This window comes from Fusobacterium sp. FSA-380-WT-3A (assembly GCF_012843705.1).
Taxonomy (GTDB): domain Bacteria; phylum Fusobacteriota; class Fusobacteriia; order Fusobacteriales; family Fusobacteriaceae; genus Fusobacterium_B.
The window spans coordinates 1-56,869 of the sequence record NZ_JABAFQ010000012.1; the positions used below are offsets into that span (position 1 = coordinate 1).

Annotated in this window: 61 protein-coding genes, 16 tRNA genes and 1 pseudogene (1 of these 78 cut by a window edge); 15 read left to right on the plus strand and 63 right to left on the minus strand. The window is 28.2% G+C overall.

The features are described 5' to 3' along the window. Positions 1 to 74 precede the first annotated feature (74 nt). The 12 genes from HF862_RS07355 to minD form a co-directional block, all read right to left on the minus strand. Positions 75 to 1,139 carry a D-alanyl-D-alanine carboxypeptidase family protein gene (locus HF862_RS07355; RefSeq protein WP_170187241.1) on the minus strand — a complete coding sequence of 355 codons (1,065 nt, stop codon included), beginning with the start codon at positions 1,137 to 1,139 and terminating at the stop codon, positions 75 to 77. 114 nt (positions 1,140 to 1,253) lie between these two features. Then, entirely contained in the window at positions 1,254 to 1,628 is a 375-nt protein-coding gene (gene nifU / locus HF862_RS07360) for a Fe-S cluster assembly scaffold protein NifU (protein ID WP_170187242.1), read from the minus strand. A gap of 10 nt (positions 1,629 to 1,638) precedes the next feature. Further along, on the minus strand, positions 1,639 to 2,811 hold the full coding sequence (locus HF862_RS07365; RefSeq protein WP_170187243.1) for a cysteine desulfurase family protein: 1,173 nt from the start codon (positions 2,809 to 2,811) through the stop codon (positions 1,639 to 1,641). Between the two features lie 84 nt (positions 2,812 to 2,895). Then, positions 2,896 to 3,540, minus strand: coding sequence for an endonuclease III (gene nth / locus HF862_RS07370; RefSeq protein ID WP_170187244.1), 645 nt, complete (start codon positions 3,538 to 3,540; stop codon positions 2,896 to 2,898). Positions 3,541 to 3,581: 41 nt separating this feature from the next. Then, positions 3,582 to 4,052, minus strand: a complete 471-nt coding sequence (locus tag HF862_RS07375; protein WP_206039057.1) for a GNAT family N-acetyltransferase — start codon at positions 4,050 to 4,052, stop codon at positions 3,582 to 3,584. 13 nt (positions 4,053 to 4,065) lie between these two features. Then, positions 4,066 to 5,292, minus strand: a complete 1,227-nt coding sequence (gene tyrS / locus HF862_RS07380) for a tyrosine--tRNA ligase (protein WP_170187245.1) — start codon at positions 5,290 to 5,292, stop codon at positions 4,066 to 4,068. Positions 5,293 to 5,574: 282 nt separating this feature from the next. Further along, positions 5,575 to 5,651, minus strand: a tRNA-Asp gene (locus HF862_RS07385). A gap of 7 nt (positions 5,652 to 5,658) precedes the next feature. Beyond that, a tRNA-Val gene (locus HF862_RS07390) sits at positions 5,659 to 5,734 on the minus strand. Positions 5,735 to 5,739: 5 nt separating this feature from the next. After that, positions 5,740 to 5,824: transfer RNA gene (locus HF862_RS07395), tRNA-Tyr, on the minus strand. Positions 5,825 to 5,841: 17 nt separating this feature from the next. Next, positions 5,842 to 5,916: transfer RNA gene (locus HF862_RS07400), tRNA-Glu, on the minus strand. Positions 5,917 to 5,923: 7 nt separating this feature from the next. Next, a tRNA-Thr gene (locus HF862_RS07405) sits at positions 5,924 to 5,999 on the minus strand. 92 nt (positions 6,000 to 6,091) lie between these two features. Beyond that, on the minus strand, positions 6,092 to 6,871 hold the full coding sequence (gene minD / locus HF862_RS07410; RefSeq protein WP_170187246.1) for a septum site-determining protein MinD: 780 nt from the start codon (positions 6,869 to 6,871) through the stop codon (positions 6,092 to 6,094). 172 nt (positions 6,872 to 7,043) lie between these two features. On the opposite strand from minD, the gene HF862_RS07415 reads away from it, so the two are divergent. Both HF862_RS07415 and HF862_RS10185 read left to right on the plus strand, forming a co-directional pair. Beyond that, entirely contained in the window at positions 7,044 to 7,403 is a 360-nt protein-coding gene (locus tag HF862_RS07415) for an arsenate reductase family protein (RefSeq protein ID WP_170187247.1), read from the plus strand. Positions 7,404 to 7,652: 249 nt separating this feature from the next. Next, the gene (locus tag HF862_RS10185; protein WP_369694289.1) at positions 7,653 to 7,877 is read left to right on the plus strand and encodes a transposase zinc-binding domain-containing protein; all 225 of its coding nucleotides are present in this window, start codon (positions 7,653 to 7,655) and stop codon (positions 7,875 to 7,877) included. Positions 7,878 to 7,940: 63 nt separating this feature from the next. Here HF862_RS10185 and HF862_RS10115 read toward each other — a convergent pair whose 3' ends face one another. Then, a complete protein-coding gene (locus tag HF862_RS10115) occupies positions 7,941 to 8,066 on the minus strand; it encodes a hypothetical protein (RefSeq protein ID WP_255456939.1) in 126 nt (41 codons plus the stop codon). A 139-nt stretch (positions 8,067 to 8,205) separates the two neighbouring features. Here HF862_RS10115 and HF862_RS10190 point away from each other — a divergent pair. Next, positions 8,206 to 8,412, plus strand: a pseudogene (locus tag HF862_RS10190) (transposase); the annotation flags it as partial. 314 nt (positions 8,413 to 8,726) lie between these two features. Here the strand turns inward: HF862_RS10190 and eno are convergent. The 14 genes from eno to HF862_RS07495 form a co-directional block, all read right to left on the minus strand. After that, positions 8,727 to 10,031, minus strand: a complete 1,305-nt coding sequence (eno, locus tag HF862_RS07430; protein ID WP_027128504.1) for a phosphopyruvate hydratase — start codon at positions 10,029 to 10,031, stop codon at positions 8,727 to 8,729. A gap of 37 nt (positions 10,032 to 10,068) precedes the next feature. Further along, positions 10,069 to 11,484 (minus strand): pyruvate kinase PykF, encoded by a 1,416-nt coding sequence (gene pykF, locus HF862_RS07435; protein ID WP_170187248.1) that lies wholly within the window; start codon positions 11,482 to 11,484, stop codon positions 10,069 to 10,071. 241 nt (positions 11,485 to 11,725) lie between these two features. Further along, positions 11,726 to 11,802 (minus strand) — tRNA-Asp (locus tag HF862_RS07440). Between the two features lie 7 nt (positions 11,803 to 11,809). Further along, positions 11,810 to 11,885 (minus strand) — tRNA-Val (locus HF862_RS07445). A gap of 5 nt (positions 11,886 to 11,890) precedes the next feature. After that, positions 11,891 to 11,966: transfer RNA gene (locus tag HF862_RS07450), tRNA-Phe, on the minus strand. Between the two features lie 28 nt (positions 11,967 to 11,994). Continuing rightward, positions 11,995 to 12,078 (minus strand) — tRNA-Ser (locus HF862_RS07455). An 8-nt stretch (positions 12,079 to 12,086) separates the two neighbouring features. Beyond that, positions 12,087 to 12,161: transfer RNA gene (locus tag HF862_RS07460), tRNA-Glu, on the minus strand. A gap of 12 nt (positions 12,162 to 12,173) precedes the next feature. Continuing rightward, positions 12,174 to 12,250 (minus strand) — tRNA-Ile (locus tag HF862_RS07465). Positions 12,251 to 12,274: 24 nt separating this feature from the next. Then, a tRNA-Arg gene (locus tag HF862_RS07470) sits at positions 12,275 to 12,351 on the minus strand. Between the two features lie 14 nt (positions 12,352 to 12,365). Beyond that, positions 12,366 to 12,441 (minus strand) — tRNA-Lys (locus HF862_RS07475). A gap of 5 nt (positions 12,442 to 12,446) precedes the next feature. Then, a tRNA-Gly gene (locus HF862_RS07480) sits at positions 12,447 to 12,522 on the minus strand. 27 nt (positions 12,523 to 12,549) lie between these two features. Then, positions 12,550 to 12,625, minus strand: a tRNA-Met gene (locus HF862_RS07485). Positions 12,626 to 12,628: 3 nt separating this feature from the next. After that, a tRNA-Leu gene (locus HF862_RS07490) sits at positions 12,629 to 12,717 on the minus strand. Positions 12,718 to 12,845: 128 nt separating this feature from the next. Then, positions 12,846 to 13,103 carry a GIY-YIG nuclease family protein gene (locus HF862_RS07495; RefSeq protein WP_170187249.1) on the minus strand — a complete coding sequence of 86 codons (258 nt, stop codon included), beginning with the start codon at positions 13,101 to 13,103 and terminating at the stop codon, positions 12,846 to 12,848. A 151-nt stretch (positions 13,104 to 13,254) separates the two neighbouring features. On the opposite strand from HF862_RS07495, the gene HF862_RS07500 reads away from it, so the two are divergent. Next, the gene (locus HF862_RS07500) at positions 13,255 to 14,577 is read left to right on the plus strand and encodes a DUF1576 domain-containing protein (protein WP_206039061.1); all 1,323 of its coding nucleotides are present in this window, start codon (positions 13,255 to 13,257) and stop codon (positions 14,575 to 14,577) included. A 56-nt stretch (positions 14,578 to 14,633) separates the two neighbouring features. Here HF862_RS07500 and tsaD read toward each other — a convergent pair whose 3' ends face one another. From tsaD to rpsB, 8 genes are all read right to left on the minus strand, one after another. Continuing rightward, positions 14,634 to 15,641, minus strand: coding sequence for a tRNA (adenosine(37)-N6)-threonylcarbamoyltransferase complex transferase subunit TsaD (gene tsaD, locus HF862_RS07505; RefSeq protein ID WP_170187250.1), 1,008 nt, complete (start codon positions 15,639 to 15,641; stop codon positions 14,634 to 14,636). Between the two features lie 12 nt (positions 15,642 to 15,653). Further along, positions 15,654 to 17,012, minus strand: coding sequence for a PFL family protein (locus tag HF862_RS07510; RefSeq protein WP_170187251.1), 1,359 nt, complete (start codon positions 17,010 to 17,012; stop codon positions 15,654 to 15,656). A 19-nt stretch (positions 17,013 to 17,031) separates the two neighbouring features. Continuing rightward, positions 17,032 to 17,301, minus strand: coding sequence for an ACT domain-containing protein (locus HF862_RS07515; protein WP_170187252.1), 270 nt, complete (start codon positions 17,299 to 17,301; stop codon positions 17,032 to 17,034). A gap of 109 nt (positions 17,302 to 17,410) precedes the next feature. Then, positions 17,411 to 17,614, minus strand: coding sequence for a cold-shock protein (locus HF862_RS07520; protein ID WP_170187253.1), 204 nt, complete (start codon positions 17,612 to 17,614; stop codon positions 17,411 to 17,413). A gap of 102 nt (positions 17,615 to 17,716) precedes the next feature. Next, the gene (gene frr, locus HF862_RS07525; RefSeq protein ID WP_170187254.1) at positions 17,717 to 18,277 is read right to left on the minus strand and encodes a ribosome recycling factor; all 561 of its coding nucleotides are present in this window, start codon (positions 18,275 to 18,277) and stop codon (positions 17,717 to 17,719) included. 23 nt (positions 18,278 to 18,300) lie between these two features. Further along, positions 18,301 to 19,011, minus strand: a complete 711-nt coding sequence (pyrH, locus tag HF862_RS07530; RefSeq protein WP_170187255.1) for a UMP kinase — start codon at positions 19,009 to 19,011, stop codon at positions 18,301 to 18,303. A 72-nt stretch (positions 19,012 to 19,083) separates the two neighbouring features. Next, the gene (gene tsf, locus HF862_RS07535) at positions 19,084 to 19,971 is read right to left on the minus strand and encodes a translation elongation factor Ts (RefSeq protein WP_170187256.1); all 888 of its coding nucleotides are present in this window, start codon (positions 19,969 to 19,971) and stop codon (positions 19,084 to 19,086) included. A 36-nt stretch (positions 19,972 to 20,007) separates the two neighbouring features. Beyond that, positions 20,008 to 20,769, minus strand: a complete 762-nt coding sequence (gene rpsB / locus HF862_RS07540; protein ID WP_170187257.1) for a 30S ribosomal protein S2 — start codon at positions 20,767 to 20,769, stop codon at positions 20,008 to 20,010. 255 nt (positions 20,770 to 21,024) lie between these two features. On the opposite strand from rpsB, the gene HF862_RS07545 reads away from it, so the two are divergent. Beyond that, positions 21,025 to 21,879: a DMT family transporter gene (locus tag HF862_RS07545; RefSeq protein WP_170187258.1), complete on the plus strand. Its 855-nt coding sequence runs from the start codon at positions 21,025 to 21,027 to the stop codon at positions 21,877 to 21,879. A gap of 72 nt (positions 21,880 to 21,951) precedes the next feature. On the opposite strand, the gene HF862_RS07550 is transcribed toward HF862_RS07545, so the two are convergent. The 5 genes from HF862_RS07550 to HF862_RS07570 form a co-directional block, all read right to left on the minus strand. Further along, a complete protein-coding gene (locus HF862_RS07550; protein WP_170187259.1) occupies positions 21,952 to 22,401 on the minus strand; it encodes a winged helix DNA-binding protein in 450 nt (149 codons plus the stop codon). Position 22,402: 1 nt separating this feature from the next. Further along, on the minus strand, positions 22,403 to 22,972 hold the full coding sequence (locus HF862_RS07555; RefSeq protein WP_170187260.1) for a cyclase family protein: 570 nt from the start codon (positions 22,970 to 22,972) through the stop codon (positions 22,403 to 22,405). Positions 22,973 to 23,148: 176 nt separating this feature from the next. After that, complete coding sequence (locus tag HF862_RS07560; protein WP_170187261.1) at positions 23,149 to 23,925, minus strand: 4Fe-4S binding protein; 777 nt, start codon at positions 23,923 to 23,925, stop codon at positions 23,149 to 23,151. Positions 23,926 to 23,951: 26 nt separating this feature from the next. Beyond that, complete coding sequence (gene hydF, locus HF862_RS07565; RefSeq protein ID WP_170187262.1) at positions 23,952 to 25,139, minus strand: [FeFe] hydrogenase H-cluster maturation GTPase HydF; 1,188 nt, start codon at positions 25,137 to 25,139, stop codon at positions 23,952 to 23,954. Positions 25,140 to 25,150: 11 nt separating this feature from the next. Then, positions 25,151 to 26,737: an NAD(P)/FAD-dependent oxidoreductase gene (locus tag HF862_RS07570; protein ID WP_170187263.1), complete on the minus strand. Its 1,587-nt coding sequence runs from the start codon at positions 26,735 to 26,737 to the stop codon at positions 25,151 to 25,153. A 147-nt stretch (positions 26,738 to 26,884) separates the two neighbouring features. On the opposite strand from HF862_RS07570, the gene HF862_RS07575 reads away from it, so the two are divergent. Continuing rightward, complete coding sequence (locus HF862_RS07575; protein ID WP_170187264.1) at positions 26,885 to 27,715, plus strand: mechanosensitive ion channel family protein; 831 nt, start codon at positions 26,885 to 26,887, stop codon at positions 27,713 to 27,715. 293 nt (positions 27,716 to 28,008) lie between these two features. Here the strand turns inward: HF862_RS07575 and HF862_RS07580 are convergent, their stop codons facing one another. After that, the gene (locus tag HF862_RS07580) at positions 28,009 to 29,544 is read right to left on the minus strand and encodes a sodium:solute symporter (protein WP_170187265.1); all 1,536 of its coding nucleotides are present in this window, start codon (positions 29,542 to 29,544) and stop codon (positions 28,009 to 28,011) included. A gap of 391 nt (positions 29,545 to 29,935) precedes the next feature. Here HF862_RS07580 and HF862_RS07585 point away from each other — a divergent pair, with 391 nt between their 5' ends. From HF862_RS07585 to HF862_RS07600, 4 genes are read left to right on the plus strand one after another with little or no spacing between them, the layout of a single operon-like run. Then, positions 29,936 to 30,847, plus strand: coding sequence for an ROK family protein (locus HF862_RS07585; RefSeq protein ID WP_170187266.1), 912 nt, complete (start codon positions 29,936 to 29,938; stop codon positions 30,845 to 30,847). Positions 30,848 to 30,878: 31 nt separating this feature from the next. Further along, positions 30,879 to 31,334: a YhcH/YjgK/YiaL family protein gene (locus tag HF862_RS07590; protein WP_170187267.1), complete on the plus strand. Its 456-nt coding sequence runs from the start codon at positions 30,879 to 30,881 to the stop codon at positions 31,332 to 31,334. Positions 31,335 to 31,363: 29 nt separating this feature from the next. After that, positions 31,364 to 32,038 carry an N-acetylmannosamine-6-phosphate 2-epimerase gene (locus HF862_RS07595; protein ID WP_170187268.1) on the plus strand — a complete coding sequence of 225 codons (675 nt, stop codon included), beginning with the start codon at positions 31,364 to 31,366 and terminating at the stop codon, positions 32,036 to 32,038. Between the two features lie 21 nt (positions 32,039 to 32,059). Continuing rightward, positions 32,060 to 32,974, plus strand: a complete 915-nt coding sequence (locus HF862_RS07600; RefSeq protein ID WP_170187269.1) for a dihydrodipicolinate synthase family protein — start codon at positions 32,060 to 32,062, stop codon at positions 32,972 to 32,974. A gap of 84 nt (positions 32,975 to 33,058) precedes the next feature. On the opposite strand, the gene HF862_RS07605 is transcribed toward HF862_RS07600, so the two are convergent. From HF862_RS07605 to HF862_RS07685, 17 genes are all read right to left on the minus strand, one after another. After that, complete coding sequence (locus HF862_RS07605) at positions 33,059 to 33,430, minus strand: DUF6672 family protein (RefSeq protein ID WP_170187270.1); 372 nt, start codon at positions 33,428 to 33,430, stop codon at positions 33,059 to 33,061. Further along, positions 33,430 to 34,542: an ABC transporter permease gene (locus tag HF862_RS07610; protein ID WP_170187271.1), complete on the minus strand. Its 1,113-nt coding sequence runs from the start codon at positions 34,540 to 34,542 to the stop codon at positions 33,430 to 33,432. Before HF862_RS07610 ends, HF862_RS07605 begins: the two co-directional genes overlap by 1 nt. Position 34,543: 1 nt before the next feature. Continuing rightward, positions 34,544 to 35,569: an ABC transporter permease gene (locus tag HF862_RS07615; RefSeq protein WP_170187272.1), complete on the minus strand. Its 1,026-nt coding sequence runs from the start codon at positions 35,567 to 35,569 to the stop codon at positions 34,544 to 34,546. Next, positions 35,569 to 37,164: a sugar ABC transporter ATP-binding protein gene (locus HF862_RS07620; RefSeq protein WP_170187273.1), complete on the minus strand. Its 1,596-nt coding sequence runs from the start codon at positions 37,162 to 37,164 to the stop codon at positions 35,569 to 35,571. Before HF862_RS07620 ends, HF862_RS07615 begins: the two co-directional genes overlap by 1 nt. 134 nt (positions 37,165 to 37,298) lie before the next feature. Continuing rightward, positions 37,299 to 38,477 carry a DUF3798 domain-containing protein gene (locus HF862_RS07625; protein ID WP_170187274.1) on the minus strand — a complete coding sequence of 393 codons (1,179 nt, stop codon included), beginning with the start codon at positions 38,475 to 38,477 and terminating at the stop codon, positions 37,299 to 37,301. A 167-nt stretch (positions 38,478 to 38,644) separates the two neighbouring features. Continuing rightward, positions 38,645 to 39,052, minus strand: a complete 408-nt coding sequence (atpC, locus tag HF862_RS07630; protein ID WP_170187275.1) for an ATP synthase F1 subunit epsilon — start codon at positions 39,050 to 39,052, stop codon at positions 38,645 to 38,647. Between the two features lies 1 nt (position 39,053). Beyond that, positions 39,054 to 40,454: a F0F1 ATP synthase subunit beta gene (atpD, locus tag HF862_RS07635; RefSeq protein ID WP_027128596.1), complete on the minus strand. Its 1,401-nt coding sequence runs from the start codon at positions 40,452 to 40,454 to the stop codon at positions 39,054 to 39,056. Positions 40,455 to 40,488: 34 nt separating this feature from the next. Then, positions 40,489 to 41,340: an ATP synthase F1 subunit gamma gene (atpG, locus tag HF862_RS07640; RefSeq protein ID WP_170187276.1), complete on the minus strand. Its 852-nt coding sequence runs from the start codon at positions 41,338 to 41,340 to the stop codon at positions 40,489 to 40,491. Positions 41,341 to 41,354: 14 nt separating this feature from the next. Beyond that, positions 41,355 to 42,860 carry a F0F1 ATP synthase subunit alpha gene (atpA, locus tag HF862_RS07645; protein ID WP_170187277.1) on the minus strand — a complete coding sequence of 502 codons (1,506 nt, stop codon included), beginning with the start codon at positions 42,858 to 42,860 and terminating at the stop codon, positions 41,355 to 41,357. Between the two features lie 26 nt (positions 42,861 to 42,886). Next, entirely contained in the window at positions 42,887 to 43,414 is a 528-nt protein-coding gene (gene atpH, locus HF862_RS07650; RefSeq protein WP_170187278.1) for an ATP synthase F1 subunit delta, read from the minus strand. Beyond that, on the minus strand, positions 43,414 to 43,917 hold the full coding sequence (atpF, locus tag HF862_RS07655; protein WP_170187279.1) for a F0F1 ATP synthase subunit B: 504 nt from the start codon (positions 43,915 to 43,917) through the stop codon (positions 43,414 to 43,416). The genes atpH and atpF overlap by 1 nt, the downstream gene beginning before the upstream one ends. A 34-nt stretch (positions 43,918 to 43,951) precedes the next feature. Further along, positions 43,952 to 44,224: an ATP synthase F0 subunit C gene (gene atpE / locus HF862_RS07660; RefSeq protein WP_027128591.1), complete on the minus strand. Its 273-nt coding sequence runs from the start codon at positions 44,222 to 44,224 to the stop codon at positions 43,952 to 43,954. 28 nt (positions 44,225 to 44,252) lie between these two features. After that, positions 44,253 to 45,059: a F0F1 ATP synthase subunit A gene (atpB, locus tag HF862_RS07665; RefSeq protein ID WP_170187280.1), complete on the minus strand. Its 807-nt coding sequence runs from the start codon at positions 45,057 to 45,059 to the stop codon at positions 44,253 to 44,255. A gap of 19 nt (positions 45,060 to 45,078) precedes the next feature. Then, positions 45,079 to 45,453: an ATPase gene (locus tag HF862_RS07670; protein WP_170187281.1), complete on the minus strand. Its 375-nt coding sequence runs from the start codon at positions 45,451 to 45,453 to the stop codon at positions 45,079 to 45,081. 9 nt (positions 45,454 to 45,462) lie between these two features. Then, positions 45,463 to 45,672, minus strand: a complete 210-nt coding sequence (locus tag HF862_RS07675) for an AtpZ/AtpI family protein (protein ID WP_170187282.1) — start codon at positions 45,670 to 45,672, stop codon at positions 45,463 to 45,465. 21 nt (positions 45,673 to 45,693) lie between these two features. After that, the gene (locus HF862_RS07680; protein ID WP_170187299.1) at positions 45,694 to 46,458 is read right to left on the minus strand and encodes a class I SAM-dependent methyltransferase; all 765 of its coding nucleotides are present in this window, start codon (positions 46,456 to 46,458) and stop codon (positions 45,694 to 45,696) included. 118 nt (positions 46,459 to 46,576) lie between these two features. After that, entirely contained in the window at positions 46,577 to 46,951 is a 375-nt protein-coding gene (locus HF862_RS07685) for a helix-turn-helix domain-containing protein (protein WP_170187283.1), read from the minus strand. A 141-nt stretch (positions 46,952 to 47,092) separates the two neighbouring features. On the opposite strand from HF862_RS07685, the gene HF862_RS07690 reads away from it, so the two are divergent. The 3 genes from HF862_RS07690 to HF862_RS07700 are packed head-to-tail and all read left to right on the plus strand — an operon-like array spanning position 47,093 to position 50,546. Further along, on the plus strand, positions 47,093 to 49,519 hold the full coding sequence (locus tag HF862_RS07690; protein WP_206039062.1) for an FAD-dependent oxidoreductase: 2,427 nt from the start codon (positions 47,093 to 47,095) through the stop codon (positions 49,517 to 49,519). A 20-nt stretch (positions 49,520 to 49,539) separates the two neighbouring features. Then, positions 49,540 to 50,013 carry a permease gene (locus HF862_RS07695; protein WP_170187284.1) on the plus strand — a complete coding sequence of 158 codons (474 nt, stop codon included), beginning with the start codon at positions 49,540 to 49,542 and terminating at the stop codon, positions 50,011 to 50,013. Beyond that, on the plus strand, positions 50,010 to 50,546 hold the full coding sequence (locus HF862_RS07700; protein ID WP_170187285.1) for a permease: 537 nt from the start codon (positions 50,010 to 50,012) through the stop codon (positions 50,544 to 50,546). The genes HF862_RS07695 and HF862_RS07700 overlap by 4 nt, the downstream gene beginning before the upstream one ends. Positions 50,547 to 50,591: 45 nt before the next feature. Here HF862_RS07700 and HF862_RS07705 read toward each other — a convergent pair whose 3' ends face one another. From HF862_RS07705 to HF862_RS07725, 5 genes are all read right to left on the minus strand, one after another. After that, a complete protein-coding gene (locus tag HF862_RS07705; RefSeq protein ID WP_170187286.1) occupies positions 50,592 to 51,314 on the minus strand; it encodes a gamma-glutamyl-gamma-aminobutyrate hydrolase family protein in 723 nt (240 codons plus the stop codon). A 151-nt stretch (positions 51,315 to 51,465) separates the two neighbouring features. Then, entirely contained in the window at positions 51,466 to 52,701 is a 1,236-nt protein-coding gene (locus tag HF862_RS07710) for a dicarboxylate/amino acid:cation symporter (RefSeq protein ID WP_170187287.1), read from the minus strand. Between the two features lie 25 nt (positions 52,702 to 52,726). Continuing rightward, complete coding sequence (locus HF862_RS07715; protein ID WP_170187288.1) at positions 52,727 to 52,975, minus strand: glutaredoxin; 249 nt, start codon at positions 52,973 to 52,975, stop codon at positions 52,727 to 52,729. A gap of 118 nt (positions 52,976 to 53,093) precedes the next feature. Next, positions 53,094 to 54,362, minus strand: coding sequence for a serine dehydratase subunit alpha family protein (locus tag HF862_RS07720; protein WP_170187289.1), 1,269 nt, complete (start codon positions 54,360 to 54,362; stop codon positions 53,094 to 53,096). Positions 54,363 to 54,440: 78 nt separating this feature from the next. Then, entirely contained in the window at positions 54,441 to 55,619 is a 1,179-nt protein-coding gene (locus tag HF862_RS07725) for a MalY/PatB family protein (protein WP_170187290.1), read from the minus strand. 185 nt (positions 55,620 to 55,804) lie between these two features. On the opposite strand from HF862_RS07725, the gene HF862_RS10055 reads away from it, so the two are divergent. Next, on the plus strand, positions 55,805 to 56,485 hold the full coding sequence (locus HF862_RS10055) for a NifB/NifX family molybdenum-iron cluster-binding protein (protein ID WP_240934806.1): 681 nt from the start codon (positions 55,805 to 55,807) through the stop codon (positions 56,483 to 56,485). Between the two features lie 109 nt (positions 56,486 to 56,594). Then, on the plus strand, positions 56,595 to 56,869 hold the 5' portion of the coding sequence (locus tag HF862_RS07740; protein ID WP_170187291.1) for a NifB/NifX family molybdenum-iron cluster-binding protein. Its footprint extends 94 nt past the window's final position; only the first 275 of its 369 coding nucleotides appear in the window; its start codon is at positions 56,595 to 56,597; its stop codon lies off the right edge, out of view.

Below are 56,869 nucleotides of genomic sequence, written 5' to 3' on the forward strand. Positions count from 1 at the left end.
TAGTTCCGTATCTCACGGACAAGATTAATTATACCTTAGAAATTAAAATATGTCAACATATTTTTAAAATATTTTTACATTTTTTTAAATTTTCCTTTATTTTCAATAACTTTTTCTTTTATAAGTAATTCTCCTTCATCAATTATACTATTATTTAAAAGTATTTTATAATGACCTACTTCACTATTTTTATATATTGGAAAAGAAATAGGATAGTATTTTAATAAAATTTTTATTTGACTTCCATTTTTTACTATTTTTGAAAAACTTTTTTCTGGATATACATCTATATTATTCTTATTCCCATTTTCTATTTTTAAATTATCTAAAACTATATTTTCATTTAAAAATATCTCTTTTTTATATTCATTATAAAATTTTCTTATATCTTTTAATATCTTATAGTCACGTTCCTCTTCATTCTTTCCACCTAATATCACATATACAATATCCATTCCACTATTTTCAGAAAGAACACTCATGTTATACCCTGCCTTTGAATGATGACCAGTTTTCAGTCCATAAACTCCTTCTTTTCCTATAATTTTATTCCTATTTTTTAAATTTTGTTTTCCATTATAAATTGAAACTTCTTTTTGAGAGGCTAATTTTATTAATGAATCATATTTTAAAGCTTCTAATGACAATTTATATATTCCTAGAGCACTTCCTTTATCCATTGGTTTTCCTGTCATTGAAGTTGGTAATCCAGTTGGAGTAAAAAATTCAACCTCTTCCTCTATTCCAAGTTCTATACTTTTATTTTTCATTCTTTTTATAAAAATATCAACATTTCCTTTCCCTATATATTTTGCTAAAGCATAAGCTGCATTATTTGCTGAATGTATAGCAGTAGCTTTTATTAAATCTTCCACTGTTATTCTTTGTCCTTCATACATCCAAATTTTGCTTCCATTTATTTTTAATATTTCTTTATCTATTACAACCTTATCTTTTGGAGTGATCTCATTATTTTCTATAGCATCATAAGTTACAAGTAAAGTCATTATCTTAGTTACTGAAGCTAAAGGATATAATTTTCTTTCATTTTCTTTTATATATATTTCACCTAATTGGTCACCCAATAAATAACTCCTATAATTTTTATTTTCTTCTGCATATATTAAATTAAAAATCATTAAAAAAAATATTATTATCTTCTTCAAAAAATTATCTCCTTATTTTTTTATAAAATTATATCATTTTTTCATAATAAAAAAAAGAGAGAAAATAATTTCTCTCTTTATTCTATATTACTTTTCTTTTTTAGAAAGATAGTCTTCTATAGCTGCTTTTATAGCTTCTTCTGCTAATACTGAACAGTGCATCTTTGCTGGAGGTAATCCTCCTAATTCTTCTACCACTGCTTTATTTGTTAATTTTAAAGCTTCTTCTATTGTTTTTCCTAATACCATCTCTGTTGATACTGAAGATGATGCTATTGCTGAAGCACATCCAAATGTTCTAAATTTTACATCTGTTATTATATCATTTTCTATTCTTAAGAATATTTCCATTATATCTCCACAAGATGGATTTCCTATTTTCCCATATCCATCTGGATTCTCCATTACTCCTACATGCTTAGGATTCATAAAATGTTCCATTACTTTCTCTGTATATTGCATAATTCTCTCCTTATTTTCTATTTATATATTCATTCCATAAAGGTGATAAACTTCTTAATTTTTCTATTGTTTCTACAACAACACCTAAAGTATAATCTATCTCTTCCTTAGTATTATATTTTCCTAAGCTGAATCTAATTGTTCCATGAGCAAATTCTTCTGGAATTCCCATTGCTAAAAGCACATGTGAAGCCTGTAAATCATTAGATGAACAAGCTGAACCAGAACTTACTGCTATTCCTTTCATACTAAGATGCAATAGTATAGATTCTCCTTCTACATATTTAAAAGTTATACTAGAAGTTCCTGATAACCTTTTTGTACCTTTTGAATTTATTTCAATTTCTGGTAATCTTTTTAATAATTCATCTTCAAAATAATCTCTCAATTCAGATATTCTTTTATTTTCTTCTTCTCTATTTTTATATTGTTTTTCTAAAGCATTAGCAAGACCAATTATTAATGGAGTATTTGTTGTTCCAGGTCTCATTTTTCTTTCTTGATCTCCACCTGTTATTACTTTTCCTAATCTAACTCCATTTCTTACATATAAAGCTCCTATTCCTTTAGGTCCATAAAATTTATGAGCAGTAAAAGCTAATGTATCTATTCCAATTTCTTTTGGTTTTATATCATATTTTCCCATAGATTGAACTGCATCTACATGGAATAAAACTTTATTTTCTTTTGCTATCTTAGCTATTTCTTCTATAGGTTGAATTGCTCCTGTTTCGTTGTTGGCATGCATTACTGTTATTAAAATAGTTTCATCCTTTATTGCTTTTCTAATTTCCTCTGGATCTACTACTCCTTCATTATTTACACCTATAACAGTTACTTCATATCCTTCGCTTTCCAAATCTTTACATGTATTTTTAACTCCAGGATGCTCAATAGCACTTACAATTATATGTCTTCCTCTATTTTTATAAGCTCTCGCTATTCCTCTTATAGCTAAATTATCTGACTCTGTACCAGAACCAGTAAAAATAATTTCTTCTGGAAGAACTCCTAATACATCAGCAACCTTTTTTCTTGCTTCTGCAACAGCTTTTCCTGTTTCTTGTCCAAATAAATGTAAACTAAAAGCATTTCCATATTCTTCTTTAAAAAATGGTACCATACTTTCGAATACTTCATCATCTAATCTAGTTGTTGCATTATTATCTAAATATATTTTCATTTATTTTCATCTCCTATAATGTAAACTAAATTTCCTTCCCTATATATTTATATCATTCCTTAGCATTTTTGTCAAGAATTATCTTTAAGATTTTTTATTTTTTAAATAATAATCACAAGCTTCTGTTATTTCACACTCTTGACACTTAGGATGTCTCGCTATACACTTATCTCTTCCTTGTAAAATTATATAATGAGAAAAGTCTATCCAACTTTTTTTAGGAACTATTTTCATTAAATCTTGTTCTATTTTTTCTGGTGTTTTTTCTTTAGTAAGACCTAATAAATTAGTAATCCTTTTTACATGAGTATCCACAGTTATCCCATCTGCTAATCCCCATACTTCTCCTCTTACTACATTAGCTGTCTTCCTTCCTACTCCACCAAGTTCTAATAATTTATCCATCTCTTTTGGTAAATTTCCATCATATTTTTCTATAAGTTGTTGACTTGCTTTCTTTATATTTTTGGCTTTATTTCTATAAAAACCTGTACTTTTTATAAGTTCCTCTATCTCTTCTAATTCTAAATTAGCAAAATCTTCAGGAGTATTGTATCTTTTAAACATTTCTTCAGTTACAATATTTACTCTTTTATCTGTACACTGAGCAGATAAAATAACTGATACTAGAAGTTCAAACGGTGTCCTATAATTTAAAGCACATTTTGGTTTTCCAAATTTTTCTTCTAATTTTTTTAAGACAAATTTCACTTTTTCTTTCCTATTCATAATCCCTCCTTCTTTTTTAAAAAATAGACGGTTTTCACCGTCTATTTTATTAAAGTTTTTATAAATAACATATGTTCTATCCCTTTGTATTCATCCATAGAATCAAATATAAAATCATTTTTCTTAAAAGCTTTTATCGAAGCTATATTTTCTTCTAATATATAAGCTAATACTATTGATATCTCTTTTTTCTCTTTTATAAGATTTTCTATACTCATTTTTATTATACTTGAACTATATTTTTTTTTCCTCATCTTTTCTATCAAATAAATATTTATAATTGCTATTTCTCCATCAAGTTCAAATTTTATATATCCCAAAAATTCTTCCTCTATATTGGTGATAGTATATAGTAAATATGCTGAGGACTTTATTAAAAATTTATACCATCTTCTATGGTTTTCCCATTGTTCTTTTTCTAAAGTTGGGTAATATTTTCTTATATAACTTAAATGAATATTATTATAAATATTTTCTATATCACTTTCTTTGGTTTTTCTAAGAAATATCAATATATCACCTTTTTTATTTTAAAACTATTTTTAAGAATCTTTTTTTACCCATTTTTACAATAGTATAATCTTTTTCTCCAAATAATTCTTTTGTAATTGTAAATTTAACATCTGTAACTTTTTCTTCATTAACAGACATTCCATTTTGTTCAATCAATCTTCTTCCTTCACTTTTATTTTTTAAAACTTTATTAACAGATAAGAACTCTGTTAATTCTATTCCTAATTCAGTTTCAGAAATTTCTTTCATAGGAACATTTTCCATATTATTTCCAGAACCAAATAAAGCTTCAGAAGCTAATTTAGCTTTTTCAGCCTCTTCTTCTCCATGAATCATCTTAGTTATTTCATAAGCTAATACAACTTTTGCTTTATTTATTTCGGCATCTTTTAAAGAACTTAATCTTTTTACTTCATTCATAGGAATAAATGTTAATAAAGATAAACATTTTTCTACATCAGCATCATCTACATTTCTCCAATATTGATAAAATTCATATGGTGTTGTTTTTTTAGGGTCAAGCCATAAAGCTCCTTTTGCTGTTTTTCCCATTTTTTTACCTTCACTATTTGTAAGTAATGTACAAGTCATACCATATGTTTCTTGTTGTTCTTTTTTTCTAATTATGTTAATTCCAGCTATAATATTTGACCACTGGTCATCTCCACCTAATTGCATCTTACAATTATACTTTTGATTTAACACATAGAAATCATATCCTTGCATTAACATATAGTTAAACTCTAAAAAAGAAAGTCCACCATTTTCCATTCTTGTTTTAAAACACTCAGCTGATAACATTCTATTAACTGAAAAAAGAGAACCAATATCTCTTATAAACTCTATATAATTAAGATCTAATAGCCAATCACCATTATTAGCTAAAATAGCCTTTCCATCTGTAAAATCTATAAATTTTTCCATTTGTTTTTTTATACAAGATACATTATGAGCTATTGTTTCTTTAGTCATCATTTGTCTCATATCAGTTCTTCCACTAGGGTCTCCTATCATGGCTGTTCCACCACCAATTAAAGCTATTGGTCTATGTCCAAACTTTTGCATATGAGCCATAAACATCATTGCTATAAAATGACCTACATGTAAACTATCTGCTGTTGGGTCAAATCCTATATAAAATGTTACTTTTTCTTCACCTAATATCTTCTTTATTGCTTCTTCATCTGTAAATTGTTTTAAATATCCACGCTCTTTTAATACATCATAAACATTATTCATTAAATTAATCCTCCTAAAATTTATTTACTCTATATTTACTAAAAGAAGCTACAATATCTATAATCTGTAAATTGTTTTAGCTGTCCTCTTTCTCTTAGGACATCACAAATCTTTTCCAATTTAACTCCCCCTTCTTCATTCTACAAACAATTCTATCATAGTTTCTTTTTTTTTTCTAGTAAAAAAATACTTTCTTAATATCAAAAATATCATTCACTTAATTAAATTTATAATATATAAATAAAAAAAGAGATGCTTTACATCTCTTTAAAATCTTTTAAATGGCGGGAGTGACGAGACTCGAACTCGCGACCCCTAACGTGACAGGCTAGTGCTCTAACCAACTGAGCTACACCCCCATTTTAATGGTGGTCACAATAGGACTTGAACCTATGACCCCCTGCTTGTAAGGCAGGTGCTCTCCCAACTGAGCTATGCGACCATAAGTGGTGGTGAGAGATGGATTCGAACCATCGAAAGCGTAGCTGGCAGATTTACAGTCTGCTCCCTTTGGCCACTCGGGAACCTCACCATATTTTATATAATAATTGGTACCCCGTAGGGGAATCGAACCCCTGTTTCCAGAGTGAAAATCTGATGTCCTAACCGTTGAACGAACGGGGCATTTATCTGGTGCCGCTTACCGGAATCGAACCAGTCACCTACTGATTACAAGTCAGTTGCTCTACCAGATGAGCTAAAGCGGCATCACACACAAGAATTATTATATATTATAATATATTTTTTGTCAATATTTTTTTATTTTTTTCATTTTTTTCTTTTATTTTCAATGATTTTCTTATCCAAAAATTCTTTTAAAAAAACCTTTTTTAATATCTAATTTTAAAAAAGGAATTTCTTTTCCCAATAATCTTTGAACTATATTTTTATATGCCCTATAAGCTAGTGAGTTACCTTTAAATACTAAAGGTTCCCCTTTATTAGTAGAAATGACTATACTTTCATCATCAGGTACAACTCCTATTACATCTTGGGCTAATATTTCCACTACATCTTGAACACTTAACATATTTCCTTGTTTTACCATATCTATTCTTAATCTATTAATCAAAAGTTTTATATTTGATATTTCATTTGCTAAAAGTAACCCTATTATTCTATCAGCATCTCTTACAGCTGATACTTCTGGAGTTACTACTACAATAGCTTCATCAGCTGCTACTATTGCATTTTTAAATCCCTGTTCTATTCCAGCAGGACAGTCAATAATTATATAATCAAAATCACCTTTTATTGCTTCTATTAACTCTTTCATTTGTTCAGGTGTAACATCATTTTTATCTCTTGTTTGAGCAGCTGGAATAAGATATAAATTTTTGTTTCTTTTATCTCTTATAACAGCTTGTTTTATTTTACAACGTCCTTCTATAAGGTCTACTAAATCATAAACTATTCTATTTTCTAATCCCATAACAACATCTAAATTTCTAAGACCTATATCTGTATCTATAAGAAGTACACTTTTTCCCTCTAGTGCTAAACCACTTCCAATATTAGCTGTTGTTGTTGTTTTTCCTACTCCTCCTTTACCGGAAGTAACTACTAGAACTTTCCCCATTTTTCCCTCCTATTACACTTCGCTTTTTCCTCTAGATATTCTATAATTAAGTATACCACATTAACTTTATTACAAGCAATAATTTTTTTATTGTAATTATTGTTTCATTTTTATTAATTATAATATATAATTTATGTATCAATAATTTTATCAATAATTTCAAGGAGGAAATATGTCTATACTATTTTTTAATTATCCTAAATGTTCTACATGTGTTAAAGCTAAAAAATGGTTAGAAGAAAATGAAATCAATTTTGTAAGTAGACACATAGTCGAAGAAAGGCCTACAATAGACGAATTAAAGTCTTTTATCAAATCAAGTAATCTTCCTTTTAAAAAATTTTTTAATACTAGTGGGATTCTTTATAGAGAGCTTGATTTAAAAAACAAAATTCCTACTATGAATGAAGAAGAAGCTATTACTCTTCTTGCTTCTAATGGTATGTTAGTAAAAAGACCTTTAATTGTTTGTGATAAAGGTATTTTAATTGGATTCAAGGTTGAAGAATGGAAAAAATTCTTTAACAAATAATTTTGTAAATAAAAATAGCACGATAAAAATCGTGCTTTTTTACTGTATAATATACTCCTAAATAATAAATTTATTTCTCTTAATCATAAACTTAAATATATTTTTTCTAAATATTTCTTTGAATACTGGGATGATATTTCTTCTTTCTTTTCTAATGAGTGAAAAATATTCTTAACAATATCAATTCTTTTTTACATAGCGCTGATTCTAAGTTCGGTTTCTCTCCATTCCTTTGTACTTCTTATCTTCATAAATTTATTCACCTTTTCTTGTAAATCTAAATTTTGTCCTTCTTGTAGTAAAATTTATACTGAAAATTGGGTTTCTTCTCTTGTTTCTCATATTTATATGACTTTTTCTTTACTTACTGGTTTCATTAGAAATTTTTTCTTTAATAATCTACAATTACTTAAAAATCTTTCTGATGGTACTTATTATTCTTTTAAATATTCTTTTAAAAAAATTGATATATAATTTGGGAATTATCATTAATATTCATGCTATTGCTACTTTTGGTGATTTTGATATTAAAGGGATTTAGAAAACTCCTAATTCTCTTCCTTGGAGACCTCTTAGAAAATCTTGACAAAAATATTCTTTTGATATTATTGCTTCTTTCGCTAAATCTAATAGTTCTATTACTCTTAAAAATAAAATTTCCATCACTTATAAAAAATATTCTAATGGATTTTATGTTAATCCTAATAATATTATTAATAATATTCAAAATATTGCAAAATATCTTAGTCAAGCTTGCAAGACCAGCTATTGTTGAATATAGAATTATTTTTTTGATTCTAAAAACATTACATTTTGGTACCAAAAACCAAATAAGGACAATAAGATTTTTGTTACTTTTTCTTTAAGAGATTTTTTCAGATCTTTAATTTCTCATATTACTTCTAAATACTTTAAAATGATTAGAAGATATGATATTTATTCTAAAAATAATAAAACTAAAAAAATTAAAATTCTTAGATTTAATTTCTTTAGAAAAAAACTTTCTTGAGTAGAAAAGATATAGAGGTTTCAAATAAAATCCACTCTCTTGTTCTAAGTGTGAAACTTCTATGATTTATACTACTAAATATAGTTTTTATTATGCTTTTCCTTAATCATTTAGCACTTAATAACTTTCACAAACACAACCCTAACTTGTATTTTTTTATAATTTAAAATCTCTATATTTTTTATTATACTATATTTTTTTGATAAATTTTACCTTTATTTTTATATTCTTTTAATAAATAAATTATAATTTTCTAAATAATAAAAAGGATTAACTAAAATAGTTAATCCTTTTTATCTTACTTATTTACTAAATTACTTAGAAATATTATAAAATACATCCATTCCGTTGTATTGAGCCATATCTCCTAATTCTTCTTCTATTCTTAATAATTGATTATATTTAGCCATTCTATCAGTTCTTGAAGTTGAACCAGTTTTAATTTGTCCAGCATTTGTTGCTACAGCTATATCAGCTATTGTAGCATCTTCAGTTTCTCCAGATCTATGAGAAACTACTGCTGTCATTCCAGCTCTTTTAGCCATTTCAATAGCATCTAAAGTTTCAGTTAATGTACCAATTTGGTTAAGTTTTATTAATATAGCATTTCCTGCTTTTAACTCTATTCCTCTTTTTAATCTCTCAGTATTTGTTACAAATAAGTCATCTCCTACTAATTGTACTTTATCTCCTAATTTAGCAGTTAATAATTGCCATCCTGCCCAGTCATCTTCTCCTAATCCATCTTCTATAGATTTAATTGGATATTTTTCAACTAGACTTGCATACCATTCTACCATTTCTTCAGAAGTTCTTACAACTCCTCCTTCTCTTTTAAAATGGTATTCAAATTTTCCATCTACTTCTTTACAGAACTCACTTGATGCAGCATCCATAGCAAAAGTGATGTCTTTTCCTGGCTCGTATCCTGCTGCTTTTATAGCTTCCATTATTAAATCTAAAGCTCCTTCTGTTCCATTAATTTTAGCAGGTGCATATCCTCCTTCATTCCCTACATTAGTAGAATCTCCATTAGCTTTTAATAATTTTCCTAAGTGATGGAATACTTCACAACCCATTCTCATAGCTTCATTAAAATTAGCAGCTCCAACTGGTTGAATCATGAACTCTTGAACGTCTACTGCTGAGTCAGCATGTGATCCTCCATTTAATATATTCATCATAGGTAAAGGTAATTCTTTTGCATTTACTCCACCTAAATATTTATATAAAGGCATTCCTAAAGCTTCAGCTGCTGCTTTAGCTACTGCTAAAGATACACCTAGTATAGCATTTGCTCCTAATCTTCCTTTGTTAGGTGTCCCATCTAAAGCAATCATAGCTTTATCAATTTTAACTTGGTCTAAAGCATCCATTCCTAAAATTAATTCTTTAATTTCTGTATTAACATTATTTACTGCTGTTAATACTCCTTTTCCTAAATATCTAGATTTATCTCCATCTCTTAATTCTACTGCCTCATAAGCTCCTGTAGAAGCTCCTGATGGAACAGCAGCTCTTCCTTTTGCTCCACATTCTAATACTACATCTACTTCTACTGTAGGATTTCCTCTAGAATCAAGTATTTCTCTTGCTACTACATCAATTATTCTTGTCATTTTTTTCCTCCTATTTTTTATTTTATATCTCTCAGTTTTATTTTACTCTAATAATTTTTACTGTGTTTGTTGTTCCTGGCATAAATACTTCTTCACCACATGTAGCTGCTATTATATCTCCAGATTTTACTAATCCTAATCCTACTGCAGCTTTTTCAGCATTTTCCATAAAATCATTTAAATTTTTAAAATCTCCACTTAAATAAGGAATAACCCCTTTACTTAATAATAATTGGTTGAAAGATTTTTGACTATTTGTTACTGCTAAAATCATTGCACTAGGGAAATATTTTCTTAAACTTCTAGCAGCTCTTCCTGATCCAGTTCCTACTACTATTAACTTAGCTCCTAATACTTCTGCAGCATCAACACATCCTTTTGCTACTGCTTCTGTAATTCCTATTTCTTCTTTTTTATCATAATCTACATTACTATACAATAATGGATCTGTTTTTTCAGCTATTCTTGTCATAACTTCTACTGCTTCAACTGGATATTTTCCTTTTGCACTTTCACCAGATAACATTACTGCATCTGTTCCATCTAATATAGCATTAGCAACATCATTAGCTTCTGCTCTTGTTGGTCTAGGATTATTAATCATAGAATCTAACATTTGAGTAGCAGTAATAACTGGTTTTCCAGCTTGATTACATTTTTCTATCATCATTTTTTGAGCAAATGGAACTTCTTCTACTGGTATTTCTACTCCTAAATCCCCTCTAGCTACCATTATCCCATCAGAAAGCTCTAATATTTCATCAAAGTTATCTAATCCTTCTTTATTTTCTATTTTAGAAATTATTTTTATATCTGCTCCACCATTTTCAGTTAATACTCTTCTAACTTCTCTTACATCATCACCTTTTCTTATAAATGATGCTGCTACAAAGTCAATTCCTTGTTGACATCCAAATTTTAAATCAGCTATATCTTTTTTAGCTAAGGCTGGTAAATTAACTTTTACATTTGGTAAGTTAACTCCTTTATTTTCTCCTAACATTCCATTATTTTCTACAACACATTTAACTTCATTTCCAACTATTTCTTTTACAGTTAATTCTATTAATCCATCATCTATTAATACTGTATTTCCTACAGATAAATCTTTTGCAAAATCATCATAAGTAACTGCTACCATTTTACTATTTCCTATAACAGTTTTATCTGTTGTTATTGTAAATTCTTGACCAGCAACTAATTTTACATCTTCTCCATTTTCTAATTTTATAGTTCTAATTTCAGGTCCTTTTGTATCTAATAATATAGCTGCTTTTAATCCTGTTTCTTCTTTAACTTCTCTTAAAGCTGCTATTCTAGCTGCATGTTCTTCATGACTTCCATGAGAAAAGTTTAATCTCATTACATTCATTCCAGCTTTCAATAATTTTGTTAACATTTCTTTTGATTCACTTTTTGGTCCAATAGTACATACTATTTTTGTTTTTTTCACAAAATCACCTCTATAATTTATTAAAAATTTTATTACAAACATAACTAATACATATTTAACATCCTAATTTTAAACAAATTTTTAATTTTTGTCAATTTTCTTAAAGGTTATTTTTTCATCTATTTTAGTTATATCCTTACTCAAATATTGAACTTTTTTATATAAATTTTATTTTTATATAATTTTTATTTTAAAATTATAAAAAAAAGAGATGCTTTGCATCTCCTTAAAATCTTTTAAATGGCGGGAGTGACGAGACTCGAACTCGCGACCCCTAACGTGACAGGCTAGTGCTCTAACCAACTGAGCTACACCCCCATTTTAATGGTGGTCACAATAGGACTTGAACCTATGACCCCCTGCTTGTAAGGCAGGTGCTCTCCCAACTGAGCTATGCGACCATAAGTGGTGGCCAGAGGCGGAATCGAACCACCGACACGGGGATTTTCAGTCCCCTGCTCTACCGACTGAGCTATCTGGCCAAACAAAATATTTCTTTCTAAAAAAAAATGGCGGAGAACCAGAGACTCGAACTCTGAAGCCTTACGGCGTCGGTTTTCAAGACCGATTCCTTACCAATTAGGATAGCTCTCCAGCACATATGGTACCCCGTAGGGGAATCGAACCCCTGTTTCCAGAGTGAAAATCTGATGTCCTAACCGTTGAACGAACGGGGCATTTTGTTAAAATGGTGGATCTAATTGGAATCGAACCAATGACCACTCGGTTATGAGCCGAGTGCTCTAACCAGCTGAGCTATAGATCCATATGTACTTAATATTTTATTTTATGGCGTGTCTGAAGGGATTCGAACCCCTGACCCACGCCTTAGAAGGGCGTTGCTCTATCCAGCTGAGCTACAGACACATCTAAATGATTAATGGTGCGTCATACTGGATTTGAACCAGTGACAACACGATTAAAAGTCGTGTGCTCTACCTACTGAGCTAATGACGCTTACCTGGAGCGGGAAACGAGGTTCGAACTCGCGACATTCAGCTTGGAAGGCTGACGCTCTACCAACTGAGCTATTCCCGCATAAAACTGTAACACTGAATATTTATTTGGTGGCGGGGAAAGGATTTGAACCTCTGACCTTCGGGTTATGAGCCCGACGAGCTGCCAACTGCTCTACCCCGCGATATGGTGCCTAGAGCCGGAATCGAACCGGCACGGTATCAAGATACCACAGGATTTTAAGTCCTGTGCGTCTACCTGTTCCGCCATCCAGGCTTCTTAATTTAGCATTTTCATTTCTGCTCCCTTAAGACAAGAATAATAATACCATATTTTATAAATTCTGTCAACATATTTTTTTAAATAAAAAATGTTTTTTAAATTTTTCTTTTATTTTCAAGGATTTATTTTTTTGATTTTATTATTTTTTCTTTTTCTATTTTACTTTTTTGTTTTAAAAAATATTCTAATTTTGCAGCATTACTTTTATTTTCTTCTTCAAAAATAACTTCTATTTTTTTACATTTATGACTTCGAGTATATTTAGCTCCTTTTCCTTCCATATGTTGTTTATATCTTTTTTCTACATTTTTAGTAATCCCTGTATAGATAGAATCATCTTGACATCTTAACATATATACATACCATTTTTCTTTTTTCATTTCTTTTTCTCCTTTTGTATAAAAAAAACTATATTTTATTGAGGAAATATTATATAATTATATATAAAATATTAATATACTCATATCTTGTGAGTTTTATATATTATATCAATTCATTAAATAAAATTATATAATTTTTAAGGAGGGAATTTTGGACAATCTTCAAGAAAAACGTAAACTACATGCTTTTGAACTTGGTATCCTACTAATATTTTTATTTATTATTTCTCTACTATTTTATGGTAAATTTATATTAAAAGAAAATATTTTTATAGGATTTTCTAATATTCTCACATCTCAAGCTGGTTTAATCACAGATTTTTTAATGGTTGGTGGTTTGACTGCTGGCTTTCTAAATTCTCTTATTATCTTGCTTTTTAATTATTTTATTATCAAATATCTAAATATAGAATTAAAAGGTATGGCTTTGGCTTCTTTGTTTACTAGCTTTGGATTTTCTTTTTTTGGAAAAAATGTACTAAATATTCTTCCTATATATATTGGTGGAATTTTTTACAGCATGTATGAACATGTTAAATTTAAAGATATCTTTCTTCCTGTTTCTTTTGCTACAGCTTTAGCACCTTTCATTAGTGAAGTAGCTTTTAGAACAAATACATTTGAATTTTCATATATAAACGGAATTATTCTAGGAATTATTATAGGATTTATAATTGCTCCTTTAGCAAAAAAAATGAAAAGTTTTCATGAGGGATATAATCTATATAATTTAGGATTTACAGCTGGAATTTTAGGACTAGTTCTTAATTGTATTTTAAAAGCATATCATTTTGAAGTCGCTTCTAGAAAAATATTATCTGTTCAATATAATAACATTTTGCAAGTTTGTTGTACTGTAATTTTTATGATTTTTATTATTGTTGGTTTTTATATTAATGACAACTCCTTTTCAGGATACAAAGAATTAGTTAAATCAAAAGGATTGGAAATTGATTTTGTTCCAACTTTTGGTTATGGTCTAACTTTTATCAATATGGGACTAATGGGATTTTTTGCAATGTTGTTCTCTCTTTCTCTTAATCAAACTTTAAATGGTCCTATCTTAGCTGGAATTTTTACTGTAGTTGGTTTTGCAGCCCATGGAAAAACTCCATTCAATACTCTTCCTATCTTAATTGGAGTAATTTTATCAGGAGTTACAACTATACATAAAGATATATTTATTATTGTTTTATCTGGTCTTTTTGGAACATCTCTAGCTCCTATTGCAGGAATTTTTGGCCCATTTTGGGGAATAATAGCTGGTTGGTTGCATCTCACTGTTGTAACAAACATTGGAACCCTTCACGGAGGACTTAATTTATATAATAATGGATTTTCTGCTGGTATTGTAGCTAGTTTTCTATTGCCAATTATGAGAACTTTTAATGAAAGAGGTCTAAAAAGAGAATTAAGATTTTTAAAATCTAGAAAAGAATTTTTAGGAATGATAAAAAAAGAAGATTTTGAATAAACTTAAGTTATTAATCAATTTTATAAAAAAAGGATTAACAAAAGTTAATCCTTTTTTTATTCATTTTCTATGGATAAACTAGCTATTCCGTTTAAATTTAAATTCTCATTAGGAACATATCCTCTTTTGACTTTATAGTAAGCCGCTGTGGCTATCATAGCTCCATTATCTGTACAATATTTCATACTCGGATAAGAAACTTTTATATTTTTTTCTTCTCCTCTTCTCTTTAATTCATTTCTTAAAAGAGAATTAGCTGCTACTCCACCTGCTATTATAACCTGTTTTACATTCTTTTCTTCACATGCTTTAAGAACTTTTTTACATAAAATATCAACTACTTCTTTTTGGAAAGAAGCAGCTAAATCTTCTGGTATAAAAGTTTCATTTTTCATTTTCATTTTATTAACATAATTTATAACAGAAGTCTTTATTCCAGAAAAACTAAAATCATATCCTTCTACTTTAGGTTCTGGAATATGTAAAAAATTAGGATTTCCACTATAATACATTTTATCTATAACAGGGCCTCCTGGATATCCAATCCCTAATACTCTTGCTACTTTATCATAGCTTTCTCCAACAGCATCATCTAAGGTTCCACCTAAGTTTATAAAATTATGCTCTTTATCTATATAAATTATATTTGTATGTCCTCCAGAAACTACTAAAGAAATACATGGAAGTTCTACATCATTTTCTATAAAATTAGCATATATATGTCCTCTAATGTGATGTACTGGTATTAGAGGTATTTTTTTTCCATATGATAATCCTTTAGCAAAAGAAACACCTACTAATAATGCTCCTATTAATCCTGGAGCATAAGTAACAGCAATATAATCAATATCTTCTAATTTAACTTTAGCTTGTTCTAAACTTTCTTCTAATATTGTAGCTATATTTTTTATATGATGTCTTGAAGCAATTTCTGGAACAACTCCTCCGTACTCCTTATGAATTTCTATTTGAGAAGATATATAGTTAGACAACACTTCTTTTCCATCTCTAACTATCGCTATAGAAGTTTCATCACACGAAGTTTCTATTCCTAATACTAACATTTTTTCTCCTTTCTAGTTTTTAAAACTATGAATAGGGGCAGGTATTCTTCCACCTCTTTTTATAAAATCTTCACATTTAAATTTATTTACATCCATTATTGGAGCATATCCTAACAATCCTCCAAATTGAACGCTTTCCCCTACTTTTTTTCCAATAACAGGTATAAGTCTAGCTGCTGTAGTTTTATTGTTTACCATTCCAATAGCAGCCTCATCAGCTATTATTCCTGAAATAGTAGTCGCTGATACATCTCCTGGAATAGCTATCATATCAAGTCCTACAGAACATACACAAGTCATAGCTTCTAACTTTTCTAATGATAAAGCCCCTATCTCTGCTGCATGAATCATAGCATGATCTTCACTTACAGGAATGAAAGCTCCACTTAATCCTCCAACATATGAAGATGCCATTACTCCACCTTTTTTTACATTATCGTTTAAAATTGCTAATGCTGCTGTAGTTCCTGGAGCTCCTGGTTGTTCTAATCCCATTTCTTGAAAAATTTCTCCGATACTATCTCCTACAGCTGGAGTTGGAGCTAATGATAAATCTATTATTCCAAAAGGAACTCCCAATCTTTTAGCTGTCTCTTGGGCTACTAATTGTCCAACTCTTGTTATTTTAAAAGCTGTTCTCTTTACTACTTCACATAAAGTTTCAAAATCTGCTTCTTTAACTGATTCTAATGCTTTTTTTACAACTCCTGGACCACTAACTCCAACATTTATAACACAATCTGCTTCTCCTACTCCATGGAAAGCTCCTGCCATAAATGGATTATCTTCAACAGCATTACAAAATACAACAAACTTTGCACAACCTATACATTCTCTATCTTTTGTTAATTCAGCAGTTTCTTTTATTATTTCTCCCATTCTTTTTACTGCATCCATATTTATACCATTTCTTGAAGTTCCAATATTCACTGAAGAACAAACTCTTTCAGTTTCTGTTAATGCTTGTGGAATAGAATTTATAAGTATTTCATCAGCTTTTGTATATCCTTTATGAACAAGAGCAGAAAATCCACCTATAAAATTTACACCACAATCTTTAGCTGCTCTATCTAATGTTTTAGCTACACTAACATAAGAATCTGTTTCACATCCAGCAGCAGCTATAGCTATAGGAGTTACTGATATTCTTTTATTTACAACTGGAATTCCAAATTGTTTTGCTATTTCATCTCCAACTTTTACTAAATCTTTAGCATAAGTTGTTATTTTTTTATAAATTTTTTCATTGAATCTATCTATGTTTGAATCTGCACAATCCATTAAACTAATTCCCATAGTTATTGTACGAACATCCAAATTAGCCTGATCTATCATCGCATTCGTTTCTTGAATTTCTACTTTAGATATCATATACTTACTCCTTTATTTGTTAAATACGGTGCATACAATTAAATATATCTTCATGTTGCATATTTATTATAACTTCTAGTTCTTTTCCAATTTCAGCTAACTCGTCTATTAGATTTTCCATACTCGTAGTTGATTTTTCTATATCTACAATCATCATCATGTTAAAGTATCCATTTACTATCGTTTGAGAAATATCTAATATATTTATATTTTTTTCTGATAAATATGTACATACTTTTGCTATAATACCAACTTTATCTTTTCCTAATACAGTTATAATACTTTTCATTTTTTCCTCCTCGATTTTTTTTTGATAGTATAGTATATCATTTATTTCAAAAAAAGCAAATAAAAAAAAACTATCTTATTTTTTAATAAGATAGTTTTTCATCTATTTCTTAGTCAATAACTGATACTTTAACAGCTATTGGTCCCTTAGCTCCTTCTTCAACTTCAAAGCTAACTGTTTGATTTTCCTCAAGATTTTTAAATCCTTCTCCTAAAATTCCTGAAAAATGTACAAAATAATCTTTTCCTTCTTCTGAAGTAATAAATCCAAATCCTTTTTCCTTGTTAAACCATTTAACTTTTCCTTTTAGCATCAAAACCCTCCAAAATTTTATTTTCAGTTCTTTATTAGATAAAAAAATCATATAAGGAACATCTTTATTATACTCTTAACTAAAAATATATGCAAGATTTTTTTATACAGTTGTTATTTCTTTTTCTTTTAATGCTAATAAATTATCTATTTCTTTTATTGTTTTATCTGTTAATTTTTGTACTTCTTCTTCTGCTGCTTTTAATTCATCATCTGTTAATTCTTCAGCTTTTTGTAATCTTCTAAGTCCATTATTTATATCTTTTCTGATATTTCTTGCTCCTACTTTGCTTTCTTCAGCTTCTTTTTTGGCTAATTTTACATATTCTTTTCTTCTATCTGCTGTTAATTCTGGAACCATTAATCTTATAACTCTTCCATCATTATTTGGTGTTAATCCAATATTAGCTGACATTATTGCTTTTTCAATAACAGGGATTACTGACTTATCCCAAGGATCTATTACTAATAATCTAGCTTCTGGAGCTGATACTGTTCCTACTTGATTTAAAGGCATAAGAGAACCATATTGCTCCACTTTTATTCCATCTAACATAGCAACACTAGCTCTTCCAGCTCTAATTCCAGCAAATTTATGTTTTGTTACTTCTATTGTTTTTTCCATTTTTTCTTTACATTCTTTCATTAATAAATCTTTGCTCATATAATTCCTCCTAAAACTATTTTTTATACAACTACTGTACCTATCTTTTCACCTAATACTACTTTTTCTATATTTCCTTCTACTAAAGAATTAAAAACTATTAAAGGAAGTTTGTTATCTCTACAAAGTGAAATTGCTGCAGCATCCATTACTTTTAAATTTTTATTTAAAACTTCTGTATAAGTTATTGTTTCATATTTTTTAGCATCTGAATATTTTACAGGATCTTTATCATAAATTCCATCAACTTTAGTAGCTTTTATAACTACATCAGCATTTATTTCAACTGCTCTTAATACAGCTGCTGTATCTGTAGTAAAATAAGGATTTCCTGTTCCAGCTCCAAATATAACTACTCTTCCTTTTTCTAAATGTCTTTGAGCTCTTCTTTTTATAAATGGTTCTGCTACTTTAGGCATTTCTATTCCACTTTGAACTCTTGTTGGAATTCCTAATTTTTCAATAGCATTTTGAAGCGCTAAAGAGTTTATCATAGTAGCTAACATTCCCATATGGTCTCCAGTTACTCTATCTATCCCGATTTCTTCTCCAGAAAGTCCTCTAAATATATTTCCTCCACCAATTACTACAGCAACTTCTACACCTAAATTAACTACATCTTTGATTTGTTTTGCATAAGAAGAGATTACTTTTGAATCTATACCAAACTCTTGTTCTCCCATTAAAGCTTCTCCACTAAGCTTTAACAATATTCTTTTATATATAGGTTTCATTTTTCCTCCTAGTTTTTATTTAAAAAAATAGGGATGCAAATTGCATCCCCTAATTGCTTTTCTTAAGAAGTACTATCCTTTAATTTGAGCTGCAACTTCTGCTGCGAAGTCTTCTACTTTTTTCTCAATTCCTTCTCCTACTTTATATCTAGTGAAAGAAACAACTGTCATATCTCCAGCAAATTGTTCTACAGTTTCTTTATTTTCTGCTCTTACATATACTTGATTTACTAAACAATTTTCTTCATAGAATTTTTTCATTTTTCCAACTAATATATTTTCTATAATTTTAGCTGGTTTTCCTTCTGCTTCTAATTGTTTTCTAGCTATTTCTTTTTCATGCTCTAAAGTTTCTGTTGTAACTTGAGATGAATTTAAGAAAGATGGGTTCATAGCTGCTATATGCATTGCTATTCCTTTTGCTCTTTCTAATCTTTCTGGAGTCATTTCAGCTGATAATTCAACTATTACTCCTAATTTTCCTCCAAGATGGTTATAAGTTGTTACAAATCCTTCTGCTACAACTTTTTCCATTCTTCTGATGTTCATATTTTCTCCAATTTTAGCAATTAATTCAACTAGAGCTTGCTCTACTGTTCTTCCATCTGCTAAAGTTTGAGCTTTTAATTCTTCAACTGTCATAGCTGAAGTATTTAATGCAATTTCTACTAAAGTTTTTCCAAAGTTTTTGAATTCATCGTTTTTAGCAACGAAATCTGTTTCAGCATTGAATTCTATAACAACTGCTGTTTTATGATCAGGTGTTACACCATCAAAAATTAATCCTTCAGCTGCTATTCTTCCTGCTTTTTTAACTGCTTTAGCCATACCTTTTTCTCTTAGGTAGTCTATAGCTTTATCCATATCTCCATTAGTTTCTGTAAGTGCTTTTTTACAATCCATCATTCCAGCACCAGTCATTTCTCTTAATTCTTTTACTGCTTGAGCTGTGATTGCCATACTAAATCCTCCTTGAAAAATTTATATAAAATTCTCTTATTCTGCTGATCCGTTTTCTAAAACTTCTTCAACTGTTTCAGTTTCTGTAGAAACTTCTTCTACTTTCTCTTCAGTTCCTTGTCTTCCTTCGATTATTGCGTTTGCAACTAATGTAGACATTAATTTTACTGATCTTATAGCATCATCATTAGCTGGAATTGGATAAGTAATTAAATCTGGATCTACGTTAGTATCTATCATAGCAATTACTGGAATTCCTAAGTTAGCTGCTTCTGCTACTGCTAAAGCTTCTTTTTTAACGTCTACTACGAATAATGCTGCTGGTACTCCAGGCATATCTTGAATTCCTGCTAAGTTTTTATTTAATTTTTCTAATTCTTTTCTTAAGTTAGCTGCTTCTTTTTTAGTATAAGCTGTATCTAAAGTTCCATCTTGATCCATTCTAGTTAATTCTTTAAGTCTAGCTATTCTTCCTTTGATAGTTTGGAAGTTTGTTAACATTCCACCTAACCATCTATTGTTTACATAGAACATTCCAGATCTTTCTGCTTGTTCTTTCATAGCTTCTTGAGCTTGTTTTTTAGTTCCAACAAATAAGAAGTTTCCTCCATTTGCTGATATTTCTCTTACTACTTCGTAAGCCTCTTCAATTTTCTTTAAAGATTTGTGTAAATCGATTACATGGATTCCATTTCTCTCTGTGAAGATATATTTTGCCATTTTTGGATTCCATCTTTTTGCTTGATGTCCAAAGTGTACTCCAGACTCAAGTAATTGTTTCATAGTTACTACTGCCATTTTTTCCTCCTAATTTTATCTTTTGGTTATGCCCTCCGTCAATCTCAAAACTAAACAACCATTTGGCACCGAGTTTAGAAATAATTGACGTGCATTTTTTAGCATTTTATTATATCACTTTCTTTTTATAATTGTCAACTAAATAAATAAAAATATTCTTTATATTTTTTATTTGAAATATAAATTTTATTTCTTGACTTTGATATAAACATAAATTAAAATTTAAATAAATTATTTTACGAAGGGGAAGATATTATGAATATTAAAACAAAAAATCTACTTCAAATTCATATAGCTGTTTTTCTTTTAGGTTTTTCTGGGTTATTTGGAAGGTTAGTTTCAACTTCAATTTTTACTCTTATTTTAGGAAGAACATTTTTTTCAGCTTTAGCTTTATTTCTCTTATTGAAATATCAAAAAATAAGTTTAAAGTTGGAAAAGCCAAAAGAATATTTTTATTTAATCATACTTGGAATTTTTTTATCTCTTCATTGGATTACTTTCTTTCACTCAATAAATCTTTCAACTGTGGCAATAGGACTTTTAACTTTTTCAACTTTTCCTTTTTTTGTAACTTTTTTAGAACCGATTATATTTAAAGAAAAATTATATTTTTCTGATATAGTTGTAGCTATTATAGCTTTTATAGGTATATCTTTTGTAGTTCCTTCTTTTGATTTTGGAAATGATATGACAATAGGTGGATTATGGGGAATTTTTTCAGGGATTTTATATGCTATTTTTTCTTTAGGAAATAGAGCTATCACTCAAAAATATTCTGGTCCTCTAGTTTCTTTTTATGAGCAATTAGTAGTGATGTTTTCTCTAATTCCTACATATTTAATAACAAGAGAAATTGTAACAAGAAAAGATATATTTTTAATGGCTCTTTTAGGGATTGTATTTACAGCTCTAGCTCACACTCTTGTAATTAGTTCTTTAAAACATGTAAAAGCTAAAACTTCTAGTATCATTTTTTGTTTAGAACCTCTGTATTCTATAACAGCAGCAGCTTTTATATTGAATGAAATTCCTAGTATAAAAACACTTTTTGGAGGGGTTATTATTATATGTGCTGTTCTTTATTCTACTATAAAAAGTAAAAAATAATATAGTAAAAATCAATTGGAACTATTATATGAAATAATAAATTTTTATATAATAGTTCCTTCATTATTAATATTAATCTTTTGATAATTTGTTTTTTATGTCATTTTCTAAAAGATTTAAAAATTTTGAAATAGTCTCTTTCTCAACATTAGAAAAATTTTGAAATATTTTACTGTCTCTTTCTTCAGCCTCTTTATGTAAAATTTCATGTTTTATAAATATCTCTCTTCCTTTTTCAGTTAAAGAAAAATATTTCTCTTTTTTATTATCAGGATTTTGAAATTGTTTTATATATTCTCTTTCTAAAAGTTTTTTCACTATTTTTAAGGCTCCACTTTTGGTAAAATTCATGTGTTTACTTAGACTTGTAATATTAGGATTTTTAGTTTTTCCAATAAAATCTATGCTATGAACATCACTGATATTTAATTCTGAATAATTTTTAGAAAAATCTTTTTTATTAAACTCCTCTATTAATTGAAATACTGATATTAAATTATTTAATAATTCTTTATTTTCCATTTTATCTTTCCTTTTTAAATATTCTAACTGGTAACCCTGTCAACAAAGGTGTTCTATGCCAAATTATTAAAGTTTCCTCGATTTTATTCATATTTCCCAAAGCATTTGAATCTAAATTTTCTATAACATATGTTTGATTATCCTCACATTTTTTATCAGCTAAAATATGTTCTTCCCCTCTTCTTATTCCAGCACAATCTATTCCTATAAAACTAACTTTCTTTTTCAAAAGTTCCTCTATAAGCTCCCAACTTAATTGAAAGTGATTTTTAATGTATATATCACTTCCATATTTATTATCTTTTTGAATATCAGTAAAAAATATTACAAAATCTCCTTCTACTATTTCATAATCTTCTAATATTTCTATACCTATTTCTCTATTCAAATCATATTTTTTACAATCGATTGTTATTGTTCTTCTTTCAATATATTTTTCAGGTATAAAAGTTTTATTATATACATCTATATGAGTTCCAATATGTCCACTCATCATCAATGGATTTTCATTTTTTCTTACAAAATCCCAAACTTTATCCTCATCAGATATTTTTATACTTATTTCAATCATAAAAATCCCTCCATTTAGTTAACCAGTTAACTAAATTATAGAAAAAATTTTTTTATCTGTCAATTATTATTTATCTAAAGGATATTAAAAATTTCTTAATTATAAAATTAAAAAGATTAATTTCTGCAAAATACAAAAATCAATCCTTTTTAATAATAATAAATTTCACTAAATTTTTAGATAAATAATTTTATCTCTTTATAGTCGCTACATTTTCCTTCTAAGAAATCAATAAAAGGCTTTATAGCATCTCCTTTAACTTCTCTTCCATTAAACTTACAAAATCTTACACAAGCATGACATAAAATACATTTTGTAACATCAATACTTCTATGATTTTCTTTAGAAATAGCTTCTGTTGGACAAACTTTAATACATTGTCCACAATCTTTACAATTTTCATTTGGCTCTGGAGCTACTCCTCTACTTGGTCCATCTGCTTTATAAGGTCTATTCCCTGGTAACTCTATTCTTAAATTTTCTGTTTTAGTTTCTAATTTTTTAATTATCTCTTTTCCAAAATTAAAAGCTTTTTCTAAATCTTCAACTGTTGGACGACCTGTTGCTACTTTTGTAGTATAAGAATGTGTTCCTAAAAATGCTCCTGCTCCTACAACTATAAAATTATTTTCCTCAAATATATCTTGCATCTCTACAAAATAATCTTCAAAGGCTCTGTTTCCATAAACTCCAACTAAAATAATAGGAGTATTATTTCCTTTTATTTTTTTTAGAGCCTCTCTTATAATTTTTGGAACTCTTCCAGCATATACTGGAGAACCTACTATAATTAATTCATCTTCTTTAAAAGAATATTCTGTTAAATCTTTCCAAGAAAAAGTGATATCTATATTTTCTATTTCTTTTCCTATCCCTTTAGCAATATTTTCTACAACTTTCTTAGTTGAATGAGTTGGACTAAAATAAAAAGTTGTAACTTTAGATATGTTCATCTTTATTCCTCCTAAACTTTTTAAAATTATTTTAAAGGTTCAATAGCTTTTTCTAATATCCCTGTTAAATAGGCTAAAACCAAACCATAATTTGTGACTTTTAGATTTTTCTCATTACAAAATTTTATTCTATTTTCCATATTTTTTCTAGTTATCATACAACCACCACAATGAATAACTAAATCATATTTTGATAAATCCTCTGGAAAATCTTTTCCTGCTGAAAAAGTAAAATTTATTTTTTTATTTAATTTTTTCTGTAAAAGAGTTGGTATTTTTACTCTTCCAATATCTTCATGAGAAGTATTATGGGTACAAGTTTCAGCTATTAAAACATTACTATTTTCTTTTAAGTTTTTAATAACCTCTATCCCTTCTATTAATTTATCTATTTCTCCCTTTTGCCTAGCAAATAAAATTGAAAAACTTGTAAGAGGATATCTGTTATTTACTATTTTATCCACATTTTTAAAAGCTTGGGAATCTGTTATAACTAATTTAATATTATCTTCCTCTTTTAAAACTTCCTCTAACTCTGTATCCCTACAAACTACTGATTTTATTCCATTATCTAAAGCATCTCTTAAGATTTGAACCTGTGGTAAAATTAATCTTCCCTTTGGAGCTTCTGAATCTATTGGCACTACCAATACAATTTTTTCTCCATATTCTACTATTCCCTTTAATAAACTAGGTTCTTCTTCCAAAACATTCAACTTTTCAATTAAATATTTTTTGAAATTTAATATAGAATCTCTATTCTTAGTTGAAATAAATAAGCAATTATCTATTTTAGATTTTATTTCATTTTTCTTCTCTTCATTCAATAATTCTTCTTTATTCACTACCACTAAATAAGGAAGAGAATATTTCTTTAAAATTAAAAGATTTTCTTTATATTCTTCTTCAATAAAATTATTTCCATCAATAACATATATTGCAAAATCAGATTTTTTTATTTCATTGATAGTTTTTTCAATTCTTAAATTTCCTAGTTTACTATTATCATTAAATCCTGCTGTATCTATAAATAACACAGGTCCAAAAGGGATTAACTCCATTGCTTTTTTTACTGAGTCTGTTGTAGTTCCCTCTTCTGATGAAACAATAGCAATATTCTGTTCTACTATACTATTTAATAAAGAGGATTTCCCAGAGTTAACAGCTCCTACTATCACAATATTTACTCTATTTGAATTTGGTGTGTTTTGCATTTTTTTCCTTTCTAATCTTCTACCACTTTACTAAAAGATTTATCCACAATTTTAAGTCCATCTACTCCAGCACTAACTATACCTCCAGCATATCCAGCTCCCTCTCCTATTGGATAAAGTCCTTTAATATTAACAGATTCTCCATTTTCATCTCTTAATATTCTTATTGGAGCTGATGTTCTTGTTTCTGGAGCCAACAAATTAGCTCTCTCACTAATAAATAAAGGATTATTTTTCCCCCAATATTTTAAAGCCATTTTCATATTTCTTGTTATTACATCAGGGAAAAATTTATTTAAGTCATATGGAGTTTTCTTCATTAAATAACTTGTTCTTATCTCTTTCTCTGTCACTTTACCCTCTAAAAAATCAGTTACACTTTGATAAATAGCTCCATATTCTTTTACTATCTCATAACTTCTTTTTTCTAACTTTTCTTGAAATTCCATTCCAGAAAATAAATCTTCACCAAACTCATTTTCTTTAATTCCAACTACAAGGGCTGAGTTTGAAAATTCTCCATTTCTATCAGAATAACTCATTCCATTAACTAGAGAACCACCTTTTTGAGAGGCAGCATTAACAATCACTCCTCCAGGGCACATACAGAAAGAAAATACCCCTCTTTCTTCCTCATAATTATTATAAGTAAAATTATAAGTAGCAGCTCCTAAATTTTTGTGACCAGCAAATTTTCCATATTGCATCTTATCTATATCTTCTCTTGGATGTTCTATTCTAGCTCCTATAGCAAAAGGTTTACTTTCCATTTTTACACCTTTTTTATGTAACATTCTATAAGTATCTCTTGCTGAATGACCTACTCCTAAAATTATTTTATCTACTTCTATTTTTTCTATTTCATTTTTATTGTTATTTATTATAGCTCCTACAATCTTATTATCTTCTATAATTATCTCTTCTAATTTATTATTAAAATAAAATTTTCCACCCATTGAAATAATTTTTTCTCTAAGATTTTTTATAACACCTTTTAAAATATCTGTTCCTATATGAGGTTTATAATCCCACATTATTTCTTCTTGAGCACCACATTCTACAAAAGTTTGAAATACTTTATCTATATATTCACTTCTTATTCTAGTATTTAATTTTCCATCAGAATAAGTTCCAGCTCCACCTTCTCCAAATTGAATATTTGAATTTTCATTTAATATTCCAGTATTGATAAAGTTTTCTACTGACTTATCTCTAGAATCTACATCTTCTCCTCTTTCAATTATAATAGGCTTATATCCATATTCTACTAATCTCAAAGCTGAAAAAAGCCCTGCTGGTCCTGTTCCCACTATCAAAACTTTTTCTTCTTTATTTATAGCTTCCCTTTTTAAATATACACTATCTTTTATTATATTTACATTTTTCATATTTTTTATATCAATTTCATTTTTTAAATAAACTTCTAAATTATAAACAAACTTTATATCATTCTTTTTTCTACTATCTATAGACCTTTTTAACCATAAAATTTTATCTATGTTTTCTTTTTTTATCCCTTTTTTTATTATTTCTTTTTCTATTTCCTTATTTTGATTTTTTATCACTGGTATCATTATATTATTTATACTAACTCTCAATATATCACCTCTGTAAAAATTATACCATAATAAAAAAAAATGTGCTTATATATTTTATCTTTCTCAATCAAAAGTGTTATTTTATTTTTTCTATGAATATTCTATATTTTATGGTATAATATTATGTATATTTTTTAAGGAGGTTATATGGAAGAATTAACAAAATTTCAAATTTTTTTAGAAGAAGTTAAAATGGATGCATTAAAAATGTTACCCTCTATTGCCATAAAGATTATTTGGGTTATATTTTTACTAGTAATTTTTAAACCTGTTAATAAATCAATTATAAAATTTTTTAAACTTTTATTTGATAAAAATAAAGTTGACCCATTATTAAAAAGTTTTATTATATCTTTTATTAATGTATTAATTTATATTTCTTTCTTTGTTTTAATCATTGGAGGAATAGGGGTAAGAGCTACATCTCTTGTTACTATTTTAGGTACAGCAGGTTTGGCTGTAGGTCTGGCTTTACAAGGAAGTTTATCTAATTTAGCTGGAGGAGTATTAATATTATTCTTTAAACCTTTTTCAAAAGGAGATTATATAATAACAAGTAGTGGTTCTGGTACTGTTGAAAGTATTTACATTTTATATACAGTAATTTCAACTGTTGAAAATTTTAGAATTACTATTCCTAATAGTGAATTAGCTAATTCAGCTGTTACAAATGTTTCTAGAAGTCCAGAAAGAATGATTGATGCTATGATTAGTGTTAGTTATGACTCAGACCTTGATTTAGTTAAAGAAACTTTAAACTCCATCTTAAAAGAGCATAAAGATATTCTTCATGAAAAAGGTTATGTAATAAGACTAAAAAAACAAAATGCTAGTTCTTTGGATTTTGTATTAAGAGCTTGGGTAAAAAAAGAAAATTATTGGAATACTTACTATGATTTAATGGAAACTATTGTTATTAAATTTAGAGAAAATAATATTGAAATTCCTTACAATAAACTTGATGTTTATCAAAAATAATTTCATAAAAAATTTATTATTCTCAAAATTTTTATTATATTTTATTAAATAATAAAATTGTAATTCACACTCTATATTAATAAATATAGAGTGTATTTTTTTATAAAAAATAAATTTATTTTCACTATTTTTTTATATATTTCTTTAAATCTTTTATTTTCTTCTCTAAATTTTATATTATTTATTTTCTTCCATCTCTTCTCTTAATTCTCTAAAATAAAAAAGGATTAATTTATATAAGTAAATTAATCCTTTTTAATTATTATTTAATAAATTAGATTATAAATTTAAGATTATCTTTCTTCCATATTTTTTACTGTTGAATAAGTTAATCCTTTTATATTTTCTAATGTTGGTTTTCCTGTAAATAATGAAGCTATTAAAGAAACTACTACGTTACTTCCAATTATTAATAAAGAAATTAAGAATTCAAATATTTTTGGAGTAGTGTATTCTGGTATCAATTTTGTTAATAATCCCATTGGGTTTCCTAAATAAGTAGCTACTAATACAGAAGCTATAAATCCTACCCAAACAGCTTTTGTATTTACTTTATCAAAGAAGATTCCAACTAAGAATACCCCAGCTATTGGACCTCCTAATAATCCTGTAATTGCTTGGAAGTATAAGAACATATCTCCTTGTCCAGCATATAAGAAATGTACTGCTAATATTGTACTGATAATTCCTACTACCCAACTTGAACCTTTTGCAAAATTAAGTTTTTGTTTGTCTGACATATCAGGTCTTAATTGTTCTAATATATCTGATGTCATACAAGTTGATACAGAGTTTAAACTAGAAGATACTGTTGATTGAGCTGCTGCAAATATAGCTGCTAATACTAATCCTGAAATTCCTGTAGGAATATATTTAATTACAAAATAAGGTAATATTGCATTTCCATTTATTGTTTCTGGTAATTTATTTCCAAAATTAAAGAATACATAAAGAGCTGAACCCATTCCAACAAATATAAAGATACTTGTTAATAATAATGGAATATTGATAAATAAACTTTTCTTAGCTTCAGCTTCATTTTTTGTTGTATTATATCTTTGAACTATATCTTGGCTTCCTACATATGAATAAATAGAGTTTACAAGTCCTCCAATTAACATAGCCCATAAACTTGTTTTTGCTAAATCAAAAGAGAAGAAATCAGCGTTTAAAATTAATCCACCATCTGATAACGCTTTAAATCCTTGTCCTACACCTTCTGGAGCTGCAGAGAATCCCATTATTATTATTAAAAATGCTCCAACTAATAATACTATAGTTTGAATAGCATCAGACCATAAAACAGCTTCTATTCCTCCCATTGATGTATAAGCAACACAGAATACTGCTACACCAACAGTTAATACTACTGGATTAAGACTTGGTAATGCTTGTTGTAATGCTAATGTTGGTAAATATAATACAACTGCCATTCTTATTATATGGAATAATATAAAAGCTAAACTTCCTATTATTCTAAATTTGTTATCAAATCTTTTTCCTAAATATTCATAAGCAGTAGTTACATTTACTCTTCTGAAAAATGGAACAAATACTAAAGCAGCCCATAAAACCATTAAAATAATTCCTATAGGTGCCATTCCTAAAAGCCATCCACCTCTAAATACAGAAGCTGGTATTGCTATGAAAGAAATTGAAGAAAGAGCTGTTGCATAAATACTACAAGCTGTTACCCATGCTGGAACTCTTCCACCTGCTTTGAAATAATCATCTGTAGAAGTAGTTCTTCTTGCAAAATAAACTCCAACCATAAACATACCGATAAAATATAATGCTATTACAACCCAGTTAAACCAATGCCAAGACATAATTGACCTCCATAATTTTTATTTATTTTTGTTTTTTATTTGTTCACGAGAACATACGATACATTAATTATGATAATTTATTTTCTTTATTTTGTCAACTGTTTTTTTTGAAACAGTTGTTCTTTTTTAGAAAAAAAATATTTTTTTTATACATTTTCTTTTGGAATTATTTAATTTTTTCATTTTATTTTTCTTTTTTTAGTCTTAATATTTATAAATAATTATATGATTCTCTTATCTTATTTTTTAGAATAAAATAAACTTTTTTTAAAAAATATGTACTAAAAAAAATAAAAAACCATTGACAAATATTATATAAAAAGTTATTATTGTATTGTACACGAGTACATAATTTTTTATAAATTTTCTAAGGACTAAAGGAGAAAAATCAATGAAAAAAATAGTCGGTATTGATATTGGTGGTACAATGATAAAATATGGACTTTTATCTATTGAAGGAGATATTTTAGAAAATGGTGAAATAGAAACAGAAGCTTCTAAAGGAATTGATGTACTTTTTGGAAAATTATGTAATATTGTTTCTAAATATTTAAAATCAAATGATATCCTTGGTATAGCTGTTTCTGGTACTGGTCAAATAGATGGTAGTATTGGAAAAGTTATTGGTGGTAACCCAATTATCCCTGGATGGATAGGAACTAATCTTGTTGAAAAACTAGAAAATCACTTTAATCTTCCTGCTGTTTTAGAAAATGATGTTAACTGTGCAGCTCTTGGTGAAAAGTGGCTTGGAGCTGGAAAAGGACAAGATAATTTTATCTGTGTTACAATAGGAACTGGAATCGGTGGAGGAATTGTTTTAAATGGCGATATATTTAGGGGTTCTTCCTGTGTTGCTGGTGAATTTGGACATATTCAAATTGAAAAAAATGGTAAAGAGTGCTTATGTGGAAAAAAAGGTTGTTATGAAAGATATGCTTCAGCAACAGCTTTAGTTTCACTAGCTAAAGAAAAAACAGGTAAAATTTATAATGGAAAACAAATTTTTGATAGAGAAAGAAAAAATGAACCTGTTTTCGTCGAAGTCATAAAAGAATGGGTAGATTATTTTACTGATGGACTTAGTACTATAACTTATATTTTTAATCCAACTCTTATTATTATTGGTGGAGGAGTTACTAAACAAGGAGATTATCTTTTAAACAAATTTAAAGATAGTTTAGATGCTAAACTTGGAGTAAATTATAAGAAAAACTTAGAAATAAAATTTGCTGAACTAGGAAATAATGCTGGTATGTTAGGTGCTGAATACTTATTACTTAAGAAAATTGGAATGTTATAATTTCAATTAATATATAAAGGAGTGATATATTATGATATATGGAGAAATTAAAGATTTAGCTCAATACAAAGGAATTTCAAAAAATTTAGATACTGCTATTGATTATATTTTATCTGGAAAATATAAAGATGGAGTTGTTGGTAAAAATGTTATAGATGGAGATAATGTATATTTTAATCATCCTGATTATCCTATGACAAAAGAAGTTAAAGATGCTTTCTTTGAAGGTCATAAACAATATATAGATATCCATGTTGTTATAGATGGAGAGGAAAATTTAGGATTCACTCCTAACCCTGAAATGAAATTAACTAAAGAATATGATGCTGAAGGAGATTATGAATTATTTGAAGGAGAAGTTAAAAACTTTTTCCATTTAACTCCTGAAAGATTTGTTATGTTCTTCCCTAACGAACCTCATATGGCTCTTGTAAAAGTTAATGAAGTTAAAAAAATTAGAAAAGTAATTTTTAAAGTTTTAGTATAGTTTTAAATTAATATTTGGAGGCATTAATTATGAGTAAATTTGAGGATGTTAAAGGAAAATTAATAGTTTCTTGTCAAGCTCTTCCTGATGAACCATTACATAGTTCTTTTATAATGGGAAGAATGGCTTATGCTGCTTTTGTTGGTGGAGCTTCTGGAATCAGAGCTAATACTGTTTCTGATATTCAAGAAATCAAGAAAAATGTTTCTCTTCCTATCATTGGAATTATAAAAGAAGTTTATGGAGATAATCCTGTTTATATAACTCCTACAATTAAAGAAATTGATAAATTAGTAGCTGAAGGTGTAGATGTTATTGCTGTTGATGGGACAAAAAGAGAAAGACCTGATGGAAATACTTTAGAAGAACTTATGAAGGAAGTTAAAGCTAAATATCCTAATCAATTATTTATGGCTGATATTTCTTGTGTAGAAGAGGCTGTTAATTGTGAAAAATTAGGTTTTGATATAGTAGGAACTACTCTTGTTGGATATACTGAATATACAAAAGGAAATAATCCACTTACAGAATTAGAAAAAGTAATTAAAGCAGTTAATATCCCTGTAATTGGAGAAGGAAATTTAGATACTCCTGAAAAAGCTAGAAAAGCTTTAGATTTAGGAGCTTATGCAGTTGTTGTAGGAGGAGCTATCACTAGACCTCAACAAATCACTAAAAAATTCGTAACTGAAATGACAAAATAAAAATATATTAAGGAGGAAAAAATGAGTATCGAAAAATATCAAGGAATTATACCAGCTTTTTATGCTTGCTATGACAAAGAAGGAAATATCAGTGTTGAAGGAGTTCAAAAATTAACTCAACACTTATTAGACAAAGGTGTTAAAGGTGTTTATGTTGGAGGTTCATCAGGAGAATGTATCTATCAAAGCGTTGAAGAACGTAAAGTAGTTTTAGAAAACGTTATGAAAATAGCTAAAGGAAAAATGACTGTAATAGCTCACATTGCATGTAACAACACTAAAGACAGCCAAGAATTAGCAGCCCATGCTGAATCTTTAGGAGTAGATGCTATAGCAGCTATCCCACCTATTTACTTCAAATTACCTGAGCACGGAATTGCTAAATACTGGAACGATATGTCAGCAGCAGCTCCTAATACAGATTTCATAATTTACAATATTCCTCAATTAGCAGGAGTATCATTAACAATGTCTCTATTAAAAGAAATGATGAAAAACCCTAAAGTAATAGGAGTTAAAAACTCATCAATGCCAGTTCAAGATATCCAAATGTTCAAAGCTGAATTAGGAGAAGGAAAAGTTGTATTCAACGGTCCAGATGAACAATTACTTTCTGGTTTAGCTATGGGAGCTGACGGAGGAATCGGGGGAACTTACGGAGTTATGCCTGAATTATACTTAAAAATAGAAGAATTATTCAAAAAAGGTGAAATTGCAAAAGCAAGAGAAATCCAATATGATGCTTGTTCAATAATCTATGCTATGTGCGGATGTAAAGGAAATCTATATGCAGTAATGAAAGAAATCTTAAAATTACGTGAAGGTGTTGATTGTGGAAGCGTAAGAAATCCATTACCTGAATTAGTAGAAGAAGATATGCCAAAAGTAAAAGCTTGTGCTACAATGATAGATGAAGCTATAAAAAAATATTGCTAATTAATTTTAAAAGAGGTTAATATATTAACCTCTTTTTTATTATCAAAATAAAAAAGAAGACACTAAATAGTGTCTTCTAATTTTTTATCTTCTCTCTTTAGTATAAGTTATCCATTTTTCATCATTGTTTAATAATTTTATAAGGTCTAAATTTTCTCTTTTTCCTATTTTCGCCTTGAATTTTTTAGTAATTTCTTTTGTTTTACCTTGTTCATCTTTATATTTAATTACAATAATATGATTTACTCCTTTTATATCTACTGCTGCTTTTTTAGTAGCTCTTATTTTTTTAAAAGGTGCTTTATCTATACTATATTGTATCTCTTTAGGAATTCCTTCCATTCCTTTTCTTCCTGCACTTAATATAGCCTTATGAAGTTTTCCAGTAAAAAATAACATTACTGATATCAATAATGTGATAAATAATACAACTATCCAACTAATTACTCTTTTCATTATTTATCACCTTCCACATTTTGATAACTTCCTTCTATAGCATTTCTTCTTTGTTCTTCTTGTTCTTTTTCTCTTATTCTCTGATGTAGTACTAATGTTAAAGCAACAACTCCATAAGACACAAATACTCTAAAATATTCTCCTATATAAGCTGAACCCATCAAATTTTTTCCGGCATTTGGAGACACTATAAATAGCATATGGAATAAGAATACTCCACTAATAGCATTTATTATATTAGCTTTAGAAGCACTAGCTCCTCCAACTAATAAAGCTGCTATTGAAAACATTCCTATTTGTTCATGACTATTATAAGTATTCATTGTTCCCATATTTTGAAGATATATTATTTGACCAAAACCAGCTAATATAGTTGAAATCACAATAGCTATTACTCTTGTTCTATCTACATCAATTCCAGCTGTCTTAGCTACTTCAATATCTTGACCTATAGCTCTCATATCTTGTCCTAATTTTGTTTTTCTAAACCATACTGTAAAAAGACCCAAAAGTCCAATTAATAAAAAAGTAAATATAGGAATTTCTATTTGTCCTATTTTTAATGTTAAAAAACCATCTAATACTTTTCTAATGTCTATTAAATCTATAGCATTTCTTACTCCATATCCTCTAGATAATAATAATTTTTTATCTGTAAGAGGTATTATTTTTCCCATACCATATAAAACTATTAATTGATAAACTCCATTGATAAAGAAACCTAAAATCATAGATGTTATCATTTCTCTACCTTTGGCTCTATTAAGAATAGTTCCTCCTACTATTCCTAAAATTATTGATAGTGGTACTGAAATTATTGCTGCTAAGAAAATACCTTGCATTCCTACTATTTGCCAATCAGTTATAAATATTAAAGCTAATTGCCCTGCCATAGCTCCAAGAACGATTCCAAAATTTAATCCCATTCCTGCTACAACTGGAATTAATAAAGATAAAACTAAGAAAAGATTTCTTGACAGTCTTTCTACCATTTCTTGAGCTGTAGATATAACTCCTAATCCTGACAATGGAAAAGCTATAACAATTAATGTTAACATTATTATAGGAACTATATTACTTAATAAAATTTTTGATAAATTATTTTTTTTCATATTATAATTCCCCCTTTCTTGTCAATGCATATAATATCATTCCATTTGATACTATTATTCTTATTGTTTCTGACATATCTGTTTTTATTATTGCATTTACAACACTTGGAGTCATTGTTAATATTCCTTGAAATAAAAATGTTCCTATTATTACATTAACTATAGTAGCTCTATTGACTGAAGCTCCCCCTATTAATATTGCTGCTATAGCTGGGAAAGCCATATAGAATGGTGCTAAATATAATTGTACAAATCCAAAACTTTGTTCATATATTATAATTCCCACTGCTGCTAAAACACTAGAAAAGATAACTGATTTTATTCTTTCTTTATCTATATTTATCCCTGTAGCCTTTGAAAACTTCTCATTTGTTCCAACAGCTTTCATAGCTAATCCTGATTTTGTTTGGAAAAATATCCAAATAAATAGAGCTATTATAGCAAAAATGATTATTTCTCCTATAGGTAATTTAAGTCCTTCAAGATGTAAGGCTTTTTCTAAAGCTCCATGCCAATAATTTTCAACACTAACTGTTGTACGTAGTCCTTCTCCTCCATAAGCCCATATCATATCTGGACTTTTAAATGGTAGAATTAGCCACATAATACACATTAAAGCAACTGATGAAAACCCAATATATGTAGCTATCATCATTTCTCCACCTTTAACTTTATTTAAAATTATTCCATAAAGCCATCCAAATATAACTCCAAAAAAAGCTCCCACAATTATGGCTACTAAAAACCCTTTCATTCCTACAAGGCCTAATTCAATACTTATTACAGCTCCTAAAAGCCCCGCTTCAACTCCTAAAGGCATTCCAAAGTTTAATCCTGTTCCAGCTTGTATCATAGGTACTAATGATAATACTAGAACTACATTCATCCCAAATCTTACAAGAGTATCACTTAAAGCAGCCCCAATATTTAAACCTATAAATGGACAAACTGCATACATACTTATAAGAAATAATCCTATAATTATTCTTGGCCATCCAAAAGTATTTATATATTTTTTTAAATTCATTAATTACTTCCTCCTATTCCTGTCATATATTTACCAAATTCTATTATATTTGCTTTTGGAGATAATATTCCAGCTACTTTTCCTTCATTTATTACAGCTATTCTATCACAAATAGATCTTAATTCTTCTACTTCTGAAGAAGTAATTATTATTGTTGTCTTCTTTTCTTTATTATATTTTTTTAATATATCTAAAACTAATTTTTTAGCTCCCACATCTATCCCTCTTGTTGGCTCTGATACAAACATTAATTTAGGGTCCATTGTAAAAGCCTTTGCTAAGCATACTTTTTGTTGATTTCCACCACTTAACTCTTGTACTCTTTGCTTAGAGCTCATACATTTAATTTCTAGTTGTTCCACATATTTTTTTGCATTTTTTTCTATTTCCTCTTTATCTATACATCTTAAACAACCAAATTTTTTCTTTAAAAATAATTCTTTTATTTGAATTGCTGGATAGGCTATATTCATTTCAATAGATTTATCTAAAAGTAATCCGACACCTTTTCTATCTTCAGATACAAAGAAAATTCCCTTAGATAAAGCATCTGTGGGGTCATTTAATTTTATATCTTGGTTTTCAAAAGTAACTTTTCCTGTTGAATAATATAGTCCCATCACTCCATTAGCAACACCTATTTTTCCTTGTCCAGCCATTCCAGCTAATCCCAAAATTTCTCCTTCACGAACTTTTAAATTTAGTTTTTTGACTAATTCTCCAGGCATATCTACTGATAAATTTTCTATATTTAATATAACTTCTGAATCATCTACTTTTAAATGTTCTTCTTGAATTTTCTCACTTTGTTTATCTTCTATATTTCTTCCTATCATCCAGTTAGTTATTTCGTCAACATTTGTGTCTTTTGTTGCTACAGAGTTAATCATAACCCCATCTCTTAATACAACTACTTTATCACAAGCTTCTATTATTTCGTTTAATCTATGTGTTATAAAAATGATTGAAATTCCTTTTTTAGCAAGCAACTTTATTGTTTTAACTAATACTTCAGCCTCTCCCTCAGTTAATACTGCTGTTGGTTCATCTAAAACTAATAATTTAATTTTTTCTCTTTCTATTTCTCTAGCAATTTCTGTAAATTGCATATGAGCTACTGGCATTTCTTGGATATATTCATCACTATTAATTGTAATACCTAAATTCTCAATAGCTATTTCAGCTCTTTTTTTGATTTCATTTTTATCTAATACTTTTATTCTCTCTCCAAATAGTAATTCTAGAAAGCTTTGTCTAGTACTTTCTCTATTAAGAACAATATTTTCTCCAGCTGAAAATCCTGGTATCAATGAAAATTCTTGATGAACCATTCCAATTCCAGCTTCCAAAGCATCAAATGGACTATTAAAATTAATTTCTTTTCCTTCTAATTTTATTTTTCCATTATATCCACCTGTTTCTTTTATTACTGGCATTCCAAATATAATTTTCATCAATGTTGATTTACCAGCACCATTTTCTCCTACTAATCCTACTATTTCTCCTTCTTTTATTTCTAAATTGATATCTTTTAAAACAGTATTTTCTCCAAAAGATTTAGATAGATTAGATATTTCTAGTAATGTTTTACTCATTAATCCCACCTTTCATTTTTAAAATACTTAAATAAAATTTATAAATATTTTATTTAAATTTTTTAAAAATTTAAATATGACAAATATAGACTAAGTCTATATTTGTCATATTTTTTTGTTTTTATTATTTTTTATTATTTTACATCAAAATATTTTTCAGGAACTTCTAATTGAGTCATTCCCATGTATCCTTTACCAAATACATAAGTATCTTGATATATTAAAACATAATTTTCTCTTTCAATTCCATCACTATCAACTAAATAACTTCCATTCCATCCTGCTCCTGGAGTATTAGCTTTTAATGTTTCCATTATTGCATCAAAATCTAATATATCTGTTTTTCCATCTATCACATTAACAGCATGGTCTGCCATTGCTAAAGCACAAGCAAAGTTATATGAATATGCCCATGTTCCCATTCTTCCTGAAGCACCTTTTTCAATAACAACATCTTCTACTTTTTTCAATATTTTTGGCCAGTTTCCTCTTTCATCATTAGTAAATTTAATTCCTAAAGCTCCTGGATATCCCATTGTTGGAGATGGTAAGTCAGCTTCTACAAAATATCCTCCTTCTTCTGCTACTCTTTTTAATAATGGTTCTGTATGAGCATCATTAGTACAGAAGAATGCAGTATCCTTTCCATATTGTTTTAACCAGTTTGGAACTTGCTCTAATATATATTGTTGAGCACCAGCTACACCAACATCACTTACTGGGTCTGGAGCTGAAACTTCATAGAATCCCATTCCTAAATCTTTAGCTGCTTCTTTCATTACATTTCTTCTTCTTGACAACATTTCATAACTTAAATGTCTAGGGAATGATATATGAACAAAATTTTTAGCTCCCATTTCTTTTGCTGTTTTAACTATTAAATATCCTCTAGCTATTGAATCTGGATATAATGCCAAATCTGTAACATCAGCTATCATTTCTGGATCTTCATGAGCTGTATTTGCCAGTAAAATAATATCAGGTCTTTTATCTTTTACTCTTCTATAAGCTTCTACAGTTCCTGGAATAGCTTCTGTCATAATTATAGCTTTCATTTTAGGATCGTCTGCTAAAGCTGTTATTTGAGATATTGTAGTTTCCATTTCTTGCATAAAGTTATCTGGATAAGTTATATGAACTACTTTTCCTCCATTAGCTACACTACCATATTTAGCTGCTACAGCTTCAGCCCCTCTTAAAGAGTCTTCAGATTGAGATACAGTTCCACTTACTACCCCAATATGATAATCTGCTGCAAAAACGTTTAGTGAACAACATCCTAGTAAAAAAGAACAAACTAATAATTTTTTCATATTTCTCCCTCCTAATTTACTTATTTCTTAATACTGTTTAAAATTTTAGTATTACAATTACTATTGAGTGATATTATACTCCATGTTGATTTAAATGTCAACACAATCTTCATATTTCTCAATATAATAAAAGAAAGGAATTTATACCCCTTTCTTTTATATTTAAACTATAGTAACTTTTCAGCAATTTTTACTTTCATAAGTGCATCTTGTAAAGTTTTTTGAACAAGCATAATCTGTTTATCTTCATTAGTTTTTTTCAATTTTTCTTGAGCTAATTGAACTTCTTTTTTAGCTATTTCAATATCTATTTCTTCTGGTAATAGTGCTTCATCTACTATTATTGTAACATTATTGTTACTAATTTCTATGAAACCATTAGATATATAATATTTTATTTCTTTTCCTTTAGTTACTCTTATAGATATTTCTTCAGGTTGTAATGCTGCCACAAAAGGAGCATGATTAGATAAAATCCCCATATCTCCTTCTGTTGTTCTTACTTTTACAAATTCAATTTCTTCTGAGAATTTTTTTCCAATGGGAGTTATTATTTCTAATCTAAAGTTTGCCATTTTATTCAGCTCCCTTCAATAACTCTCTTCCTTTAGCTACTGCTTCCTCAATTGTTCCAACATATAAGAAAGCTTGTTCTGGTAAATCATCATATTTTCCTTCTAGAATTTCTTTAAATCCTCTTACAGTTTCTTTTATAGGAACATATTTTCCTTGCATTCCTGTAAATTGTTCTGCTACTGTAAATGGTTGTGAAAAAAATCTTTCTATTTTTCTTGCTCTAGAAACAGCTAATTTATCTTCATCTGATAACTCATCCATTCCTAAAATAGCTATGATATCTTGTAATTCTTTATATCTTTGTAATACAGCTTGAACCTCTCTAGCTACATCATAGTGTTCTTTACCAACAATCTCTGGGTCTAGAGCTTTTGATGTTGAATCTAATGGGTCAACAGCTGGATATATTCCAAGTGATGCTATTCTTCTCGAAAGAACTGTTGTTGCATCTAAATGAGAGAATGTTGTAGCTGGAGCTGGGTCTGTTAAGTCGTCAGCTGGTACATATACTGCTTGAACTGAGGTTATTGATCCTGTTTTTGTTGAAGTTATTCTTTCCTGTAAAGCTCCCATTTCTGTTGCAAGGTTTGGTTGATATCCAACAGCTGAAGGTGTTCTTCCTAATAGAGCTGATACTTCAGAACCAGCTTGAGTAAATCTAAATATATTGTCTATAAATAGAAGTACATCTTGTCCCTCTTTATCTCTGAAATTCTCTGCTATTGTAAGTCCTGTTAATCCTACTCTAAGTCTTGCTCCAGGCGGCTCATTCATTTGTCCATAAACAAGTGATGTTTTAGATAAAACTCCTGATTCAGTCATTTCATTATAAAGGTCTCTTCCTTCTCTTGTTCTTTCTCCTACTCCAGCGAATACAGAAAGTCCCCCATGACCTTTAGCTATGTTGTTTATTAACTCCATTATTAAAACTGTTTTTCCTACTCCAGCTCCTCCAAATAATCCTATTTTTCCACCTTTTATATATGGAGCTAATAAGTCTATTACTTTTATTCCTGTTTCAAATATCTCTACTTCTGTTCCTTGAGATTCAAAATCAGGAGCTGGTCTATGTATAGGAAGTTTTTCTTCTGTAACAATAGGTCCATTATTATCAACTGGTTGTCCTAATACATTTAATATTCTACCAAGTACAGCTTTCCCAACTGGTACTGTTATTGGAGCTCCAGTATCGATTACTTCCATTCCTCTTTGTAATCCATTAGTATCATCCATAGCTATGGTTCTTACCATATTATTTCCTATATGTTGAGCTACTTCAAGAACTAATTCTTTATCTCCATTTTGTACCTTTAAAGCATTATATATTTTAGGTAAGTTGTCTTTAAATAGAATATCTACTACTGGTCCTATTACCTGTGTTAGAATTCCTCTATTTTCCAATTTTTTAACCTCCCTGTTAATCAAATTGTATTAATTATTTTAAGGCAGGTGCTCCTCCTACTATCTCTGTAATTTCTTGAGTTATAGCAGCCTGTCTTTCTCTATTATATTGTAAATTTAATTCTTTCATCATTTCTTCTGCATTATCGTTGGCACTCTTCATAGCGTTTTTTCTAGCTGAGTGTTCACTAGCTGTGTTTTCTAACATTGCCTGATATAATTCTATATTTATATATTTAGGTAATAAATCAGATAAAACAGCTTCTGCATCTGGTTCAAAAATATATGACATATTTTTATTTGTTTCTACTCTTTCAATAGGAATAATTTTCTTAACTAAAAGGTCACTTCTTAAAGCTGAAATAAATTTATTGTAAATTAAATATACCTCATCAAATATTTCAGAATAATAATATTCCACAATATTTTCACTTATTTCTTTAGCTTTATCATATATAACTTCAGGAATAACTTGAGTATATTCTGCTTTTATATCATAACTTCTTTTAGAACAATATTCTTTTCCTTTTTTTCCAACAACTATGACAGATATTTTTTTATCTTTATTTTTTTCTTCTACCTCTTTTAATTTCTTTAATGTCATACTATTAAAGCTTCCACAAAGCCCTCTATCAGAAGTTAAAACTATAATTCCTATTTTCTTTACAGTTTCTCTTCCATCAAAAAGAGGATGTTTCTCAGATTTTATTCCTGCAGCTATATTTGACATAATTTTATGAATACTCTCTGAGTAATCACGAGATTTTAAAACTTTTTCAGAGAATTTTTTAAATTTAGTAGTTGAAACAACTTCCATAGCTTTTGTTATTTGGTGAGTAGACTGAACACTTTTTATTCTACTTTTAATTTCTTTAGAACCAGCCATATATTCACCTCTTTTTATTTAATATATTGTTTTTTATATTCTTTTATTGCAGTAGAAATCTTATCCTCTAATTCTTTATCTAGAGCTTGTTTCTCTTTTATTTCATCTAATAAATTTGTAGTATTTCTTAGTTCTTTAATTAAGTTAACTTCAAAATCTAAAACTTTATCTACATCTATATCATCAAAGAATCCTTTAGTTACTGCAAAGAAAGAAATTACTTGTTCTTCTACTGGATAAGGTTTATTTTGAGGTTGTTTTAACATAGCCATTATTCTATGTCCCCTCTCTAATTGAGCCTTTGTAGATTTATCTAAGTCAGAACCAAATTGAGCAAATGTTAATAACTCTGTATATTGAGCTAATTCTAATTTTACTTTTGCTGCTACTTGTTTCATTGCCTTTATTTGAGCTGCTCCTCCAACCCTTGAAACTGATATTCCAGCATCTATAGCTGGTCTAAATCCTGAGTTAAATAATTGTGAATCTAGGAATATTTGACCATCAGTTATTGAAATAACATTTGTTGGAATATAGGCAGCTACGTCTCCAGCTTGAGTCTCGATTATTGGTAAAGCTGTTATAGAACCCCCACCTAATTCATCTGAGAGTTTTGCTGCTCTTTCAAGTAATCTTGAATGTAAATAGAATACGTCTCCTGGATAAGCTTCTCTTCCAGGTGGTCTTTTTAATAATAGAGACATTTCTCTATAAGCTACAGCATGTTTTGTTAAATCATCATAAACGATTAATACATGTTCACCTTTATCCATAAAGTACTCTGCCATAGCAACCCCAGCATATGGAGCCATATATTGTAAAGGAGCTGCTTCTGAAGCTGTAGCAGCTACTATTGTTGTATATTCCATAGCTCCTAAATCTTCTAATTTTTTATATATTTGAGCTACTGTAGACCTTTTTTGTCCAATAGCTACATATATACATTTTACTCCAGTTCCTTTTTGGTTTATAATAGCATCCACAGCTACCGCTGTTTTTCCTGTTTGTCTATCCCCTATTATAAGTTCTCTTTGTCCTCTTCCAATAGGAACCATTCCATCTATAGATTTGATTCCTGTTTGTAAAGGTTCAAATACTGGTTTTCTTGATATAATTCCTGAAGCTTTTCTCTCAAGTTCCATATATTTTTTAGGAGTAATTTCTCCTTTACCATCTATAGGTTCTCCTAAAGCATTAACAACTCTTCCTAAAAAATCTTCTCCAGCTGGAATTGAAACTATTCTTCCTGTAGATTTTACTTCATCTCCCTCTTTTATTTGAGAGAAATCTCCAAATATGATAACTCCAACATTGTTTTCTTCTAGGTTAAGTACCATTCCCATTATTTTATTTGGAAACTCTAATAACTCTCCTGCTTTTGCATCACTAAGTCCATATACTCTAGCAATACCATCTCCTACTTCTAATACAGAACCTGAAGTTTTAATATCAAGGCTTTTTTTATAATTTTCTATTTCAGTTTTTATAATATTACTAACCTCTTCTGGTCTGATTCTCACCTAATACACCTCCGATTATGTGTATGCTAATTTTCTTTTATCAAAGTCTTTAATTGAGTTTTTATACTTCCATCTATTATCTTATCACCTATTTTTAAGATTCCTCCACCAATTATTGACTTCTCAATATTAACTTTTAGATTAATTTTTTTATTAGTTCTCTTTTCTAAATTTTTGATTAATCTTTCTTTTTGTTTTTCTGTAATATCTTGAGCAAATGTAGCTTCTACATCTAAAATTTGATTTTTGAAATAGTAGATTTTTAAATATTCAGCCACAATTTCTCTAATATCCATTACTCTTCCTTTTTCTAAAAGGTAAAATATAATATTTTTTACTTCCTCTTTTTCTGAAGAATATATTTTATTCAAGAAATCTTTTTTTTCTTCCAAAGCTATTAATGGATGGTCTATTAGATTTTTAAACTCCTTATCTTTTAGATACATCTCCATTAAAAGATTAAGTGCTTCATAAATTTCTTTTAAATTATTATTAGATTCTCCTACTAAATAGATTGCTTCAGCATATCTTCTTCCAACTTTATTATTTGCCATTAAGCATCTCCCATTTCATCTATAAAGTTATCTATTAAAGCACTACCTTTTTTAGAATCTAATTTTTCATTTACAAGTTTTTCAGCAAGTTGAACAGCTATTTTTTGCATTTCCTCTTTAATGTCTTTTCTTGCTTTTTCTTTCATTTTTTCTACTTCTATTTCAGCACTTTTTAAAATCTTATCTCTTTGGAATGTAGCACTTTTTATTATTTCTTCTCTTCTTTCATCTGCCTTTTTCTCAGCAGTTGTTATTATTTTATGAGCTTCATCTTTAGCTTCTCTCAATATAACTTTAGCCTTTTCTACTTCAGCTTCAGCTATCTCTTTGTTCTTTTTAGCTTCCTCTAAATCTCCTGATATTTTTTCTCTTCTTTCTTTAATTATTCTTCCTAAAGGTTTTTTAAAATATTTATTAAAAATAACTATTAAAACAAAGAAGTTTATTATTTGCCAAAACATATTGACATCAATTGAAATAGCAGGCATTGTTTGTACTGCCAAAATACTCCCTCCTTTCCAGTTCTATAACAATTTTTTATTTTGCTAATGCTGATATAAGTGGGTTTGCATATAATAATATCATTGCTACAACTAGAGAATAAATTCCTGTTGACTCTGCTATGGCACATCCTAAAATCATTGTAGAAATTATATCTCCTTTAGCTTCTGGTTGTCTTGCTACAGCTTCTACGGCTTTACCAGCTGCAAATCCTTCCCCTATTCCTGGTCCTAATCCAGCTATCATAGCACAACCTGCTCCTACTGCTGATGCTGCTAAAACTATTGTTTTTGCTAATAACATATCCATATTTCTACCTCCTAAATTTTTATTTTTATTATTGTCCTAATTGGGGTTCAGAATCCCCTAAAGCTCCTTTTATATGTACTAGAGCTAACATTGTGAATACAAAGCTTTGTACTGCTCCACTAAATAAGTCAAAATATAAATGTAGTGGGGCTGGAATAACAGCTGGTACAACTTTGTATAGAAGTCCAAGTATTACCATTCCAGCAAACATATTTCCAAACAATCTGAAAGACATATTTACTGGTTTTGCTAGTTCCCCAATTATATTAAGTGGCAACATTATTGGTACTGGCTCTGTAAATCCTTTTAAATATCCTAATATTCCTCCCTGTGAAATATTTGTTCCAACAAAGACTATGGTAGTTAATAAAGCTAGTCCAAGTGTTGTATTCAAATCAGCTGTTGGAGCTCTAAAAGCTGGAGCTAAAACAACCCCCTCTTCTGTAAAAGAGGCCCACGGAATAGGAAAAAACATAAGAATATTTCCTGTAAATATAAATAAACATAAACAAGAAATAAAACTAAAGTATCTCTTTTTCCACTTACCTAACATCTGAGTTATAATTCCATCTAAGAAATTATAAAGAGATTCAAGCATTATCTGTAATTTACTTGTTGGAATTAATTCCATTTTTCTTGTACCTAATCTAAATAATAAAAATAGTACAAACATACAAAACCAAGTGGCAACTACAGTCATACTCACAGGTAATCCAACTTTTCCATTACCCATTTCCATTGCTAATGGAAATTTGTCTAAAAATTCTGGAAGTGGAATATAAAAGACTACTTTAGGTCCTTCCACTAGAGGTGGAGTCATAAAAGTAACACTCATAAAAATCTCCTCTCTTTCCCTATTTTAGATACTTATCTTTCCACTTTAAAAGATTTTTATATAAAACCATTAGTAATATATTGAATCTGATATTCAATAGTCCTATGGCAGTACCTAACATCATTCCCAAACCAAAAAAATAAATTGAAGTTCCTAAAGATATACAATATATAAAGTATCTTTTTAAATAGTTTAGGACACCACTTTTAAAACTTGCTCCTCTCAATAAAGAAGTTTTTACATCTAAATAAATAGTATAAAAGCAAAAAATAGATATTAGAGAACCTAAAAACATCCCTCCATATACTTCTTTACTCTTTACTATTAAACCATAAATTAAAATTATTATAGAAGTTATTAATGAATTTTTTATGATTTTTTTTATATCTTCCATAATACCTCTCTACTTTTTCATTATTTGTTTATATACACTATAAAACCCACTTACTATCCCTAAAAGTAAAAATATTATAAATAGTAAATGGCTTTCAAAAAAAATTTTTTGTATAAGAAAGTATATACTTAAAGAAACTAAAATATTTCCAATTATAACGAATCCTAATGTCCCTAATAAGGCAAAATATCTAAAAAAATCTTTGTTGAACTTTAACATTTCTCCTCTTTAAAAACTATTTTAATTATTTTTTAAAATATAAAAATATCTTTTTCCAGCTAGACTTTCATCTATAATAATTTTTTCAATAGATAGTCCACTTAAATCACAAGCAACTTCTATCTCCTCTTTTGTAAATATTTTTTTCTCATAAACCTCTGAAAATCTATCATAAGTTTTATTTTTATTTTTTATAAAATATGTAGCCTCGATTATATCTAAACCTGTTTCTTCTTCCACTTCATGTTCCCATATCATAGAAAAATCTTTTCTTACATCTGCAAAAACTCCATTAGAAAACATCTTATTCATAAACTCTCTGTCCACAACATCAAATATATAAATCCCACCATCATCTAAAGAAGTTTTTACACTATTGAAAGTATCTAATAAATCTTCATTAGAAGTCAAATGGTTTAAAGTATCAAAAAAAGAAAAAATTATACCATACTTTTCTCCTGTATTAAATTCTCTCATATCTCCTAAGAAAAGTGGTATATTCTTTCCCTTCAATTTAATATTTGCTTTTTTTAACATTTCTGAAGATAAATCCAATCCACTACAATTATATCCATCCATTCTCAAAAGAATTTCTCCAGTACCACAACCTAAATCCAATATTTTTTTACCTTGTAATTTACAATCAGAAATTATATTTTTTAAAAATTGTGCCCAATCATCATAACTACAATTTTCCATAAATTTGTCATATACTTTAGAAAAATTTTTATACATATTCCCCACTATTCCCAGATTTTTTATTTTACTTTTTTTTACTACAGACATTATCTCATAAAAGAATCTATATATCAAGCTAAAATAAATTTTTTACCATTTTTTATTAATTTTTTCTTTATGAAATATCAAAATTTAACCACACATGTTTTTTTATTTTAGTACTTTTTTATTTTATCTCTCCTTCTTTATTGGGAATATCCATTTTAAAATTTGTAAAATTTCTAGAATTGGCGTAATCTTTTCCCCATTGAACCAATGAAGATAATATTGGAATTAAAGATTTCCCATACTCTGTAAGAGAATATTCTACTTTAGGTGGAACAACAGGATATACTTTTCTTTTAATCAGTAGGTCCGTTTCTAGTTCTCTTAATTGTCTTGTCAACATTCTTTCATTTATACTTGGAATAAATCTTTTTAAATCACTATATCTTGCTACTCCATTGGAATTTATATAATATAAAATTATAGGTTTCCACTTTCCTCCCATTATATCAAGAGTCAATTCAAAATAACAATTATATTGTTTGTTAGAATCCATATTATCCTCCTCCTAATTACTTTTTTATATTTTATTACTTACAGACAAAAAAGTAAATATGGACAAAAAAGACTGTACTTTACTAAAAATAATATTTAATCTATAATGAATTTAGAAAATAATTATTTTAAGGAGGTAATTATGAAAAAAGTTTTAATTGTAGGTGGAGTAGCTGGAGGAGCTTCAACTGCCACTAGACTTAGAAGATTAAATGAAGATTTAGAAATTATTTTATTTGAAAAAGGACAACATGTATCTTTTGCTAATTGTGGATTACCTTATCATATTAGTGGAGTAATTGAAAATAGAGAAAGTTTATTGGTTCAAACACCTGAAAAATTAAAAAAGAGATTTAATATAGATGTAAGAATTAATAGTGAAGTGATTTCTGTTGATTCTAATGAAAAAAAAGTAGTTGTTAAAAATAATAATGAAGAGTATATAGAAACTTTTGATTATTTGGTTTTGGCTCCTGGAGCAAAACCATTAGTTCCTCCTATTGATGGAATCACTGGAAATAATATCTATACTCTTAGAAATGTAACTGACCTTGATAGAATTATGGATAAATTAAAAGGAAAAAATATTAAAAATGCTATTGTGATTGGTGGAGGATTTATTGGAATAGAAGTAGCTGAAAACTTACAAGAAACAGGAATTGATACAACAATTATTGAAGCTGCTCCTAGTATCCTTGCTCCTTTTGACAGTGAAATTTCAAATTTTTTAGAAGTTGAGCTTATAAGTAATGGTGTTCAATTATTAACAAATAATAAAGTAGTGAAATTTGAAGAAAAAGATGAAAAAGTAATAGTTTCTTTTGAAAATGAAAATAAAATTGAAGGAGATTTAGTTATATTAGCCATTGGCGTAACTCCTGATACAAATTTCTTAAAAAATTCAGGAATAAATTTAGGAGAAAGAGGTCATATTTTAGTAAATGACTCTCTTGAAACTAATGTAAAAGATATCTATGCTCTTGGAGATGCTGTTTTGGTAAAACATTTTGTAACAGGTCAAGATGTATCTATAGCTTTGGCTGGTCCTGCTAATAGACAAGGAAGAATAGTAGCTGACAATATTATGGAAAGAAATAAAATATATAAGGGAAGTTTTGGAACTTCTATTATAAAGGTATTTTCTTTGACAGGAGCTGCCACAGGATTAAATGAAAGAAGTATAAAGTCTCTTGGGAAAAAATATGAAAAAATGTATCTTCATCCTAATGACCATGCTAATTATTATCCAGGAGCTACACCTATAAGTATAAAACTTTTATATGAAAAAGAAAGTAAAAAAGTTTTAGGGGCCCAAGCTGTTGGAATTAAAGGAGTAGATAAATTTATTGATGTTATAGCTACTGTTTTAAAATTTAAAGGAACTATCTATGATTTATCTGAACTAGATTTAGCTTATGCTCCACCATACTCTTCTGCAAAATCCCCTGTTAATATGAGTGGATTTATTGGTGAAAATATTGAAGATAAATTAGTTGAGCAAATTTTTATTGATGATTTAAAGAATTTTGATAAAGAAAAAAATATTATTCTTGATGTTAGAGAAGAATTAGAAGTAATAGTTGGAGAATTTGAAAATTCCATAAATATTCCTCTTAGTCAATTAAGAGAAAGATATGAAGAATTACCAAAAGATAAAGAAATTTGGGCATATTGTGCTGTAGGACTTAGAGGATATATAGCAAGTAGATTTTTAACTTCTCTTGGTTATAAAGTAAAAAATATAGCTGGTGGATTTAAAAGTAAATTAAAAGAGCCTAAAAAAATAGATAAAAAAATTAATAATACTCCAAATAATGGAAATTCAAATATAAATGATAAGGAGTTTTTAGATTTATCTGGACTTTCTTGTCCTGGTCCTCTTGTAAAAATAAAAGAAAAAATTGATGAAATGAAAGAAAGTGAACTTTTAAAAGTAAAAGTAACAGACCCTGGATTCTATAATGATATTCAAAGTTGGGCTGAAATTACTAAAAATAAAGTTGTATCTTTAGAAAAAGAAAATGGAAAAATCTATGCAACATTACAAAAAGGTTTAGAAACTCAAAAAGAAAATAATGATAAAGAAAATAAAATCATTGAAACTAGTGATTCTATGACTATCGTTGTATTTAGTGGAGATTTAGATAAAGCTATAGCAGCCTTTATTATAGCTAATGGGGCTTTAGCTATGGGTAAAAAAGTAACAATGTTCTTTACTTTTTGGGGATTAAGTATTCTTAAGAAAAAAACTCTTATGAATAAAACACCTATGGAAAAATTGTTCTCTATTATGTTGCCAAAAAGCAGTAAATCTTTACCTATCTCTAAAATGAATTTCTTTGGTCTTGGAGCTAAAATGATAAGAGATATAATGGATAAGAAAAATATAATGTCATTAGAAGAACTTATGAATAAAAGTATAAAAGATGGAGCTCAATTAGTAGCTTGTACAATGTCTATGGAGGTTATGGGAATAAAAGAGGAAGAATTAATAGATGGAATTAGCTTTGGAGGAGTTGGAAAATATTTAGGAGAAGCCAATAAATCTAATAATAATTTATTTATTTAAAAATATAAAAAGGGGGAATTATGGTTAGTTTTTATATATTAGCTTTTCTAGGATTAATTTTCTCTTTTATTAAAAGTAAAGAAAAAACTAAAAAAGCTTTAAAAAAATCTTGGAAATCTTTTGAAAATATTATGCCTCAATTCCTATCAATAATCTTATTGATAGGAATGATGTTGGCTATATTAACTCCTGAGGAAATCTCTAAAATTTTAGGAGATAAATCTGGAATTATGGGAATTATCATAGGAGCTATTATAGGTTCTATTACTCTAATCCCTGGATTTGTTGCCTTTCCTTTGGCCAGTGCTCTTTTACACAATGGAGCTGGTATTACACAGATAGCTGCTTTTGTTTCTACTTTAATGATGGTAGGTATTGTAACAATCCCAGTAGAGATAACTTATTTTGGAAAAAAAGTTACTATTATTCGTAACTTATCTGCCTTTATTTTCTCTCTCATTGTTGCCTTTATAATAGGAGGTGTTTTACAATGAAAGGAATAATTAAAAGATATAGAGTTTTTATCATACTTTTTATTATAAACCTTAGTTTTCTTTTTATAAAACCTGAAATGGGAAAAATATCTTTTGAAATAACATATAAAAATTTAATTGAAATGTTAGGTATAATACCACCAATTTTTATTTTATTAGGACCTTTAGATGTTTGGGTGAAAAAAGAAACTATGATGAAATTTATGGGAAAAGGTTCTGGTATCAAAGGAGTACTTTTATCTTTCTTAATGGGTTCTACTGCTGCTGGTCCTCTTTATGCAGCCTTTCCTATAGCTGGAGTTCTATTAAAAAAAGGAACTAGTATATTTAATGTTTTAATTTTTATTGGAGCTTGGTCTACAATGAAAATACCTCTTTTAATATTTGAATCTACATCACTTGGGTATAACTTTTCTTTACTAAGATTAGCTCTTAATATAATAGGAATTCCTCTAATAGCTTTTATAATAAATATTTCTCTGAATGAAAATGACAAAAGAAATATTTATGAATTAGCTGAAGAAAGAGAGTAAAAAAATAGCTGTTACAAATTTTTTGTAACAGCTATTTTAATTTTTTTATATCATTGCAATAAAAAATTTAAAAATTTCTAACATTTTACAGTCATCTAACATTTTTTCAGGATGCCATTGAACACACATTATTTTTTCTTCTTTATTTTCAAATCCTTCTACTATTCCATCTGATGATTGAGCTGTTAAAATAAATTTAGAAGATAATTTTTTCACAGCTTGATGATGATAAGAATTAACAGCTATTTTTTTAGAGTTAAATATTTCAAATAAATAAGAATTTTCTTCTATAGAAACATAATGACAAGGATAATTTTTATTATCTTTTTGTAAATGTTCGATATTATTTTCTTTACACTCTCTATATCCTAAATCTTGATAAAGAGTCCCTCCCTCTAAAACATTTATAAGTTGCATTCCTCTACATATTCCTAAAATTGGAAGTTTCATCTCTTTTGCTATTGAATATAGTTCTTTTTCATAAAAATCTCTTTCAGGTTTAATATTTCCTAAATTTTTTGTTCTCTCTTCATTATAAAGAAAAGGGTCTATATCCGCTCCTCCTGTTAAAAGTAAAGCATCACATAAACTAAGAGTTTCTTTTAATAATTCTTTATCATTTGAAAGAGGAATAACTAAAGGTATTCCTCCTGATAGTTCAATAGCTTTTGTATAATCTTCATTTATAAATAATCTTCTAAAACTTTCTGAAACTTTATTTTCTACAAAAAAGAAATCTGAAGAGATTCCTATTACTTTTTTTCTCATAGTAAATTTTACTCCTTTATATTTTTTATTAAATTTTTTAAGTTATTATATAATATTTTTCTTCATTAGGAGTTTACTACATTGATATTTTTATATAAATTAGGAGTTGTTATAAATATTATAACAACTCCTATTAATTATTTTTATAATTTTATCCTAAATTTTTCTTAAGCCAGTCTTTTCCTTCAACAACTCTTGTAATAATCATGGCTGCTACTGTATCTCCACTAGCATTTATCATTGTTGCTGGTGGGTCAACTAAATATCCTATTGTAGCTATAATTGGGAAAGCTTCAGGTGGGAATCCATACATAGTAACAATTAACATTTCTCCGATTAATCCTCCACCAGGTACTCCTGACATAACAACTCCACCTACTACTGATAAAGCTAAAGCACTTAAATATGTTCCCATTCCTTCAAATGGTATTTGATATACACCAAATAAGAAAGATATTTTTAAAATAGAACTTATAACTGTTCCATCCATATGAGCTGTAGCTCCTATTGGAAGTACTATTTCTCTTATATCTTTTGGCACACCTATTTTTTGACTAGCCTCTAAATTTACAGGAAGGGTAGCTATACTACTTTGAGTGGCCACAGCTGTAATTGCTGGTGAAACTAAATTTTTCAAAGCCTTTATTCCATCTTTTCCTCCAGCTATATATCCATATAATGGAAAAGCTGTAAACATATAAACTATACATAAAGGATAATATATCAACATAGCTCTAGCATAAGAACCTATTAATTCTTTTCCATACTCTCCTACTAAAGCAGCAAAATAAGCTCCTAATCCTATTGGAGCATAGTACATTAAAAGTCCTATCATTTTTAAAAATACTTCAGCTAAAGCATCTAATCCTCTAGCTATTATTTTTCCTTTTTCTCCAATCATATTTACACAAAGTCCAAATACTATTGAGAAAATTATTAGTGGTAACATATTTGACCTAGAAATTAATTCTGGAAAATCTGTTACTGTTAAAGCTTTTACAATTTGGTCTCCTGTTTGGAATGGTTTTAAAGCTTCTGGAGTTGTAAGAGTCAATTCAACCCCTTGAGCTGGTGGAAATATTTTTACAACTATAAAAATATAAACAAAAGCTACTATTCCTGTTCCAACAAACGTTAGAAGTAATGTTTTTAATATTTTTCCCAATCTCTTCATATCACTCATAGCAGCAATAGAACTACTGATTGTAACAAAAACTAAAGGAACAACAATAGTAAACATACCATTAATAAATAAATCTCCCAATGGTTTTAATTTTTTAGCACCATCACCAAAATGAGCTCCTATATAACTACCTATTAGTATAGCACCTATTAAAATTATTGAAAATTTATAGGCTTCCCATAAACTTTGTTTTCTTTCTTCCATAAACTTCCCTCCTTTTATGTAATTTTTAATAGATTTTATCTACATCAAAAGTTTTTGTTCCATCTTCTAAAATTAACAATGGTATTCCTATCTTCCCACTTTTTCTTATTTCTTCATACATATCTTCTGTTTCTCTATAGGATAAATATTTTTTTAATGATGTTAAATCTTCTGATATATTTAGGAATTCTATCTCTATTTTTTTATCTTTTAATATCTCTAAAGCATCTACTGTATCTTTACATAAATGACTTCCTATAACTGTTACTTTCATATTTCTCCTTTCATAATTTAATTTTAAAATTTTTACATATTATATCATAAAAAAATAAAAACAGTTACAAATTAGTAATTTTTTTATAAAAATAAAGAGGAAGTTGTATTTTTAAAATTTATTTTTCTTGGAATATATCCACTATAACTTTTTCAGTTTCTTCCATTCCTGGAGAAGCTATTTTTCCCATATTTCTCATTGTTTCTTCTGGAGTATTTCCATTTATTCCATGAATATTTGAAATAAATACATTATTCATAGCTAGTTCTACTGAACGAAAAGCTGAATCTGTGGCTACTATTCCTTTCATTGTACAACCTTGATTTCCTCCATCACAAATCATTCCTGTTATACCAGAAGCCATATTGTTAATAATATTTGTTATCTCTTTTTCACCAGCTCCTCTTAAATATCCAATTCCACAAGCTACCCCTGTTCCTCCAGCTATTCCACAACCACAAAAAGCTGATAATCTTCCAGAATACTCTTTTATATAAGTACAAATTAAGTAACTCAACATTGTAGCTCTAGCTAATTTTTCTTCACTTAAATTATTTATCTTATATTCTGCATATAGAGGTAAAGTTGTAATTATTCCATGAGCTCCAGAACCTGTAATACTCATGGCTGGTTTATTTAAACCTAAAACTCTAGCTTCTATAGCTCCATTACATATAAGTTGAGCTGTTTTTAAGATATCATTTGAAAATATTTTATTTCCATTTAATCTATAAAATTCTTTTACAAAAGTTGTTCTTGGATTTGATAATCCCTCTTGAAATAAATCTAAATTCATTTTATGAGCCTCTAAAACAAATTTTATTTCATTGTAATCAACATTATTCACATAATCTAATATATCTTTTAAAGAATATTTATGAATTATAATATCCTTTTTTTTCTCTTGAAATTTTTCTATTTTTTTGCTAAAAATTTCTTTATCATTTAAAATAATTGAAGTGATATTTGTATGAGTATCCTTTATTATCAATTTACAACTTTCATTTTTTGTTTTTAATTTCACTTCAATAAAAATATCTGAGCTTATTTTATTTAATTTTACCTCTATTTTTCCCTCATCAATAAGTTTTTGAGCTTTTTTATTATCCTCTTCTGTTACATCTTCTAAAGACTCTAACTCTTTTTCAGGATTTCCTCCAACTAAACCTAAAGCAGCTGAAAATTTATTTCCAAACTCACTAGAATTTGGAATACCACAGGTAAAAGCATTTTTATATATTCCAGAATTTAATAAAACTTCTACCTTTTCAACCTCCTCCTTTAGATAACTTTTAGCCTTTGATACTCCAAAAGCTATAGCTCCAGGCTCTGTTACTCCAAGGGCTGGTTTCATATCATTTTTTATCAATGTTGTTAACTCTTTCATATATCCTCCCAAAAAGAATCTCTATAAATCTTAGAAATGTTACTTTTTATTTTATAAAAAGTAACATCTCTTTTTTTATTATAAATTTTTAATAGCTTTTTCTATTTTTTCCATAGCTTCCTCTACCATATATCTAGGACAAGCTACATTTAATCTTCCAAATCCCTTTCCATTTTCTCCAAAACTTCCACCATCATTCATAGCAACTCTAGCTTCATTGATTAAAAAATCTTGGATTTTATCTTGAGGAATTCCAACATTATTAAAATCTAGCCACATTAAATATGTTCCCTCTGGTTTATAGACTTTTACATTTGGTAATCTTTTTTCTATAAAGTCCATTACATAATCAAAATTCCCATTTATATGCTCTATTAACTCACTTAACCAATCTTCACATTTTTCATAAGCTGCTTGGAAAGCCACCAAACTAAATGGATTATTTCTCTTAACATCCATTTGACCTAAGATAGTATCAAAAGCTTTTCTTTCTTCTTCTCTTGGGAAAGTGGCGAAAGAAGCTTGAAGTCCAGCTAGATTAAATGTTTTTGTAGGTGAAAATAATGTTATAGTAATATCCTCTATCTCTTTACTAACTGAACCTAATGGAGTATGTTTATGTCCTGGCATAATTAAATCTCTCCAAATTTCATCAGCTACAATTCTCACATTATATTTTACACATAAATCTCCCATTTTTTTCAATTCATCTTTTGTCCAAACTCTACCTACTGGATTATGTGGACTACATAAGATAAATAAAGAGATTTCTCCAGAAGATAATTTTTCTTCTAAATCTTTAAAGTCAACTGTATAATATCCTTTTTCATCTTTTATAAGTTTATTTTCTACTAATGTTCTTCCATTATCTTTTACAGAAGAAGCAAATGGTGGATATACTGGTGTTTGAATTAAAATTTTGTCATTTGGTTTAGTAAGCATTTTTACTAATATAGACATACTTGGTACAACCCCTGGACTATGAATTAAAGAGTTTGGTGATATAGTATAACCAAATCTTTTTTCAATCCATTTAGCTGCTGATTCATAATAAGAAGTTGGTCTATACACATACCCAAATATCTCTTGTTCAACTTTTTCTTTCATAGCTTCAACTATTTCTGGTGCTGCTTTTATATCCATATCAGCTACCCACATAGGAGTTAAATCTTTTCTCCCAAATTTCATCTCCATTTCTTCCCATTTAGCTGAATGATTTTTACTTCTATCAATTTTTTCATTAAAATTATATTTCATTGATAACCCTCCTATTTTTATTTCTTTGTTTATTAGAGTAAGTTTTTAATAATTTAGTTTTTATTCAAAATCATAATTATACATTTTTTTTAATTTTTTTATTTATTAAATCTGTTGACAAATAAAAGAATAATTTATATAATTATATTGTGCATATGCACAATATAAATTTTTAGGAGATTTGTATGCCTAGATGTAAAAAAGTTAGATGTTGTAGAGCTTTAGCCAATGAAATAATATTTAAACCAACAGGAATACCTCTATCTCAAATGGAAATTATCCAAATTGAAATAGATGAGATTGAAGCTGTAAGACTTTGTGACTATGAGGGAAAGAGTCAGATTGAAACTGCTGAAATAATGAAAATTTCCAGAGGGACTATACAAAGACTTTTAAATTCTGGAAGAAAAAAAATATTAGAAGGTTTATTACACCAAAAAGCCATTAAACTAAAAAATACACACCTAGAATATACAGAGGAAAATATAGGAGATGATATGATGAATAATGAAATTTTAAGAGTTGGATTTCCAACAAATGATGAGGTTACTGTAGAGGAACATTTTGGACACTGTGAAAAATTTGCAGTATTTTCTATTAAAGATGGAGAAATAGTTAACAAAGAAATTTTAGTAGCTCCTGAACATGCTCCTGGAGTATTCCCAAGATTTATAGCTGATAATAATATCAATGTTGTTATCACAGGAGGAATGGGACAAAGAGCTATTGATTTAATAAAAGGAAATGGTGGAGAAGTTATATTAGGAGCTCAAGGAAATATAGAAGATATATTAAAAATCTACCTTGAAGGAGAGTTATACTCTAAAGGTTCTGCTTGTGCTCATCATCACCACGACCACGAATAAAATATAATTTAGTATAGACTGTTACAGATTTTTAATTTTGTTAATAAAAAATAAAATTTTTGGAAGTTAAAAATATTTTGTAACAGTTTTAATTTTTATGGAGGGAATTATGAAATTAGCAATAGCTTTAAAAGAAAATGATTTTAATTCATCAGTTGATGAAAGATTTGGAAGAGCATCTTATTTTTTAATAATAGATAATGAAACTAAAGATTATGAAATAATTGAAAATGAAGCTAAAGATGAGGTTACAGGAGCTGGACTTAAGGCTGTAAAAACTCTTATGAAATATGGAGTTGAAATAATTATTGCTGGAGAAATTGGGCCAAAGGCTGCTACTCTTATCAATGAATTTGAAATACCAACTTACAAACTTGGAAGCTA

What these genes read in the sequence shown, in the direction of transcription:
- HF862_RS07355 (WP_170187241.1), bottom strand. Translation starts at nt 1,139, where the DNA reads ATGATTTTTAATTTAATATATGCAGAAGAAAATAAAAATTATAGGAGT.
- nifU (WP_170187242.1), bottom strand. Translation starts at nt 1,628, where the DNA reads ATGCAATATACAGAGAAAGTAATGGAACATTTTATGAATCCTAAGCAT.
- HF862_RS07365 (WP_170187243.1), bottom strand. Translation starts at nt 2,811, where the DNA reads ATGAAAATATATTTAGATAATAATGCAACAACTAGATTAGATGATGAA.
- nth (WP_170187244.1), bottom strand. Translation starts at nt 3,540, where the DNA reads ATGAATAGGAAAGAAAAAGTGAAATTTGTCTTAAAAAAATTAGAAGAA.
- tyrS (WP_170187245.1), bottom strand. Translation starts at nt 5,292, where the DNA reads ATGAATAATGTTTATGATGTATTAAAAGAGCGTGGATATTTAAAACAA.
- minD (WP_170187246.1), bottom strand. Translation starts at nt 6,871, where the DNA reads ATGGGGAAAGTTCTAGTAGTTACTTCCGGTAAAGGAGGAGTAGGAAAA.
- HF862_RS07415 (WP_170187247.1), top strand. Translation starts at nt 7,044, where the DNA reads ATGTCTATACTATTTTTTAATTATCCTAAATGTTCTACATGTGTTAAA.
- HF862_RS10115 (WP_255456939.1), bottom strand. Translation starts at nt 8,066, where the DNA reads ATGGAAATTTTATTTTTAAGAGTAATAGAACTATTAGATTTAGCGAAA.
- eno (WP_027128504.1), bottom strand. Translation starts at nt 10,031, where the DNA reads ATGACAAGAATAATTGATGTAGTAGCAAGAGAAATACTTGATTCTAGA.
- HF862_RS07495 (WP_170187249.1), bottom strand. Translation starts at nt 13,103, where the DNA reads ATGAAAAAAGAAAAATGGTATGTATATATGTTAAGATGTCAAGATGAT.
- tsaD (WP_170187250.1), bottom strand. Translation starts at nt 15,641, where the DNA reads ATGTTAGTATTAGGAATAGAAACTTCGTGTGATGAAACTTCTATAGCG.
- HF862_RS07510 (WP_170187251.1), bottom strand. Translation starts at nt 17,012, where the DNA reads ATGATATCTAAAGTAGAAATTCAAGAAACGAATGCGATGATAGATCAG.
- HF862_RS07515 (WP_170187252.1), bottom strand. Translation starts at nt 17,301, where the DNA reads ATGAAAAGTATTATAACTGTATTAGGAAAAGATAAAGTTGGTATTATA.
- HF862_RS07520 (WP_170187253.1), bottom strand. Translation starts at nt 17,614, where the DNA reads ATGCTAAAAGGAAAAGTTAAATGGTTTAACAAGGAAAAAGGATTTGGA.
- frr (WP_170187254.1), bottom strand. Translation starts at nt 18,277, where the DNA reads ATGAGCAAAGATTTATTAATGAAAGAATGTAAAGAAAAAATGGAAAAA.
- pyrH (WP_170187255.1), bottom strand. Translation starts at nt 19,011, where the DNA reads ATGAAACCTATATATAAAAGAATATTGTTAAAGCTTAGTGGAGAAGCT.
- tsf (WP_170187256.1), bottom strand. Translation starts at nt 19,971, where the DNA reads ATGGCAATCACAGCTCAAGCAGTAAAAGAATTAAGAGAAATGACTGGT.
- rpsB (WP_170187257.1), bottom strand. Translation starts at nt 20,769, where the DNA reads ATGGCAGTAGTAACTATGAAACAATTACTTGAGTCTGGAGTACACTTT.
- HF862_RS07545 (WP_170187258.1), top strand. Translation starts at nt 21,025, where the DNA reads ATGAATATTAAAACAAAAAATCTACTTCAAATTCATATAGCTGTTTTT.
- HF862_RS07550 (WP_170187259.1), bottom strand. Translation starts at nt 22,401, where the DNA reads ATGGAAAATAAAGAATTATTAAATAATTTAATATCAGTATTTCAATTA.
- HF862_RS07555 (WP_170187260.1), bottom strand. Translation starts at nt 22,972, where the DNA reads ATGATTGAAATAAGTATAAAAATATCTGATGAGGATAAAGTTTGGGAT.
- HF862_RS07560 (WP_170187261.1), bottom strand. Translation starts at nt 23,925, where the DNA reads ATGAACATATCTAAAGTTACAACTTTTTATTTTAGTCCAACTCATTCA.
- hydF (WP_170187262.1), bottom strand. Translation starts at nt 25,139, where the DNA reads ATGCAAAACACACCAAATTCAAATAGAGTAAATATTGTGATAGTAGGA.
- HF862_RS07575 (WP_170187264.1), top strand. Translation starts at nt 26,885, where the DNA reads ATGGAAGAATTAACAAAATTTCAAATTTTTTTAGAAGAAGTTAAAATG.
- HF862_RS07580 (WP_170187265.1), bottom strand. Translation starts at nt 29,544, where the DNA reads ATGTCTTGGCATTGGTTTAACTGGGTTGTAATAGCATTATATTTTATC.
- HF862_RS07585 (WP_170187266.1), top strand. Translation starts at nt 29,936, where the DNA reads ATGAAAAAAATAGTCGGTATTGATATTGGTGGTACAATGATAAAATAT.
- HF862_RS07590 (WP_170187267.1), top strand. Translation starts at nt 30,879, where the DNA reads ATGATATATGGAGAAATTAAAGATTTAGCTCAATACAAAGGAATTTCA.
- HF862_RS07595 (WP_170187268.1), top strand. Translation starts at nt 31,364, where the DNA reads ATGAGTAAATTTGAGGATGTTAAAGGAAAATTAATAGTTTCTTGTCAA.
- HF862_RS07600 (WP_170187269.1), top strand. Translation starts at nt 32,060, where the DNA reads ATGAGTATCGAAAAATATCAAGGAATTATACCAGCTTTTTATGCTTGC.
- HF862_RS07605 (WP_170187270.1), bottom strand. Translation starts at nt 33,430, where the DNA reads ATGAAAAGAGTAATTAGTTGGATAGTTGTATTATTTATCACATTATTG.
- HF862_RS07610 (WP_170187271.1), bottom strand. Translation starts at nt 34,542, where the DNA reads ATGAAAAAAAATAATTTATCAAAAATTTTATTAAGTAATATAGTTCCT.
- HF862_RS07615 (WP_170187272.1), bottom strand. Translation starts at nt 35,569, where the DNA reads ATGAATTTAAAAAAATATATAAATACTTTTGGATGGCCAAGAATAATT.
- HF862_RS07620 (WP_170187273.1), bottom strand. Translation starts at nt 37,164, where the DNA reads ATGAGTAAAACATTACTAGAAATATCTAATCTATCTAAATCTTTTGGA.
- HF862_RS07625 (WP_170187274.1), bottom strand. Translation starts at nt 38,477, where the DNA reads ATGAAAAAATTATTAGTTTGTTCTTTTTTACTAGGATGTTGTTCACTA.
- atpC (WP_170187275.1), bottom strand. Translation starts at nt 39,052, where the DNA reads ATGGCAAACTTTAGATTAGAAATAATAACTCCCATTGGAAAAAAATTC.
- atpG (WP_170187276.1), bottom strand. Translation starts at nt 41,340, where the DNA reads ATGGCTGGTTCTAAAGAAATTAAAAGTAGAATAAAAAGTGTTCAGTCT.
- atpH (WP_170187278.1), bottom strand. Translation starts at nt 43,414, where the DNA reads ATGGCAAATAATAAAGTTGGAAGAAGATATGCTGAAGCAATCTATTTA.
- atpE (WP_027128591.1), bottom strand. Translation starts at nt 44,224, where the DNA reads ATGGATATGTTATTAGCAAAAACAATAGTTTTAGCAGCATCAGCAGTA.
- atpB (WP_170187280.1), bottom strand. Translation starts at nt 45,059, where the DNA reads ATGAGTGTTACTTTTATGACTCCACCTCTAGTGGAAGGACCTAAAGTA.
- HF862_RS07670 (WP_170187281.1), bottom strand. Translation starts at nt 45,453, where the DNA reads ATGGAAGATATAAAAAAAATCATAAAAAATTCATTAATAACTTCTATA.
- HF862_RS07675 (WP_170187282.1), bottom strand. Translation starts at nt 45,672, where the DNA reads ATGTTAAAGTTCAACAAAGATTTTTTTAGATATTTTGCCTTATTAGGG.
- HF862_RS07680 (WP_170187299.1), bottom strand. Translation starts at nt 46,458, where the DNA reads ATGTCTGTAGTAAAAAAAAGTAAAATAAAAAATCTGGGAATAGTGGGG.
- HF862_RS07685 (WP_170187283.1), bottom strand. Translation starts at nt 46,951, where the DNA reads ATGGATTCTAACAAACAATATAATTGTTATTTTGAATTGACTCTTGAT.
- HF862_RS07690 (WP_206039062.1), top strand. Translation starts at nt 47,093, where the DNA reads ATGAAAAAAGTTTTAATTGTAGGTGGAGTAGCTGGAGGAGCTTCAACT.
- HF862_RS07695 (WP_170187284.1), top strand. Translation starts at nt 49,540, where the DNA reads ATGGTTAGTTTTTATATATTAGCTTTTCTAGGATTAATTTTCTCTTTT.
- HF862_RS07700 (WP_170187285.1), top strand. Translation starts at nt 50,010, where the DNA reads ATGAAAGGAATAATTAAAAGATATAGAGTTTTTATCATACTTTTTATT.
- HF862_RS07705 (WP_170187286.1), bottom strand. Translation starts at nt 51,314, where the DNA reads ATGAGAAAAAAAGTAATAGGAATCTCTTCAGATTTCTTTTTTGTAGAA.
- HF862_RS07710 (WP_170187287.1), bottom strand. Translation starts at nt 52,701, where the DNA reads ATGGAAGAAAGAAAACAAAGTTTATGGGAAGCCTATAAATTTTCAATA.
- HF862_RS07715 (WP_170187288.1), bottom strand. Translation starts at nt 52,975, where the DNA reads ATGAAAGTAACAGTTATAGGAAGTCATTTATGTAAAGATACAGTAGAT.
- HF862_RS07720 (WP_170187289.1), bottom strand. Translation starts at nt 54,362, where the DNA reads ATGAAAGAGTTAACAACATTGATAAAAAATGATATGAAACCAGCCCTT.
- HF862_RS07725 (WP_170187290.1), bottom strand. Translation starts at nt 55,619, where the DNA reads ATGAAATATAATTTTAATGAAAAAATTGATAGAAGTAAAAATCATTCA.
- HF862_RS10055 (WP_240934806.1), top strand. Translation starts at nt 55,805, where the DNA reads ATGCCTAGATGTAAAAAAGTTAGATGTTGTAGAGCTTTAGCCAATGAA.